59 protein-coding genes and 2 pseudogenes (1 of these 61 running past the window's edge) are annotated in these 56,306 nt (G+C 53.9%); 17 read left to right on the top strand and 44 right to left on the bottom strand.

Annotation, left to right across the window (positions count from 1 at the left end; all coding sequences use genetic code 11):
• A protein-coding gene (locus M0R70_01935) for a TVP38/TMEM64 family protein (protein ID MCK9418120.1) crosses the window boundary here: on the top strand, window positions 1-647 show its 3' portion. The gene continues 91 nt to the left of window position 1, outside the view; the window shows 647 of its 738 coding nt (coding positions 92-738); its start codon lies off the left edge, out of view; it ends in the stop codon at window positions 645-647.
• On the opposite strand, the gene M0R70_01930 is transcribed toward M0R70_01935, so the two are convergent.
• The 9 genes from M0R70_01930 to M0R70_01890 form a co-directional block, all read right to left on the bottom strand.
• On the bottom strand, window positions 644-1,327 hold the full coding sequence (locus M0R70_01930) for a TIGR00730 family Rossman fold protein (protein ID MCK9418119.1): 684 nt from the start codon (window positions 1,325-1,327) through the stop codon (window positions 644-646). The genes M0R70_01935 and M0R70_01930 overlap by 4 nt on opposite strands.
• Before the next feature lie 99 nt (window positions 1,328-1,426).
• Entirely contained in the window at window positions 1,427-2,497 is a 1,071-nt protein-coding gene (locus M0R70_01925) for an AI-2E family transporter (GenBank protein ID MCK9418118.1), read from the bottom strand.
• Window positions 2,494-3,513 (bottom strand): 4-hydroxythreonine-4-phosphate dehydrogenase PdxA, encoded by a 1,020-nt coding sequence (pdxA, locus tag M0R70_01920; GenBank protein MCK9418117.1) that lies wholly within the window; start codon window positions 3,511-3,513, stop codon window positions 2,494-2,496. The genes M0R70_01925 and pdxA overlap by 4 nt, the downstream gene beginning before the upstream one ends.
• A gap of 384 nt (window positions 3,514-3,897) precedes the next feature.
• Window positions 3,898-4,188 carry an RNA-binding S4 domain-containing protein gene (locus tag M0R70_01915; GenBank protein ID MCK9418116.1) on the bottom strand — a complete coding sequence of 97 codons (291 nt, stop codon included), beginning with the start codon at window positions 4,186-4,188 and terminating at the stop codon, window positions 3,898-3,900.
• A 41-nt stretch (window positions 4,189-4,229) separates the two neighbouring features.
• Window positions 4,230-5,648, bottom strand: a complete 1,419-nt coding sequence (gene gltX / locus M0R70_01910; protein MCK9418115.1) for a glutamate--tRNA ligase — start codon at window positions 5,646-5,648, stop codon at window positions 4,230-4,232.
• Between the two features lie 393 nt (window positions 5,649-6,041).
• Window positions 6,042-6,386 (bottom strand): ATP synthase F0 subunit C, encoded by a 345-nt coding sequence (gene atpE / locus M0R70_01905; GenBank protein ID MCK9418114.1) that lies wholly within the window; start codon window positions 6,384-6,386, stop codon window positions 6,042-6,044.
• Between the two features lie 111 nt (window positions 6,387-6,497).
• Window positions 6,498-7,181 (bottom strand): F0F1 ATP synthase subunit A, encoded by a 684-nt coding sequence (gene atpB, locus M0R70_01900; protein MCK9418113.1) that lies wholly within the window; start codon window positions 7,179-7,181, stop codon window positions 6,498-6,500.
• Between the two features lie 341 nt (window positions 7,182-7,522).
• A complete protein-coding gene (locus M0R70_01895) occupies window positions 7,523-7,759 on the bottom strand; it encodes a toxin-antitoxin system HicB family antitoxin (protein ID MCK9418112.1) in 237 nt (78 codons plus the stop codon).
• A 362-nt stretch (window positions 7,760-8,121) separates the two neighbouring features.
• Entirely contained in the window at window positions 8,122-9,015 is an 894-nt protein-coding gene (locus M0R70_01890; GenBank protein MCK9418111.1) for an alpha/beta hydrolase, read from the bottom strand.
• 374 nt (window positions 9,016-9,389) lie between these two features.
• Between M0R70_01890 and M0R70_01885 the strand changes: the two genes are divergently transcribed.
• Window positions 9,390-9,734, top strand: coding sequence for an ArsR family transcriptional regulator (locus tag M0R70_01885; protein ID MCK9418110.1), 345 nt, complete (start codon window positions 9,390-9,392; stop codon window positions 9,732-9,734).
• A gap of 56 nt (window positions 9,735-9,790) precedes the next feature.
• Here M0R70_01885 and M0R70_01880 read toward each other — a convergent pair whose 3' ends face one another.
• From M0R70_01880 to M0R70_01760, 25 genes are all read right to left on the bottom strand, one after another.
• Window positions 9,791-10,720: a hypothetical protein gene (locus tag M0R70_01880; protein MCK9418109.1), complete on the bottom strand. Its 930-nt coding sequence runs from the start codon at window positions 10,718-10,720 to the stop codon at window positions 9,791-9,793.
• 4 nt (window positions 10,721-10,724) lie between these two features.
• Window positions 10,725-11,306, bottom strand: a complete 582-nt coding sequence (locus tag M0R70_01875) for a D-sedoheptulose 7-phosphate isomerase (protein ID MCK9418108.1) — start codon at window positions 11,304-11,306, stop codon at window positions 10,725-10,727.
• Window positions 11,307-11,857: 551 nt separating this feature from the next.
• On the bottom strand, window positions 11,858-12,649 hold the full coding sequence (gene rsmA / locus M0R70_01870; protein ID MCK9418107.1) for a 16S rRNA (adenine(1518)-N(6)/adenine(1519)-N(6))-dimethyltransferase RsmA: 792 nt from the start codon (window positions 12,647-12,649) through the stop codon (window positions 11,858-11,860).
• A gap of 142 nt (window positions 12,650-12,791) precedes the next feature.
• Window positions 12,792-13,661, bottom strand: a complete 870-nt coding sequence (locus M0R70_01865; GenBank protein MCK9418106.1) for an SAM-dependent methyltransferase — start codon at window positions 13,659-13,661, stop codon at window positions 12,792-12,794.
• A 72-nt stretch (window positions 13,662-13,733) separates the two neighbouring features.
• Window positions 13,734-14,063, bottom strand: coding sequence for a hypothetical protein (locus M0R70_01860; GenBank protein ID MCK9418105.1), 330 nt, complete (start codon window positions 14,061-14,063; stop codon window positions 13,734-13,736).
• A gap of 362 nt (window positions 14,064-14,425) precedes the next feature.
• Entirely contained in the window at window positions 14,426-15,250 is an 825-nt protein-coding gene (locus M0R70_01855) for a hypothetical protein (protein MCK9418104.1), read from the bottom strand.
• Window positions 15,251-15,366: 116 nt separating this feature from the next.
• On the bottom strand, window positions 15,367-15,906 hold the full coding sequence (locus M0R70_01850) for a hypothetical protein (protein MCK9418103.1): 540 nt from the start codon (window positions 15,904-15,906) through the stop codon (window positions 15,367-15,369).
• 61 nt (window positions 15,907-15,967) lie between these two features.
• Window positions 15,968-16,255 carry a hypothetical protein gene (locus M0R70_01845; protein ID MCK9418102.1) on the bottom strand — a complete coding sequence of 96 codons (288 nt, stop codon included), beginning with the start codon at window positions 16,253-16,255 and terminating at the stop codon, window positions 15,968-15,970.
• Between the two features lie 286 nt (window positions 16,256-16,541).
• Window positions 16,542-16,931, bottom strand: coding sequence for a type II toxin-antitoxin system VapC family toxin (locus M0R70_01840; protein ID MCK9418101.1), 390 nt, complete (start codon window positions 16,929-16,931; stop codon window positions 16,542-16,544).
• The gene (locus tag M0R70_01835) at window positions 16,918-17,181 is read right to left on the bottom strand and encodes an AbrB/MazE/SpoVT family DNA-binding domain-containing protein (GenBank protein ID MCK9418100.1); all 264 of its coding nucleotides are present in this window, start codon (window positions 17,179-17,181) and stop codon (window positions 16,918-16,920) included. The genes M0R70_01840 and M0R70_01835 overlap by 14 nt, the downstream gene beginning before the upstream one ends.
• Window positions 17,182-17,308: 127 nt before the next feature.
• On the bottom strand, window positions 17,309-18,145 hold the full coding sequence (locus M0R70_01830) for an ABC transporter permease (GenBank protein ID MCK9418099.1): 837 nt from the start codon (window positions 18,143-18,145) through the stop codon (window positions 17,309-17,311).
• A 53-nt stretch (window positions 18,146-18,198) separates the two neighbouring features.
• Window positions 18,199-19,134, bottom strand: coding sequence for an ABC transporter permease (locus M0R70_01825; GenBank protein MCK9418098.1), 936 nt, complete (start codon window positions 19,132-19,134; stop codon window positions 18,199-18,201).
• Between the two features lie 248 nt (window positions 19,135-19,382).
• Window positions 19,383-20,045: a deoxynucleoside kinase gene (locus M0R70_01820; GenBank protein MCK9418097.1), complete on the bottom strand. Its 663-nt coding sequence runs from the start codon at window positions 20,043-20,045 to the stop codon at window positions 19,383-19,385.
• A complete protein-coding gene (folK, locus tag M0R70_01815; protein MCK9418096.1) occupies window positions 20,029-20,541 on the bottom strand; it encodes a 2-amino-4-hydroxy-6-hydroxymethyldihydropteridine diphosphokinase in 513 nt (170 codons plus the stop codon). Before folK ends, M0R70_01820 begins: the two co-directional genes overlap by 17 nt.
• A gap of 231 nt (window positions 20,542-20,772) precedes the next feature.
• Complete coding sequence (locus M0R70_01810) at window positions 20,773-21,957, bottom strand: LL-diaminopimelate aminotransferase (GenBank protein ID MCK9418095.1); 1,185 nt, start codon at window positions 21,955-21,957, stop codon at window positions 20,773-20,775.
• A 158-nt stretch (window positions 21,958-22,115) separates the two neighbouring features.
• Window positions 22,116-22,868: a fumarylacetoacetate hydrolase family protein gene (locus M0R70_01805; protein MCK9418094.1), complete on the bottom strand. Its 753-nt coding sequence runs from the start codon at window positions 22,866-22,868 to the stop codon at window positions 22,116-22,118.
• A 193-nt stretch (window positions 22,869-23,061) separates the two neighbouring features.
• Entirely contained in the window at window positions 23,062-23,829 is a 768-nt protein-coding gene (locus M0R70_01800; GenBank protein ID MCK9418093.1) for a DsbC family protein, read from the bottom strand.
• 90 nt (window positions 23,830-23,919) lie between these two features.
• Entirely contained in the window at window positions 23,920-24,729 is an 810-nt protein-coding gene (gene dapB, locus M0R70_01795) for a 4-hydroxy-tetrahydrodipicolinate reductase (GenBank protein ID MCK9418092.1), read from the bottom strand.
• Window positions 24,730-24,837: 108 nt separating this feature from the next.
• On the bottom strand, window positions 24,838-25,710 hold the full coding sequence (dapA, locus tag M0R70_01790; protein MCK9418091.1) for a 4-hydroxy-tetrahydrodipicolinate synthase: 873 nt from the start codon (window positions 25,708-25,710) through the stop codon (window positions 24,838-24,840).
• A 283-nt stretch (window positions 25,711-25,993) separates the two neighbouring features.
• Complete coding sequence (gene dapF, locus M0R70_01785) at window positions 25,994-26,806, bottom strand: diaminopimelate epimerase (GenBank protein ID MCK9418090.1); 813 nt, start codon at window positions 26,804-26,806, stop codon at window positions 25,994-25,996.
• Between the two features lie 42 nt (window positions 26,807-26,848).
• On the bottom strand, window positions 26,849-28,108 hold the full coding sequence (gene lysA / locus M0R70_01780; GenBank protein MCK9418089.1) for a diaminopimelate decarboxylase: 1,260 nt from the start codon (window positions 28,106-28,108) through the stop codon (window positions 26,849-26,851).
• A 52-nt stretch (window positions 28,109-28,160) separates the two neighbouring features.
• On the bottom strand, window positions 28,161-29,228 hold the full coding sequence (locus M0R70_01775) for a hypothetical protein (GenBank protein ID MCK9418088.1): 1,068 nt from the start codon (window positions 29,226-29,228) through the stop codon (window positions 28,161-28,163).
• The gene (gene argH / locus M0R70_01770) at window positions 29,225-30,649 is read right to left on the bottom strand and encodes an argininosuccinate lyase (GenBank protein ID MCK9418087.1); all 1,425 of its coding nucleotides are present in this window, start codon (window positions 30,647-30,649) and stop codon (window positions 29,225-29,227) included. The genes M0R70_01775 and argH overlap by 4 nt, the downstream gene beginning before the upstream one ends.
• A gap of 117 nt (window positions 30,650-30,766) precedes the next feature.
• A complete protein-coding gene (locus tag M0R70_01765; protein ID MCK9418086.1) occupies window positions 30,767-31,972 on the bottom strand; it encodes an argininosuccinate synthase in 1,206 nt (401 codons plus the stop codon).
• Window positions 31,973-32,067: 95 nt separating this feature from the next.
• The gene (locus M0R70_01760; protein ID MCK9418085.1) at window positions 32,068-32,556 is read right to left on the bottom strand and encodes a peptidylprolyl isomerase; all 489 of its coding nucleotides are present in this window, start codon (window positions 32,554-32,556) and stop codon (window positions 32,068-32,070) included.
• A gap of 372 nt (window positions 32,557-32,928) precedes the next feature.
• Here M0R70_01760 and M0R70_01755 point away from each other — a divergent pair, with 372 nt between their 5' ends.
• The 10 genes and pseudogenes from M0R70_01755 to M0R70_01710 all read left to right on the top strand — a co-directional run bounded on the left by M0R70_01755 (window position 32,929) and on the right by M0R70_01710 (window position 42,034).
• Window positions 32,929-33,354, top strand: a complete 426-nt coding sequence (locus tag M0R70_01755; GenBank protein ID MCK9418084.1) for a ferritin — start codon at window positions 32,929-32,931, stop codon at window positions 33,352-33,354.
• A 303-nt stretch (window positions 33,355-33,657) separates the two neighbouring features.
• Window positions 33,658-33,750, top strand: a pseudogene (locus tag M0R70_01750) (KilA-N domain-containing protein).
• Window positions 33,751-33,944: 194 nt separating this feature from the next.
• Window positions 33,945-34,276, top strand: a pseudogene (locus M0R70_01745) (DUF1016 N-terminal domain-containing protein).
• A gap of 63 nt (window positions 34,277-34,339) precedes the next feature.
• Window positions 34,340-35,311: a virulence protein RhuM/Fic/DOC family protein gene (locus M0R70_01740; GenBank protein ID MCK9418083.1), complete on the top strand. Its 972-nt coding sequence runs from the start codon at window positions 34,340-34,342 to the stop codon at window positions 35,309-35,311.
• Between the two features lie 29 nt (window positions 35,312-35,340).
• A complete protein-coding gene (gene panC, locus M0R70_01735) occupies window positions 35,341-36,186 on the top strand; it encodes a pantoate--beta-alanine ligase (protein MCK9418082.1) in 846 nt (281 codons plus the stop codon).
• Window positions 36,187-36,348: 162 nt separating this feature from the next.
• Window positions 36,349-38,877: an ATP-dependent helicase HrpB gene (hrpB, locus tag M0R70_01730; GenBank protein ID MCK9418081.1), complete on the top strand. Its 2,529-nt coding sequence runs from the start codon at window positions 36,349-36,351 to the stop codon at window positions 38,875-38,877.
• Between the two features lie 217 nt (window positions 38,878-39,094).
• On the top strand, window positions 39,095-39,724 hold the full coding sequence (locus tag M0R70_01725; GenBank protein ID MCK9418080.1) for a hypothetical protein: 630 nt from the start codon (window positions 39,095-39,097) through the stop codon (window positions 39,722-39,724).
• A 119-nt stretch (window positions 39,725-39,843) separates the two neighbouring features.
• Entirely contained in the window at window positions 39,844-40,398 is a 555-nt protein-coding gene (locus tag M0R70_01720) for a hypothetical protein (protein MCK9418079.1), read from the top strand.
• Window positions 40,399-40,749: 351 nt separating this feature from the next.
• Window positions 40,750-41,208 (top strand): YhcH/YjgK/YiaL family protein, encoded by a 459-nt coding sequence (locus M0R70_01715; GenBank protein ID MCK9418078.1) that lies wholly within the window; start codon window positions 40,750-40,752, stop codon window positions 41,206-41,208.
• Window positions 41,209-41,479: 271 nt separating this feature from the next.
• On the top strand, window positions 41,480-42,034 hold the full coding sequence (locus tag M0R70_01710) for a hypothetical protein (GenBank protein MCK9418077.1): 555 nt from the start codon (window positions 41,480-41,482) through the stop codon (window positions 42,032-42,034).
• Between the two features lie 403 nt (window positions 42,035-42,437).
• On the opposite strand, the gene M0R70_01705 is transcribed toward M0R70_01710, so the two are convergent.
• The 10 genes from M0R70_01705 to thrC all read right to left on the bottom strand — a co-directional run bounded on the left by M0R70_01705 (window position 42,438) and on the right by thrC (window position 52,301).
• Window positions 42,438-43,646: an NAD(P)/FAD-dependent oxidoreductase gene (locus tag M0R70_01705; GenBank protein MCK9418076.1), complete on the bottom strand. Its 1,209-nt coding sequence runs from the start codon at window positions 43,644-43,646 to the stop codon at window positions 42,438-42,440.
• Between the two features lie 5 nt (window positions 43,647-43,651).
• On the bottom strand, window positions 43,652-44,623 hold the full coding sequence (locus M0R70_01700; protein MCK9418075.1) for a 4Fe-4S dicluster domain-containing protein: 972 nt from the start codon (window positions 44,621-44,623) through the stop codon (window positions 43,652-43,654).
• 168 nt (window positions 44,624-44,791) lie between these two features.
• Window positions 44,792-46,372, bottom strand: a complete 1,581-nt coding sequence (locus M0R70_01695; GenBank protein ID MCK9418074.1) for an FAD-binding oxidoreductase — start codon at window positions 46,370-46,372, stop codon at window positions 44,792-44,794.
• Between the two features lie 192 nt (window positions 46,373-46,564).
• A complete protein-coding gene (locus M0R70_01690; GenBank protein MCK9418073.1) occupies window positions 46,565-46,933 on the bottom strand; it encodes a hypothetical protein in 369 nt (122 codons plus the stop codon).
• A 67-nt stretch (window positions 46,934-47,000) separates the two neighbouring features.
• Complete coding sequence (locus M0R70_01685) at window positions 47,001-47,393, bottom strand: DUF2846 domain-containing protein (protein ID MCK9418072.1); 393 nt, start codon at window positions 47,391-47,393, stop codon at window positions 47,001-47,003.
• Between the two features lie 593 nt (window positions 47,394-47,986).
• A complete protein-coding gene (locus tag M0R70_01680; protein MCK9418071.1) occupies window positions 47,987-48,361 on the bottom strand; it encodes a hypothetical protein in 375 nt (124 codons plus the stop codon).
• 356 nt (window positions 48,362-48,717) lie between these two features.
• The gene (locus M0R70_01675) at window positions 48,718-49,083 is read right to left on the bottom strand and encodes a DUF86 domain-containing protein (protein MCK9418070.1); all 366 of its coding nucleotides are present in this window, start codon (window positions 49,081-49,083) and stop codon (window positions 48,718-48,720) included.
• Entirely contained in the window at window positions 49,080-49,373 is a 294-nt protein-coding gene (locus M0R70_01670; protein MCK9418069.1) for a nucleotidyltransferase family protein, read from the bottom strand. Before M0R70_01670 ends, M0R70_01675 begins: the two co-directional genes overlap by 4 nt.
• Before the next feature lie 380 nt (window positions 49,374-49,753).
• Entirely contained in the window at window positions 49,754-50,962 is a 1,209-nt protein-coding gene (locus M0R70_01665; protein MCK9418068.1) for an aminotransferase class I/II-fold pyridoxal phosphate-dependent enzyme, read from the bottom strand.
• Window positions 50,955-52,301, bottom strand: a complete 1,347-nt coding sequence (gene thrC / locus M0R70_01660) for a threonine synthase (GenBank protein MCK9418067.1) — start codon at window positions 52,299-52,301, stop codon at window positions 50,955-50,957. The genes M0R70_01665 and thrC overlap by 8 nt, the downstream gene beginning before the upstream one ends.
• 532 nt (window positions 52,302-52,833) lie before the next feature.
• Here thrC and M0R70_01655 point away from each other — a divergent pair.
• The 5 genes from M0R70_01655 to lpxC all read left to right on the top strand — a co-directional run bounded on the left by M0R70_01655 (window position 52,834) and on the right by lpxC (window position 55,816).
• Window positions 52,834-53,328, top strand: a complete 495-nt coding sequence (locus tag M0R70_01655) for a YchJ family protein (protein ID MCK9418066.1) — start codon at window positions 52,834-52,836, stop codon at window positions 53,326-53,328.
• Between the two features lie 51 nt (window positions 53,329-53,379).
• Window positions 53,380-53,676, top strand: a complete 297-nt coding sequence (locus M0R70_01650; GenBank protein ID MCK9418065.1) for a hypothetical protein — start codon at window positions 53,380-53,382, stop codon at window positions 53,674-53,676.
• A gap of 187 nt (window positions 53,677-53,863) precedes the next feature.
• Window positions 53,864-54,154: a type II toxin-antitoxin system RelE/ParE family toxin gene (locus tag M0R70_01645; protein MCK9418064.1), complete on the top strand. Its 291-nt coding sequence runs from the start codon at window positions 53,864-53,866 to the stop codon at window positions 54,152-54,154.
• Between the two features lie 79 nt (window positions 54,155-54,233).
• Window positions 54,234-54,461, top strand: coding sequence for a putative addiction module antidote protein (locus M0R70_01640; protein MCK9418063.1), 228 nt, complete (start codon window positions 54,234-54,236; stop codon window positions 54,459-54,461).
• A 17-nt stretch (window positions 54,462-54,478) separates the two neighbouring features.
• Window positions 54,479-55,816, top strand: coding sequence for a UDP-3-O-acyl-N-acetylglucosamine deacetylase (gene lpxC, locus M0R70_01635; GenBank protein MCK9418062.1), 1,338 nt, complete (start codon window positions 54,479-54,481; stop codon window positions 55,814-55,816).
• Window positions 55,817-56,306: the final 490 nt, after the last annotated feature.

The following is a 56,306-nucleotide window of genomic DNA, read 5'->3' as shown; positions in this document are numbered from 1 at the left end:
TCATCGAATACTTTACCGACCACCAGCGTTTGCTGAATCTCATCAAAGAGCATCGGGCAAACGCGGCCTTAATTTTCATCGGACTTCAGGCGCTGCAGGTTGTTGCGGCACCCGTTCCCGGCGAGGCGACGGGTTTCGTCGGCGGGATGTTCTTCGGCACAGGGTGGGGGATCCTGTATTCAACGATCGGCCTCACTCTCGGATCATGGCTGGCGTTCATGCTTGCCCGTCTTGCCGGCCGGCCCCTGGTCGAGCTGGTCGTGAAGGCCGAGACGATCAAACGCTACGATTATGTGATGAAGCACAAGGGTCTGTTCCTCGCTTTTCTCATGTTTCTGGTCCCCGGTTTTCCCAAGGACATTCTCTGCTATCTCCTCGGATTGGGACACATGGGGCAGCGTGATTTTCTGCTCGTGTCCACAACGGGTCGCCTGCTTGGGACCACGCTGCTCACCCTCGGGGGGACGTTGTTCCGTGACAAACGGTATGGAGCGTTGTTCACGCTTCTCGGGGCCAGCCTTTTTCTCATTCTGATTACGATGGTCTACCGAGAGACAATCGAGCGCTGGTTCCGCAGGCAGCGGGCCGCGCAGTTCCTCAAACATCGCGCTGACCGCGCAAAACTGAAAAAGGACAACAAAGACTAGATTCCCTTGCGGGCCTTGTCCCGACGGTCCTTGCTGATACCGCTCAGGCGGTCCGCATATCTCTTGTTGATGATCGCGCAGACCTCTTCCGGCTCTTCCACGATGTGCATGAGCTCGAGGTCCTCCTTGTTGATGCTGTCCGCCGCAAGCACGGTCTTCTTCATCCAGTCGATCAACCCCGACCAGTATTCCCTGCCCACGAGCACCACGGGGAACCCCCGGATCTTTTTCGTCTGGATGAGCGTGAGCGCCTCGAACAGCTCGTCCAGGGTGCCGAAGCCGCCCGGGAAGATCACATACGCCACTGCGTACTTTACGAACATAAGCTTGCGCACGAAGAAGTAGCGGAACTCAACCCGCACGTCCTGGAACTCGTTCGGGATTTGCTCCGTGGGAAGCGCAATGTTCAGGCCCACCGACGTGCCGTTCGCGTTCTGCGCACCCTTGTTCGCGGCTTCCATGATGCCGGATCCGCCTCCCGAGATCACGGCAAAACCATTCTTTGCCAGGTTCTCGGCGACCTTGAGGCACTTGTTGTAGTAGGGAGAACCCGGCTTGAGTCGTGCGCTCCCGAAGATGGTCACTGCAGGGCCGATATTGCTCAAGGCCTCAAAGCCTTCCACCAGTTCAGCCATGATGCGGAATACTCGCCAGGTGTCTGATTTCGCCAGATCTTCCATGCGTTGTCTCTCCCCCCGTTAAAGATGATTGTATTGGTAATGGATATCCGTAAACATTCTGTGGCAGCAAAGCCTGGATCGTAATGCGAGAATTGCTTTTTATGGTTCGCCATACTCCGCGCGATAGATCTGGACAAAGGCATAGAGCAGCGTGACTACGAGCGGGCCGAAGAGAATGCCCAATAAGCCATATACTTTCAGCCCGCCGAGGATCCCGATGAACAGAAAAAACGCAGGAAGGTTTGCTTTTTTCCCGATGAGAAGAGGTCTCAGAAAATTGTCCGGCAGTGACACGAGGATGAGCCCCCAGACCAGGAACAGGATACTGCTGACCTTCGACCCGGTGAAGAACAGGAAAAGCACCCCCGGGACCCATACAAGCGCCGCTCCCCCGATCGGCAGGACGGCCAGGACTGCCGCGATCAGGCCCCAGAATACCGAAAAGGGGATGCCGAACAGGGCGAACCCGATGCCGGTCATGATCCCCTGGATGAGCGCGATCATGAATACCCCGTTGATGACCGCTGTAAAAGTAGCGTGAACCTTCCGAGAGATGGACTGCTTATGCTCGGGAGAGAAGGGAAGCATGTCCATGACCGACCGGTAGTAGGATTCACCGTCCCGGAAAAAGAAAAAGAGCGCGACGAGCATGACCGCAAGATCGATCGCCAGGACCAGGGTCTCATTGAGCAAAAACCCGATCTGTCCCACGAGGCCGGTCGAGAATTCCCCGAGGCCTTTCATGGCCAATCCTGTTACGTCGATCCCGGACAGGAGCGGAAGCGATCGCAGGTTCTCGGTAAGGGAAGTGGAGATCCTGTTCCATAGTTCGAGAAACTTTCCCGACTGAATGCCCTGCGATGCGGATTGATAAAGATCAACGGCCTGTCCTGCGAAGATGACCAGGATGGCAATGGCCGGACCGATTACCGCCAGCAGGGTGATGAGCGTCATGAGTGCAGAGGCAACCCCCGGTCTGCCCTTGAGCAGGCGGAGCACGCGCTGGTGAAGGGGATGCAGTGCCAGCGTGATAATGACCGCCCAGAGCAACGCCGCCGAGAACGGGGCCAGCAGGCGGGCCATCTGGGCGAGAAGAAATATAAAGGCGGCAAAGAAGGCAAGCGCAAAGAGGTGAGCACGGGTTATGAATGGCGGCTGATGGCTGGTCAAGCGTGTGTCCTCGATTCTGAATTTCGGAACTCCGACATGGCAACGGCAAGCCGTATCGCCTCGAGCAGGCTTGCGGGGTCCGCGCAGCCCTTGCCTGCTATATCGTAGGCGGTTCCGTGGTCAACGGAGGTGCGGATGATCGGGAGTCCAACGGTGACATTCACCGCATTTCCGAAGGCGACCATTTTGAGCGGCGCAAGTCCCTGATCGTGGTACATGGCGACAAGGATGTCAAAATAGTTGTTCCGCGCCTTGTAAAACAAGGTGTCGGCGGGGATCGGATCGCTTGCGTTGATGCCTTCGCCCCGCGCTTTGATGATCGCGGGGAGGATCGCGTCCCGCTCTTCAGACCCGAAAAGTCCTCCCTCTCCGGCGTGGGGGTTCAGGGCCGCCACACCGATCCGCGGTTTCTCGATCCCAAAGTATTTCATCGCCTGATGCGCAAGACGCAGGGTTTTAAGAATATTCGTTTGCGTGATGTGGCGGTGCACGTCCTTCAGCGCGACATGGACCGTAGCCAGGATAAGACGCAGCCCGCCTCCCACGAACATCATGCCATACTCTTTTGTTTTCGTAAGGTCGGCAAGAAGCTCGGTATGGCCGGCGTAATGATGTCCGGCCGCGTTCATCATTTCCTTGCTGATCGGCGCGGTCACCAGGGCGTCGGCCTCGTGCTTCATGGTCAGGTCAACGGCCTTCTTAATGTAAGCAACGACCGCCCTGCCCGATGAAACGTCCGGCGTGCCCCACTGGTGTGTATTGAGATTGACGTTTTTAAGGTCAATCACATCAAGTTTGCCTGTGACCGGATGCGCCTGGTCGAGCGATGCAATGCTGTTCACGATCACCGAAAGCCGCATCTCTTTTATCAGTTTATTCATTACGCCCGCGTCGCCGATCACCACCGGCCTGCAGAGCTGAAGGATCTCGGCGCTGTCGACGACCTTGGCGATGATCTCCGGGCCGATACCGGCCGGGTCACCCATGGTTATAACGATCAGGGGTTTTTGTTCCATAACGGGTTATCTCCCGACAACATTATTCTCTTCCTCTCCCGGGGAGAGGCTTGAAGTGAGGGGAAAATTATATAACTATTCAGCAAAATACATAACTGCTCAGGTCAAAATATTGTCCGCAGATTACGCAGATTTCATAGATTAAATCGAATCAGCATTGTCCGGCTATAAAATTGCACTGCCCGAAACCCCCCTCCCTTTTAAGGAGAGGAATAAAGACTGCGAAAGCCTTACTGGACAAGTCTGAAATCGAATTTGAATTATGTTTTTTGAAATCTGAGCCCATCTGCGAAATCTGCGGATAAAAGGGTTTTTCTCTGGTGTAACACCCTGCTGGGTAAAGATGTGCTGAATAGCTGCACATCTATTTCACTTTTTTGACCGTCAACTCAATACTATTTCTTTCGGCAACCGGGTCTCTGATGTTACCCGGTACAGTTCTTCCGGGGATATCTTCCGGGAGGGGGCATTGACCATGCCGACGATCTCAAGATCAACAACGCGCGACAAAAACTTCAGCGTGATGACATCACCCGGCTTCACTTCTTTTGCGGGTTTTGCTTCATGACCGTTCACCAGCACCCTGCCGGCGGAGCACATCTCCTGAGCAACGGTCCTGCGCTTTACGAGCCGGCTGGTTTTCAGGAACAGGTCGAGACGCATGATGCGGTTCACTCGTAAAAGGACGCTCGTGACAATGGAAACGACCCAAGAAACTACCGGATGGAGCCCGCTGCCGCTTCGATCCGTTTAATGGCCTTCTCTTTCCCCATCACCTCGAGCACCTCAAAGATGCCGGGGCTGACCGTGCCGCCGGTGAGCGCCACGCGAACGGGCTGGGCAAGCTTGCCGAGCTTAATGCCGTTCTCTGCGACAAGCGCATTGAAGACCTTTTCCAACTCATCGTGCGTAAAAGGTTCTACTGATTTCAGCCGTCTCGTAAGTTCGGAAAGGAGCGGTGCAACGTCCGGCGTCAGTTGTTTTACCCGCGCCTTCTCGTCCATCACAACTTCATCCATGATAAATGGCAAAGCACCTGTCTTCAATTCCACGAGTGTGTGGCTGCGCTCAGTGAGCAGGGTGACGAGCTTTTTGAACCAGTCAAGGTCCGGCTCGTTTCCCTGCTTCACGACCCCGTCTTTCTTCAGAAGGTCGAGCGCCAATCCGGCGATCCTGCCTGTGTCGGCTTGCTGGATGTAATGATGGTTCAGCCAGAGCAGCTTTTCGGGATTAAAGACAGAGGGGGCCTTTCCCACACTGTCAAGGGAAAATTTCTCGACCAGCTCCTGGCGTGAGAAGATCTCCTGGTCCCCTGACGACCAGCCGAGACGCGAGAGATAGTTCACGAGCGCCTCGGGCAGATAGCCGAGGTCGATATATTCGGTGACCGCCGTGGCGCCGTGGCGCTTTGACAGCTTGGACTTGTCCGGGCCGAGGATCATGGGCAGATGGGCAAATTCCGGCGGATCGTATCCCAGCGCCTGATAAAGCTGGATCTGGCGCGGGGTATTGTTCAAATGGTCGTCGCCCCGGATCACATGGGAGATCTTCATCGTGACGTCGTCAACAACGACGGCGAAGTTGTACGTGGGGAGCCCATCGGAGCGCTGGATGATGAGATCGTCAAGCTGCTGGTTCTCGAACGTTACCGCGCCGTGGAGCATGTCGCGCACGATGGTCTGGCCTTCGTCGGCCGAGAGGAATCGGACCGCCGGCGTCCTGCCTGAAACCGGAGAGGTGAGCGACCGGCACTTCCGGTCGTACTTGGGCGGCTTGCCCGCGGCCATGGCCGCTTTTCTTCGCGTTTCGAGCTCTTCGGGGGTGCAGTAGCAGTAATAAGCCTTGCCGGCCTTGAGCAGACGGTCGACATGCTCTTTGTAGATATCCATGCGCGCGGTCTGACGATAGGGGCCTTCGTCCCAGTCAAGACCGAGCCATTTCATGCCGTCAAGGATGATCCTGATGGACTCGTCCGTGGATCGGGTCTGGTCCGTGTCCTCGATCCTGAGGATGAATTTACCGTTGTGATGGCGGGCGAAGAGCCAGTTGAAGAGCGCGGTTCGTACGCCTCCGATATGCAAGGCACCCGTGGGGCTGGGTGCAAAACGGACCCGAACATTACTGGTCGTACTCATGAGGTAATGGACTCCTTCTGCGGAATGCATGAATTGTGTTGAGGCGTTATTATAACAAATTATCTCTTTAATCTAAAGGGAATTCAATAGAGGCTCTTGCAAAAGTCTTTATTCGTCATTCCCGAAGTCTTTATCGGGAATCCAGTATCCTTTAAAAGCAAACACTTCTGGATACCCGCCTTCGCGGGTATGACGGCAAAAACGGTTTCTTCGATACATTTGCAAGAGGCTCAATAGTTCACCTTTTCATAATTCCTGCGGTCCTGTTGGTATGCCTCTTTAATCATTTTACGGTCGGCCACAGAAGGCTTCTTCCGCAAAAGAATGAAAAAAGGGACGGTTCAAAGAACCGTCCCTTTTTTGTTGAAAATTTGTAGTGAAGTTCAGAGTCGCTTAGAAGCCGAAGGGTTTTGCATAGAGCAGGATGAGCACCACAACCAGTGTGTAGATCGCCAGCGACTCGATCAGGGCCAGACCAACGATCATGGTGGTCATGATCTTGCCGGAGGCCTCTGGGTTGCGCGCAATGCCTTCCACGGCCTTGCTGACGCTCATGCCCATGCCGATGCCGGTGCCGAATGCGGCGACAGCGATCGCAAGGGCTGAAAACGCGGCGACTGTGCCGAAAAAGCCGAGCTTGGCCGTATCGGGTGATGCCGCTGCCTCCGATGCGAACGCGGCGGACGCGACCAGCATCAGACTGAACACCAGGACGATGATTGCAACAGTTCTTTTCATTGTGTTGTCTCCTTTCTTTAAAAGTGGATTTCTGGCCGGAATAGTGCCGGATTACTACCTCCCGGAGGGGTCCCTCCTTTCGGAAGGAATTTCGACCCCGGGGTCAAATGCTTAGTGGTGATCGCCTCCCAGGTGCGCCGCTTCGACGGAACCTGAAAGATAGAGCATGGTCAGCAGGGCGAACACAAGCGCCTGGACAAAGGAGACCAGCAGGCCGAGTCCGAGAATCGGCACCGGCGCGATATACGGCGCCAGGAGCGCAAGCACGAGAAGCAGCTTATGCTTGGCCACCATGTTGCCGAAAAGACGAAAGGTGAGAGACATCACGCGGGCGAGATGGCTGATAAGCTCAATGGGGAGCATGAGCGGCGCAAGTGCCCATATCGGCCCCATAAAATGTTTGATGTATCCGATGCCATGTCGTTTGATGCCGATATAATGGGTCGCAGCGAAGGTCACCAGCGCAAGAGCGAGAGTGGTATTGATATTCGCGGTAGGTGAATCGAATCCCGGGACCAGGCCCTCGAGGTTACATACCAGAATAAAAAGAAACAAGGTGCCGATCAGCGAAAGATAGTGCCTGCCTTCGGGCCCCATGATATCCACAATGAAACTCTCGAGTCCTCCGACAATGGTTTCCAGAAGGTTCTGCACGCCCGTGGGCGCCGTCTTTTTGAGTGAGAAGCGCGCAGCCAGCGAAAGCCCGATAAGAATGGCCATGGCGAGCCAGGCATAGGAGACTTGCACCGGCACATTGGGCGCCAGTGCTTCTAATATCATCGGTCCTTCTTTCATACGTACGCTCCTTAACAATCGCTAAAATACACAAAAAATTTACAGGAACCCGTGTTTTTTGTCAAGCAAAAATCCGGAAAGGCATCATAAAATTTCCTAATGATCATATAGGAGTTTGCTAATGAAATGAACAACAGCGGCTCCGGAAACGAACAATGACTATGGGAGCGTTTACGGAAAACAGGAAGGCAGTCGATTCTATTGAGGTGAAAATCGGAAAACTATTGACGAGTGCGACGTTGTGCCTTCTTATAAGTATCCAGCTTCAGTTCCGCGGGAGATAACGCGCCGGTTGTAGGGCGCGAGTCACAGCGACCCACCCGAACCGAATGTTAAAAAAATTATAGTTCATCACCAGACAGAGGTTTCCGATTTGAAACCTTTGCCAATGTTTTTTTGAAGTCTTCGCGCTTTGCTTTCTTTGCGCGCCCCTCTAAATAATCTTCTGTCATCAATGCGGATATTTTTTCAGCAACTGCAGATGAAATTAGTTGGTTTATGGACACCCCTTCTTTCTTCGCAATTTCTCTGATATGCCGATGAATAGATCCCGGCAAACGTAGACTTAAGGTACTCATAATTTATCCTCCAATAGTTCTTTTGGCGTTATTGGCCTAATCCCGAATTTATCCGCACCCTTGAAATCCGCAGTATTGTAAGTCACCACATATCTTGCTCCCGAGGCAACTGCCAATTCCAATACAAGGTCGTCTTTGGGGTCTGGGAGACGTGGTCGCCATAGATAATATATCTTTTGGTGGTCGCTCAACACCGACCTCATTTAGTGTAATCGGCTTTTTCCCGTGTGGTTTATACGTATCTTCTGTGCAGGGAATGACGACTAAATCTAAGACCAGCATGATTTTATCCTATGGACTAACGCGCGGGTGAGCCGCGCGCTTTTCGCGGCGGTCTCGACCCGTTTGTCGGCAGCGTTATTTCATTTATGCTTTTTGGCTAAAAAGCGTGTAATGAGTTCATTGACTACTTCCGGTTGTTCCTGATGAACGAAATGGCCGGCAGAAGGAATAATATGTTTTTCAAAATCACGGAGAAAAGCTGTCTCCATTCCTTCGGTTGTCTCGACGCCTATGCATCCGTCATTGGCGCCATGCAGATACATTGTTGGAGTGGGAATGGGATCACTCAAGCGTTTCCGTATATCGGCCAAGCCCGGCTGCTGAAGGGCTGGGTTGAACTGGGAACGATAATACCCCAAAGCGGCTTTCAATACAGAAGGTTGTCGAAAAGCTTCCTTGATTTCGTTCATTACTGATTTTGGGCAGGACCAGCCAGGAGACCACTCTTGCCATAACGTTTCTATAAACGCGAAATCGTTATGGGCTATCGCCATCTCAGCGATGGGCAGCTGGAAGAAAAACATGTACCAGGATCGACGTTGTTGTTTTGGGTTGGATACCAGCGCTCGTCCAAAATTTCCTGCGGTCGGTACGGACATGCAGACGATTTTCGAGATTTTATCAGGTGCAAGAATCGCAGCGCTTCGAGCAACTATAGCACCCCAATCGTGACCAATGAGAATCGCGGGTTGTTCCGTAAGTTGATCGATCACCGCCAAGACGTCCTGAACAAGAACTGCAACTTCATAAGGACCATCGGGCGCGGCATCCGATGGAAAATACCCGCGCATGTACGGAGCTACCACTCGGTAGCCGTTTTCTGCAAGGGCAGGGATTTGATGACGATAGGAAATCGGAAGGTCGGGAAAACCGTGCAATGCTATGATGAGAGGCCCCTTTCCCGCTTCGAGTGCATGGATAGTACGACCATTCGCCTCAACAGTGATGCTGTTAAAAGTTGGATCTTTGGCCATTTTGTCTCCTTTTAACTGTTAAGCGGTCTTATCCGCTTGGACTACTGTTTGGAGCAGTACTGTATTTTTCCGGAGCCAACCAGTTATTGATGGGACGGAAACCGCCACAGTAATTCCGAAAATCTGGTAATGGCGGGGAGAAAATTTGAGCGCTTGCGCTCAAAAATGCTCGCTTCCTCGCACTACCAAAACCGCCCCGCCAAATACGGAATTCCGGAATTGGCGGTACGAAAATAATCTGGGTAATCTGCTCATCAATGCTCATCAACAGACAGCCGAGCTTATCATAATATATACCGGCTGGGCAAGAATATTGTGTTGATAAATTTGTTGATTATCCGGCGGACTTATATGGGCTATAATGTTTTCAGGTGATGGTAAGAACTGCAGATAAAAATAAGGAGCCGTTCGTCCCCTCGGAAGCGCACAGCACGACAAGAAAGGCGATCATTGTCGAACTTGTCGAGGGACCGCGCTCTGCACGAGATCTCTCGGCCGCTGTCAGGATATCGGAGCGCGAGGTGTCCGCTCATCTTGAACACATACGGAAGTCTCTCTTGTCGTCAACCCGGCATTTGATGATTGTGCCCGCGGAATGCAAGAAGTGCGGATTTGTATTTGCAAAGCGTGAAAAACTTCGAAGGCCGGGGAAATGTCCTGTGTGCAAAGGCGAGTCGATCCAGGAACAGCGGTTTGTGATAGAAGAGAAGAAGGGATGAAACAGCTTGTTTGCATATTCAAAAAACGGCGGCCCTGATGTCAAGACCGGGCCTTTTTACATAGACTCGATGATTGCCGCGGCAAGGAGCGGGAGCATGATCTCATGATGACCGGTGAGCGCGAAGCCTTGGCCGCCTCCCTGGGTGGGGCGGCGCACCACGTTGGTGTTCGGCCGGTAGTGCTGGACAAAATCCATGTTCACGCTCGTGAAGTGCTGGAGTGAATGCCCGAGGTTCCTGCAAAGGGTCACTGCCTTCAGGAAGATCTCAGGCAGCAGCACGGCGGAGCCGAGATTGATGTATACGCCGCCCTCAAGGTCGGACACGAGGGAACAGAATGTCAGAAAGTCACGGTGAGCGGCTTCGCCGGTCGCCCTGCCGTCGAAGGAGGGATGCATGTGGATGATGTCGGTCCCGATCGCGACATGGACGGTTAACGGGACCTCCAGGCGGCAGCCCGCAGCGAGCAGGCTTTTTTCCTTGAACGGAAAATCACCGTTCTGGATCATTCTGCCGACTGCAGCGCCGATGCCCTCCGTTGGTCCCGCTGATTTGATCGCCTGGTTCAGCATGCTGCCGGTCTCCTCGGCCATACCGAAGGCGCCGCTCAGGATCTCCTTATCAACGTCCTCCGATGTCTTGCCGATCAGGGCGATCTCGAAGTCGTGGATGATGCCGGCGCCGTTCAGTGAGAGGCTCGTGATGATCCCGCGCTCCATCAGGTCGCTGATCACGGGGTTCAACCCGACCTTGATCGCGTGGGCGCCCATGCCGAGCATGACCGGCCGTTTGTCCTTTCGTGCCTGTACGACCGCGGCCACAACGTCCTTGAAATGTCCGGAGGCGAGTATGTTCGGAAGGGAGGAAACGAAATCCTTGAAACTCGCTCCCTTCTTGTGCGGCTTGGAGAAATCGCCGGTCCGGACCTTGCTTTCGCGGCCCTTGATCGAATAGGTCTTTATGCGTGAGGTGTCGATCTTTTTCATACCATTATTTTTTGTGGTTGCCGAACAGCTCTTCATCCACCATCTGGCAGATGACATGGCCGAGCGTGATGTGCGTCTCCTGGATGCGCGCCGTAACCTTCGATTGGACAATGAAGGTATGGTCCGCCTTGTTTGCCAGCTTGCCTCCATTGCCGCCGGTCAGCATGATGGTCCTCATCCCGTTCTTTTTCGCCACGTCGATCGCTCTGACGACGTTCGGCGAGTTGCCGCTCGTGCTGAGGCCGATTGCTACGTCGCCTTCATCACCGAGGGCGGCGAGCTGCTTCGAAAACACTTGTGAATAGTCGTAATCGTTACTGATGCTGGTGAGCACAGCTACGTCGGTGTTCAGCGCGATCGCGGGCAGGGGCGGCCGTTCAATGAGATAACGGTTCACGAACTCGGCGGCGATATGCGAGGCGTCGGTAGCGCTCCCGCCATTGCCGAAGAGGAGGACTTTTTTGCCCTCGCGGAACGCCTGAGCGATAAGCTGGACCACTTCCAAGATTTTATCCACGTTCTCTCTGGCGAATTTAACCTTGATCTGGGCGCTTTCCTCGAATGTTTTTATGATTGCGTCTTTCATGAAGTACTCCCGAAGCGGCAAGAATGATTGAGGGTTTATTATATGGCAAGATGGGTAAATGTCAAGGCGAAAAGGAAGTCCATGCAATGAGATTCGCAACAAATAGCAGGGCCCCGGTACAATAGCGATATACCGGGGCTGACGGAGGAATAATCCACGGCCGCCCCCGGAAGCTGTTGCGAGACCAGCGGCAACTGTGGATCGATAGGTATTGTTGATCTATGTATACCATGTATTTTCTGTTTTGTCAAGTTTTTGCTGTTTGCGCGGAAGTGCCCTCAAAATAAGGGAATTAGATCGGGTCGGTTCGGCCACGGGGGTATGGCGATAACGTGAAGAGACGAGTTTCACGAATCAGGACGAATTCCAAAGTTTTCATTCGCGTACGTTGTGATACTGCCTTGGCATGTTTGGTCGTCGAGCAGACTGTTGAAAAAGTGTTGTAAGTGGTTCGACAAGCTCACCACGAACGGCAATAAAAATTCAATGATCACTCCGTTCGTCCTGAGCCTGTCGAAGGGGAACGGAGGGTTTTTCAACAGCTGACTATATCAGATAAGTAAAAAATCCGCCAGTTTGCCGAACTCCGCTACATTCAGCGTTTCAGCCCTGCGTCCGAGGTCGATGCCGGTGCTGTTGAAAACTGCGTCCATCTTTTCCTGAGGGGACTTCAGCTGTTTCAGGGCATTCCGGAGAGTCTTCCGGCGCTGGGAAAATGCCGCTTTGATAACGCGGATGAAGAAGGCCTCGTCTTTTACCATGACCGCGGGCTGGTCGCGCAGCGTAAGGGTGATAACAGATGAGTCAACCTCGGGATTGGGCGTAAAGGCGCCCGGCGGGACCTTAAATTCTATCCTCGGCAAAGTGTAGAACTGCACGAGCACCGAGAGATATCCGTATTCTTTTCCCCCGGGCGGAGAAGCGATACGTTCCGCGACTTCCTTTTGGAGCATGAGCGTAAGGCTGATGAACTTATCGCGGTGCACGATAAGCTTTTGAACAATCGGCGTGGAAATATAATAGGGAAGGTTCGCCACGACCTTCCATCGATCTTTGAGCGATCCGTAGTCATACTCGAGCGCATCCGCATGAACGAGCTCAAAATTCCGACATGAGCTGAATTCGTTCTGCAGGCGCGGTATAAGCCGGTCATCCACCTCGATGGCCAAAACCCTTCGCGCCCGTTGCGTAAGGACCGTGGTGAGATGACCGAGACCCGGCCCTATCTCCAGCACCTGGTCTTCCGGTCCGACCTGTGCTGCGTCGGCGATCCTGTTGAGATAGTGTGGGTCTTTCAGAAAATTCTGGCCAAGTGATTTAATTGCGCGGATGTTATCGATCATGAGGGTTATACTAACACGAACACACTAGTTTACAAGCTGATTTTATCAGGGGTGCCTGGATGGAAATGGATGAAGGATGAAAACAGCGGATTTATCGGAGTAAGGAAGCATAATCAGCATTACGTTTCCGGATTAAGGGCGATTATGATTCCCGGCCGCTACAACTATTGGTGGCAGAAAATCGCCAGCCGATTTCTTCAAGCCCCAATGAGTGGATCACTTCATTCAGGCGCTCGGTCGGGCGGCGGCGCGGCAGGTCCTTGTAAACCGCGATGATCAGTTCATTCTTCATCGAGTGTTCCCACCCCACAAGTTCGGTCACGTTGACCTGATAACCGTGCGCCTCCAGTTGCAGGCAGCGCAGCACATTGGTAATCAGGCTGCCGAATTCTCGAGTGTGCAGCGGATGCCGCCAGATCTCGGTCAGACCGCTTTGGGCCAGCGCCTGGCCCTTGTTTTTCCTGAGCACCGCAGCCACCTCGGCCTGACAGCAGGGCACCAGCACGATGAATTTGGCCCGCTTCTTCAAGGCAAAACGAATGGCGTCGTCTGTGGCGGTATTGCAGGCATGAAGTGCGGTCACCACATCAACCGTTGCAGGCAGTGAATCGGACAGGGTGGCTTCGGCCACGGACTGTTTCAGAAAGAACATGCCGGGAAACGCAAGCCGCTCCGCCAAGGCACGGGATTTCTCCACCAGTTCATCCCGTGCTTCAATGCCGAAGATCCGGGAGCCGCTGTCCTGCCGCTTAAAAAACAGGTCGTAGAGGATGAAACCCAGATAGGACTTGCCCGCTCCGTGATCGACCAGGGAAATAGCGAGGTGATCCTGCTGAGCTTCCTTCAGAAGCGGCTCGATGAATTGATAGAGATGATAAACCTGTTTGAGTTTTCGCCTGCTATCCTGGTTCATCTGCCCGTCGCGGGTAAGGATGTGCAGCTCTTTCAGCAACTCAACGGACTGGCCCGGTTTTATGTCATGCTTTTCTGTTATTGGAGAACTTTTCTTCATACATAGGGGTGTCTTCATATTCGCGTGACCGATGTCATTTCGGAATAATCCACATAAGCAACTCTTCTTTCCTTACTCTTTGGTTGATTCTGATGGTCCCAGTGCGGATTTTCCTCTTTGATATTGCGGCGTGTTTAATGTTTTCTCAACATGACTTATCAGACTCTTAATTCCTTTTATAAAGTGTTGTGGGCTTACCATATCCAGATAATTCCATGAATCTAAGTAGCCCTCAGGATCAGCCAAAATATCTTTTAGGCTCGCTAGTGTACCGTTCAAAAACGCATCTTCTGTCAGATACTCTTTTGCAGAGGCGCCAAGTTCCAAACAGAGCGCATCAAGCACTTCGTGGGCAAGCGAGATAGTCTCATAAGCCATCGCTGTCAACTCATCGGTATCCATTCAATCCTCAGTGTGTATTAATAAATCAACAATTACTCGATCACTATGGCCGTCTGCTGGTTAACATCCTATTTAATATTCATTTTCATAATATGTAACCGTTGCGAGTTATAGGAAGGACCTCGCAGCTATGTTACTCCTGGCAATCTTCACTTCAATCAAATCAAAAGCACTGCAAGTAGCACCTATCTACTGTGGAACGGACGATTTGTTAACGGCGTAGCAGAATTCCAGTTGTAATCTGCATATGAACGACTCGTTGAGCCGCCTTTGGGCGGCTCGAACGACTCGTTATGATGATTTCCTAGTGCGAGTTTGGTCTTGGATGAATATTATGGACGTTATGTCCAGTTGTCTTTTTATCAAACCTTAAATCTTATTCCTCTTGTAAAATATTTCAATAAGGCAGTTCCTATCGCTGCTAAAATAACGAAGGGGATAACCACATAGACAGACATATCCATCCCCTTGATAACTTCTTTCATTAATACGACCGAGCTCAAAGCCGCTGCAATTAAGACAAATAGAATTTCTAACGGCCGTATCAAGATTATCTTTGGTTCGTTTTTTATTCTTAATAATTCAATCAGTAATAATGCTGAATATAAATAAATAAAGAGGCATATTAGACCGGCTAACAGCCGAAGCTTCTTCGTTGCTGTCAACAGGTGTCCGTGCTTAGTTATTTCTGTGCGGGTTATGCCCTCAATGCGGGCATCGATGCCGATTTTATCTGTCTCACCTGTTACGAGAGACTCGATAGTAAATTCATCTTTTGGATTTAAGAGTAATGGGCTGACCAGCACCCTGTCATCTTTAACGATAGGCTTTACTGATAAATTATTTGGATAGGCATAGTCGACACGTGAAGCTAAGACGCGGACATTTTTACCAAATAAAAGTTGGAGATCTTTTTCAAAGTCAGTTTTCTTAATCGAAACATTGCCAGAATTGATAATTCGAATAAATATTGTCTTCAGGTTTTTGAGCTTCTTTCCATCGTAGAGAACCTGAATTTTAGCCCCTAAAGGAGAAGTCACATCAGCAACAGTAGACTCAGACAGAATTTCAAAGGATATAGTTTTGTTCTTATGATCTCCAATAAATATAGCAATAGGAACAATCAAGGCTAATAGCGGAATTACAATCATGGTTGTAATTTTAAATAAAGTGCTATCTGTATTCACTCCACAAATCCTCCTCAGGCGTTCTCGAAGCTTGTCTCTCTTAGCCTCGTACTGAAATAAATAACATCAGGATGAGCCGCGTTTCGTCGGCTCGATCCGTTGGTTGGAATCTCTGTTTACCATGCGGCAGGGGGCAGTCTACGACGCGGAGCATGATAATCATCGGGGCCTGGCTCAGAAGATGCGCCGGCCGCTTCTATGGGTTTGGATAGTTCGGCAATCTTTTTTTCCGCGACTTCAAGAAGGAATTTGCGCTCATTGGAGATACGTTCAAGTTCAGCATGTGATTTTTTTAATACATCAAGTTCCTGTGCATTGGTAGCAAGTTGCGATTGTAACGCCTTGTTAAATGTTGCTCTACCTTGAGAGTCATCAGCCAAGGCATTGAAATCAGATTTTAATGCAGCATATTGTAGTCGTATTTTTTTGTCGTGCCGAGCTAAGAGGATAACCAATGACACAGAACCAAGTAATAGGACTGATCCTGATAGTAGTAATCTGGTCAGGAAGTATACTTCTTCTGTTTGGGGTAGCCACGATTTTGGTAAATCGGGGTAAAACTTATACAGGACTGATGCTATCAGTATGGATAATCCCAATATCCACCTGGGTAATGAATCGGGCATCAGATTTTCTGCTTCTCGTTTTACGTCCATGATTCACCTCTTTTGATTCTTGGAACGTTGAGCCGTTTGTCGGGCTGTTGATTTAGTGGTTTCACAGAACGAGGCGGCAAAGCCCATAGGTGGCAATGCCGACTATGACTCCAAAAAGCATAACTTGAACCAAATAACCACGCCAAGGAGCAACCGTCAGAGGTTCTGCCTTCTGTAGGTTCTCTACATAAAGTACATAAGGTGATGGAGTGCCAGTGATAGGATTCTTTTTGATAACTAACTCGATAATACCTTTGAACGCAACAAGCCCAACAATCACAGGAATTGCGATTCCCCAAGGCGCATGGTCTAGTCCAAGAAGAACACCGACTATGGCAGCATATATCATTGTGTGTACCTCTGATGTTATGCTTTTGACATTGTAAGCTGCTCAGCGGCGAAGACCGGCTGGAGCGTGTGGTTGGTAAATTCCAACAAGTAATTGACTATCCCCCTTGTTTTTAGGTCTTTACTATGGGGGACAGTAAAGCACGGATTTTCGTTGTTTACCAGTTTAGCAATGATTATGCCAAATTGGTTCCAATATTGTAGACGAATATATGCTTGATCCCGGGAAGTGTCAACAGCGGGTTCGATCGACATCGATTCGGTGTTTTAGATATTACGGCCGGCAATTACGGTTCCTTCACCTTGCACTGGCCGCGGCCCTCAGCGCTGCGAACAAGCTTGCGATCGAAAGAGAAAAAAGCCCTGCATCCCTGACTTGAAGCCAGATGAAGAGCATCGGCGAAGTCCAGACCTTCGGTATACCATTGCAAGGCGGTTTGCATGCGATGAGGATTCGGGAGGATGACATTGGGGAGGCCGCATAATTTTGTAAAGGCGTCATGGATTGCCGTTGTCTCGAAGCCGTAAGCATGGCGCAGGACCCACTCTGTTTCCAGCATGACCGTTTCCGGAACAAATACGTCGGCTTTCTTAAGAACGGCGCGGGCCTTCTCCGACTGGCTGGGGTCGTCACCAGTCAGCAGGCGGACGATGATGTTGGTGTCAACGCCGGTCATGTTTCATGGTCCCCGCGCCTTTTTTGATGGCCGCTTCCATCTCCTCGATGGTCTTGGGCTTGCCGGAGTACGAAAGACAAGAGGACACCTCCCGCAGGGTGGTCTCCGGGAACGGGGACGCAGGCCTGAGCAGGATACCATCATCGGTATCTATGGCTTGAAGCTCCTGCCCCGGCTCCCAGTGGTGCCGATTGCGGATTTCCTTGGGGATGATGACCTGGCCTTTACTCGAGAGTTTTGTGGACAACATGGGGCTCCTCCAGGTAAGATTATTGTAAGACAATGCTACCACACAAGCCATGAACCGTCAAGGAAATTGAATACTCGCCGAAGGTTGAACTTCACGCCGTTCTCCCAGTCTTACTTTATACTGCCTGTTACACCTGCATTCGCGGGTCGAGCTTGTCCCGAAGAAAGTCGCCGAGAATATTGAAGCTTATCACCGTGATGCTGATGGCGAGGCCGGGGAAGATCACCATCCAGGGCGCGGAGTTTATATAGGCGCGGTTCAAGCTGATCATCGAGCCCCAGGTGGGGGTGGGCGGCTGCACGCCGAGGCCGAGGAACGAAAGTGCCGCCTCAAGTAAAATAAATCCTCCGACGCGCAGACTGCCGGCAACAAGGATCAACGGAAGCGCGTTCGGCAGGATGTGCCGATACAAGATTCTTGCCGACGAAGCGCCGAGGGATTGCGATGCCTCAACATAGGTCTGTTCTTTGAGTGAAAGGGCGATCCCCCGTACCAGCCGGGCGAATCCGGCCCATCCTACGAGCGTGATCGCCAGCATAGCGGAAGTCAGCCCCGGGGGCATTACCGCGCTGATGCCGATGGCGAGCAACAAACTCGGGAACGCGAGAAAAATATCGAATACCTGAGAAAGAAATGCGTCCACGGTGCCGCCAAAGTACCCCGCAACCAATCCGAAAAAAATGCCGATACCGAGAGAGAGCGCGGACGCGATGATCCCGACGCTGAGAGAGATGCGGGAGCCGTAAACAACGCGCGAAAGGATGTCCCGTCCCTTGCTGTCCGTGCCGAGAAGATGCGCTTTGCCCGGTGGCTGAATCAGGGTGTCGAGGTCCATGGCAAGAGGATCATAGGAAACAAGAAAAGGCCCGACAATAGCCGTGAGCGCGAGAACGACGAGCAGGATCACCGCGATCAGTGCAGGGGTGTTTGACGTCAAATCTTTTATGGAGAGGTCATTGAGCATAGCAACCTGGTAGTTGAATCACTCCGCACTCCGAGCTCCAAACTCCGAACTTCTTACGGTTCATGCTTCACCCTCACCCGTGGATCCAGAAAATGGTACGAGATGTCGACCAGAAGGTTCATGGTCACAAAGATCACGGCGCCGACGAGCACAACGCCCATGATGACGGGGTAATCTCTTTTCAGAATTCCGTCGAGCGCGTAGCGGCCAAGGCCGTCCCATCCGAAGATCGTTTCGGTCAATACCGCGCCGTTTAGATAGGAACCGAGGTCCAGACCGATGAGCGTTACCACGGGGATGAGGGCGTTCTTGAGCGCATGTTTGAACACCACGTCGGTTTCCGATAATCCCTTGGCGCGGGCGGCCGCGACATAGGGCTGGGAAAGCGTCTCGAGCATGGACGACCGCGTTATGCGTACGATGTAGGAGAGCGAGAAGGTCCCGAGCGTGGCCGCCGGGAGGATGAGGTAGAGGAGACTGCCATCGCCCATACCCGATGGCGGGAGCCATCGAAGATAGAAGGCGAACAGGAGCATGAGCGCGAGGCCGAGCCAGAAGACGGGTATGGAGATGCCGCCCACGGATAGGAGCGTCACGAACCGGTCCCAGTTCGTGCCGCGCTTGGAGGCCGCGAACACGCCCATACCGATGCCGATGACCGATGCAAAGAGCATTGCCGCGAGCGCGAGCCTCGCCGTATTCGGGAATTTCTGAAGCAGGTCGTCCGCAACCATACGATTGGTGTATAATGACTGCCCGAGTTGTCCGCTCCCGAGTCGTTTAAGATACATTAAATATTGGTAGGTGCGTGACTTGTCCAGGCCCAGTTCGGTACGGATTCGAGCGATCGTCTCGGGAGATGCCCGCTCGCCAACCATGGCTGTCACGGGGTCGCCGGGCAGGGATTGCATCAGGATGAAGGTTATAAGGGTGATGCCGAGAAGGGTAGGGATGAAGAGAAAAAGCCTTTTCAGAATGTAGATCGCCATGGATGAGGTCAATCCTATACAAAAAGGTGATAAACCGCAATCGAAAAAAATGAAAAAGCGTAACTACTCGGATTAACAGGTTCACGGTTCAAGGTTCACGGTTTGAAACTAATATTAAATATTGGAATTTTTTATCGGTCATTATTAAACCTTGAACCGTGAACCTGGAACGGCTCGACTGAGCGGTTCGGCCCTGAGCGGCTCACTGCCGAAAAGCTCGCCGAAGTCTTTGAACCTGGTTATTTGTATTATTTTACCCTCGACCGCGGCACGTAGTACTGCGTGCCCTGCTTCATGCCCAGGACCTGCTTCAGCAGGTCGTCGAGGTCTTCCCGGCGATGGACAAAGTCGATGTCCGAGGTGTTGATGACGAGGAGCGGGGTATCGGTATAGCGAAAGAAGAACTGATTGTAGGCCTCGTTCACCGCGGCGATGTAATCGAGTCCGATTTCTTTTTCAAATGACCTGCCGCGTTGTTTAATGCGTCGGATCAGCGTGTCGGTGTCCGCCTGGAGAAAGATCACCAGGTCGGGCTGGACGATCTTCGGTTCAAGGATCCGGTAAACCTGCTCATAGAGCGCCAGTTCGTTCTCGTCGAGGTTCAAGTATGCGAAGATCCGGTCCTTGTCAAAGAGATAGTCGCTGATCGTGATGCGCGTGAACAGGTCCGGCTGCGCCATCTCCTGCTGCTGGCTGAACCTGCTCAGGAGGAAGAACATCTGCGTTTGGAACCGGTACCGGACAGGGTCCTTGTAAAAATGATCGAGAAAGGGGTTTTCCTCCGCTTGCTCGAGGATCAAGCGTGCGCCGAGCTCTTCGGCGAGCAGCGAGGTGAGGCTGGTCTTGCCGACACCGACCGGGCCTTCGGTCACAATGTAGCGGGTAGGGCGTATATCAGGTTTTGGGGTCATGGTGTTTTTTTACGAGCTTGCATTTCATCACCGTGTGCGAGTTCTGCAGTTCACCGAGAAGCTGGAGCATTGTTTTGTTCAAGACCGGATGCATGACCGCAGAAGCGATCTCAACAAGCGGCATCAGCACGAACTTTCTTGCCGCCATTAAAGGATGGGGAATGACAAGGTCCGGCCGGCTCATCACCAGGTCTCCATACAGCAGGATGTCGAGGTCAACGGTACGCGGACCCCAGCGTACGGTCCGACTGCGCCCCAGCCGGTCTTCGATGGCATGACAGATCGCCAAAAGCTCGACGGGCGAGCAATTGGTCTCCAGGGTAGCGACGGCATTGATGAAATCCTCTTGCTCTTTGTAGCCTACCGGCTCCGTGTAGTAGAACGAGGAAACGCCGATGATCCGGCCCGCTTCTACAAGACACTCGACGGCCGTCTGACAGTTGGCTGTCTTGTCCCCTATGTTCGAGCCTATCCCGATGTATGCTATGGTTGACATGATAATTACCGACAATAGAGGATGGTAACCAGATCGTTGGATAATTTCAGTATCTACTCAGTTCAAATCAGGTCAAAATCTGTTAGCCGCGAAAGAACGCAAGGATCGCAGAGAGAATTAAAACTGAAATACATGGTTTCAGGTTTCTTCTCTGAGTTCTTTGCGTTCTTTTGCGGCCAATCTGAGTAGTTACTAATTTCATTCCTCATTTCCCTGTTCCCCGTCGTTATCTTAAAACTCGAACTGCAGACCGCCCATCCGTTTTTTAAACTCGTCAAGCACCCGCTGCTCGTCAGCCCTGTCTTTTGCTTCAAAGGTGGCCGAGAAGCGGATGTAGGAGCCTGCGTCGTCCCAGGGCACGGTGCTGATGAACTTCTCGGCAATAAGGAACTCCGAGAAATCCTCAGCGCTCGCGAATCTTCTGCCGCCCTTGACACCCGCCGGCATTTTAACGTACAGGTAGAACGTACCCGCCGGCATTTTCGCGTTGAATCCCATCTCCGCCAGCACGCCTGACATGGCCCGGAGCCTGCGCTCGTACTTGGCCGTGATCTCATCCGTGATCTCGGGATGGTCCAGGGCGTAGACGCCTGCCTTCTGGATCGCCTTGAACTGGCCCGAGTCGTAATTGTCCTTCACATTCCCGTAACCGGCGATCACGCGCTCGTTCCCGGCCATAAAAGAAAGGCGCCAGCCCGTCATGTTAAACGCCTTGGAAAGAGAATGGATTTCCACTCCCACGTCCCTGGCGCCGGGAATTGAAAGAAATGAGAGCGGCTTTGTTCCATACATGAGCGCGGCATAGGCGGCGTCATGCACGACGATGATGTTGTTGTTTTTCGCAAACGCGACGACCTTTTCGAAGAACGGCCTGGTCGCTCCCGCGCCCGTGGGATTGTTCGGATAGTTGAGGTACAGGAGCTTGGCGCGACTCCTTACGTCAGCCGGAATTGCCTCGAGAGAGGGGAGAAAACCGTTCTCCTCGTAGAGCGGCAAATTCACAACCATGCCGCCGTACCAGCGGGTATGGGTGCCCATGATGGGATAGTTAGGCACGGTCATGAGCGTCACGTCGCCGGGATTAATGAAGATCGCCGGCAGCATGGCGAGCACGGGTTTGCTTCCGATGCCGTGCAGGACTTCAGTCTCGGGATCGATGCCGGTGACACCGTAGACCTTCTGCAGGTACCTCGCGGCGGCTTCCTTGAACTCCTGAATACCGTTGTCAGCGTAGCCGCGGTTTTCAGGCTTCTCGGCCTCCTTCTGGAGCGTCCGGACCACGCCGGGGAAGGCCATCTCATCCGGTTCGCCGACGCCGAAATCGATAAGCTCGGCGTCCGGATGCGCAGCAAGGGCCGAACGCTTTGCACGCTTGATCTTCTCGAACTTATATATCTTCTGCTCCTTGCCGAACATCCTGCCGCCGATGCGCTCGGCAAACAGGGATTGGATGTAAGGTTCGCTAGTCTGCGACAATGAAAACCTCCTCAAAGAAATGCAAAAGTCAAAGTGCAAAATGCAAAATAATGCGCCGCGTAATTTTGAAATTTGCATTTTGCAATCTGCATTTTAACTTACTTTACCACGTTCTTCAAACTGCCGATACCCTCGATCCTCACCTCGATCTCATCACCCGGTTCCATCGGGCCGATACCTGCCGGAGTGCCGGTGATGATGAGGTCGCCAGGGTAAAGCGTCATGATCTGAGAAATGAAGCTGACGAGATGATCCGCCCTGAAAATAAACTGCGAGGTCCGCGACGATTGCCGCCGCCCGCCGTTGAGATAGGACTCGACAAGAAGATCATCAGGCTCGAGATCGGTCTCGATCCAGGGGCCGACGGGGCAGAACGTGTCGAATGACTTGGCACGCGTCCACTGGCCGTCCTTTTTCTGGAGGTCCCTCGCCGTTACGTCGTTGGCGCAGGTGTAGCCCAGAATGTGCCTGCGAGCCTCTTCAGGCCGGATATCTTTTACCCGGCCCTTTATGACGATCCCGAGCTCGGCCTCGTAGTCGACCTGGGAACTCGTTCCGGGATATCGTATGATGTCGCCGGGACCGATGATGGTTGTCGGCGGCTTGAGAAAGATGATCGGTGTTTCGGGGACCGGCAGCTCCAGCTCCCGGGCATGGTCCCGATAGTTCAATCCCACGGCGATGACCTTTGACGGACTGCACGGGGCCAGGAGCTTCACGCTTGCGCGTGCATGACCCGGGGATAGCGTTTTCAGGGGACCAAAGAAGTCACCCTCGATTTCGGTCACTTCTTCGCCATTCAGGATCCCGCACGCCGTCCGACCCTGGACCTGAAATCGCACAAGTTTCATCGAGTGCCCCGCTTTTGTAACTACTCAGGTTCAAAGTTCCAGGTTCACGGTTCAAGGTCGGAACGTCGTGTAAATCGAACACTTTTACAGGTAGACATCGCTCAATGAATTTATCATGATAGATAAGCTGCTGTGGTTTATTCAGCTTAAACCATGAACCTTGAACCGTGAACCTGACAACCTGAGTAGGTGCCTATTTTTTATCGATCCATTCCATCAGCTTGTCTTCCGGGAGAAAACCGAAAAGCACGATGCCGTCATCGCGGACAAGCGTGGGTGTTCCTTCGATCTCCAGGGCTTGGACGACCACCTTGTTTCTTTCCATTGCAGCAGTGGAACAGGCTGCTGACGGGTCAGGCACTGTTTTGCCGGCGTATGCATCGTCAAGCATATCGACGGACTTGGAGCAGAGGATCGCCTGGACCTTCTTCGGCGCATCTTTATGCATGGGCAGCGGATAAAGGATCACGGCGAACGCGACGTCATTGCGCTTTGCCAGGACCTGTTTCATGATTCTATGAAGTTCCCGGCAGGCGGGGCAGTCAGGATCGGTCAAAACGATGACCTTTTTCTTGGCGGTCGCCACGCCGAGCGTGATCGCGTCATCGAGCGGGATCTTGGAGACATCCACTTTGCGCGGCGGAGGCTGTTTGCCGAGTGACTCGACCGGAGCCATCTGTCCGACGACAACATATTTCTTCGAAAAATCGAGATAGAAAGCCCCTCGTTTTCCGCCGCCCGCGTCCACGTCGATCTGCCACATACTCTTGAGCGGTGCTACCGTAATGTTCGTGACCGTTCCCTCGGGAGCGAACTTTTTCAAGATCGTTTCCGCTTCTGTCTTGTCCAGCTTGTGGCATTCCGTACAGGCCTTGTCGCCCTTTTTAGTCGGAAAGGCGTGCGCGCCAAAGGGTGCGGAGATCAACATGCCAGCAACCATCAATACAAAACATTTTTTCATGTAATTCTCCTTTGAAAGAGGGTTCAGGGTCCGGGGGCCCGGGTCCAGAAAAACCTGATCCCTGACCCCGGAGCCTGACCCCTGTAATTATTATTTCAATCCCAGCACGTCCTGCATATCGTAGAGCCCAGGTTTTTTTCCGACGACCCATTTCGCCGCGCGTACGGCCCCTGCCGCAAAGGTGTCGCGGCTGTGGGCCCGGTGGGTGAGCTCGATGCGCTCTCCCTTGCCCGCGAACAGGACGGTGTGCTCGCCGACGATGTCCCCCCCGCGGAGTGTCTGGATGCCGATCTCTTTCCTGGTCCGCTCCCCGATCATACCCTTTCGCGCATATACGCCGACCTCATTCAGGTCCCTGCTCACTGCCGCGGCAAGTACCTGGGCCATCTTCACAGCCGTGCCGGAGGGGGCGTCCTTTTTCATCCGGTGGTGGGTCTCGACGATCTCCATGTCATAATCCTCGCCGATGGTCTTGGCGATCTCGGCAAGGACCTTGAAACAGAGATTCACCCCGATGCTCATGTTCGGTGAAAGAACACAGGGAATTTTCTGAACATACTGATTGACCGCGTCGAGCTGCTCCTTTGAGAAACCCGTGGAGCCGATGACGACGGGTTTGCCCAGTTCCGCACAAACCTTGATATTCTCCAGGCTTGCTTCCGGGAGGGTAAAGTCAATGAGCACGTCACCGGTCTTGAGCACGGCAGGAAGGTCATTGCTTATGACGGTAAGGACACCTCCCGCAGGAATTCCGGCCGGGCCGCAGGAATCATGGCCCACGAGGGGGTGTCCTTTTCGTTCGACAGCTCCTGAAAGACGGATGCCCTCCGATGTCGAGAGCACATTGATGATCCGCGAACCCATCCTGCCGGCTGCGCCGGTTACGACTGCTTTAATCATAATTTCACCTCTTGAGATTTAACCACAGAGATGCGGAGACACGGAGAACAGCGAAATGCCGATTTTTTTCTCGGCGATCTCTGCGTCCTCTGCGGTGATTGGTTTGACTTAAATCAATCCGTAGTCTTTCAGCGCCTTCTTGAGCTTCTCTTTGTTCGCGTCCGCCAGAGAACAGAGCGGCAACCGGAACTCCTCGCCGATCCTGCCCATGAGCGCGAGCGCGGTCTTCACCGGGATCGGATTCGTTTCGATGAACATGAGGCTGTGGAGCGGCTCCATCTTGTAGTGGAGCTTGAGCGCGTCCGCCATCTTCCCTGCGAAGAAGGCGTCGAACATCCCCGCGGCATCGGCCGGGATGATATTGGCGGTCACGGAGATGGCGCCCACCCCGCCGATGGCGAGGAGCGGGAGGGTGGTGAAGTCGTCGCCTGAAATGACATCAAAGTCCCTGCCGCAGAGGCGGATGAGCTCGCTGATCTGCTTCAGGTCGCCGGTCGCTTCCTTGATGCCGACGATGTTCTTGATCTCTCTGAGGCGCGCAACGGTAGATGGAAGCATGTTCACGCTGGTCCTGCCCGGTACGTTGTACAGGATGACGGGAATATCCACCGTATCGGTCACCTTCTTGAAATGCTGATACAGCCCTTCCTGCGTGGGTTTGTTGTAATAGGGCGTGATGAGCAGCACGCCGTTTGCGCCGGCTTTTTGCGCGTACTTCGTGAGCTCCAGCGTTTCGGAGGTCGAGTTCGAACCCGCGCCCGCGACCACCGGCACGCGTTTGTTCACCGTCTGCACGGTGAACTCGACCACGCGGTGGTGCTCCTCATGGGAGAGGGTGGCGGACTCGCCCGTGGTGCCGCAGGGGACGATCACGTCCGTGCCGCTTTTGATGTGAAACTCGATCAGATCGCCGAGCGCCTTCTCGTCAACCTTCCCGTTCTTGAACGGTGTGACGATCGCAACCATTGAGCCTTTGAACATGACGGCCTCCTTTTGAAGCACAAATTCTCAATCTCAAATCTCAAACACCAAATAAATTCCAATGACCAAACGGTTGGAACTTGATGACTGATCATTGGCGCTTATTTGTCATGTGGTGCCTGGTTGTTAGAATTTTAACAGGTTGTTGAAAAACACTTAGTTTACCCTTCGACCCTTCGGCAAGCTCAGGACTCAGGGCGAACGGAGCGTGTATTGAATTTATTCGTATTTATCCGTTCGTGGTGAGCCTGTCGAACCACAAAAAGACTTTTTCAACAGTTTGTTAAACAAACAATGTCCCCTCGCAGATCACCTCTGCCTTGCCTTCGAGGTGGATGGTGTTGAACTCATCCCCAGAACGCTCGAACGAAACGATCAGTTTTTCCCCGCCCCGGGTCAGGACCTCGACCGGTGACGAGGACGCCCCGAGCGAACCGGCGATGAGCGCCGCTGCCACGGAACCGGTGCCGCAGGCCAGGGTCTCGCCTTCGACCCCGCGCTCGTAGGTTCTGATCCTGAGCTTGTGTTTGCCCTGGATCTGAATGAAGTTCACATTGGCGCCAAGGGGTTTGAACAACTCGTGATAGCGCGTGGTCCTCCCGATCCGGTCAATGTCCTCATTGTCCAGGTCCTTGGAAAGATAGACGACGTGCGGTACGCCGGTGTTGATGAAATGACCCATGCGCAATCCGCTGTCGAGCGGAATGGCGATATTCATGCGCAGGCCGGTGGCGCCGGCAAGCTGCACCTTTACCGTGTCCTTTTTCACCTGTGCATGGATGGTCCCGGCAAGTGTTTCGAAGGTCACGTTCTTTTTCGCGATCTTTTTGAGGAGCGCAAACCGCGCCGCGCACCGCGAGCCGTTCCCGCACATCTCGGCCTCGCTCCCGTCGGCGTTGAAGAAGCGCCATTTGAAGTCCGCGTTCTTCGACGGCACGATCACGATCAGGCCGTCGGCGCCGACAGAGTAGTGCCGATCGCAGACGTTCACCGCCAGACCCTTCAGGTTCATCCCCTTCAGGATATTTTCGCGGTTGTCGATCAGGATGAAATCGTTCCCCGTTCCCTGCATTTTATAGAAAGGTACTTTTTTCATTAGTTCTTATTCCGCATTCCGAATTCCGCACTCCGCATTGCCTTATCCTTCCAGCCACCGCGGCATCTTCTCGCCCTTGATAAGGTCGGGATAGGTCTCGCGCTCCCGCACAATGAAATAGTCATTGCCCCTCACGATCACCTCGGCCGCGCGAGGCCGTGAGTTGTAGTTCGAGGACATGGAGAATCCGTAAGCGCCCGCACTCATGACCGCGAGGAGATCTCCCTGCTTTACCTCAGGCAGCTTCCGATCCTTGCCCAGGAAATCACCCGATTCGCAGATCGGGCCTACGACATCGAATACCGTCTCCCCCCCGGCGGATTCGACCACCGGGCGGATATCGTGATAAGCCTCATACAGGCTCGGGCGGATCAGATCGTTCATGCCCGCGTCCACGATGAGGAACTGCTTTTCGCCGCTGTTCTTGCGATAGAGGACGCTTGTTACGAGGATGCCCGCGTTGCCGACGATCGCTCTTCCGGGCTCCATCACGATGGTGCACCCGCAGTCCTTGAGCAGCGGCCGGATCGCCTGCGCTACGTCTTTCGGCAGAGGAGGTGATTCGTCCTTGTAAGTGATGCCCAGGCCGCCGCCGACATTGATATAGTGAATGGTGGTGCCGGCGGCCCTGAGCTCACGAACGAATCCGACGAGCTTCTCAAGGGCGTCCACAAAAGGCCGGACCTCGGTGATCTGCGAGCCGATGTGCTGGTGTACGCCGACGACCTCCACGTTCGCGAGGCCCTTTGCGATCTGGTAAAACTCGAGCGCCTGTTCTATGGGTATCCCGAACTTGTTCTCCTTGAGCCCCGTTGAGATATAGGCGTGGGTCTTGGCGTCGATATCCGGGTTCACCCGGAGGGCTATCTTTGCGACCGTGTGCATTTCCTTCGCGGCCCGGTCGAGGGCGAGCAGCTCTTCGCCGGACTCGACATTGAACATGAGGATGCCGACTTTCAGCGCATACTCGATCTCATCCCTGCGCTTGCCGACCCCGGCATAGACGATCTTTTTAGGGTCGATCCCGGCATGGAGCGCGCGGAACAGTTCGCCGCCGGAGACGATATCCGCTCCGGCCCCTTCCCGGGCGAGCAGCCGGATCACGGCGCTGTTCGAATTGGATTTAAGCGCGAAACAGACAAGGTGCGGCACGCCGGCAAAGGCGCTGTCAAATGCCCGGAAATGGTTCGCGAGCGTATTGCTGCTGTAAAGATAGAAGGGTGTGCCGACCCGCTGGGCCACCGCCCTGACCGGGACTCCTTCACAGTACAACTCGTTGTTCTTAACGTTAAAATCATGCATGGATTTTTGGACCAGGGCAGTCCCGCCCGGGGCGGGACCAGCTTGCTCTATATTACCTCAGTTTTTCGATCGAGGCCATTTTTTCTTTCGACCCGGTGCTTTCATTTCCAGCCCGGTCCACGGCGGTGATCATGTAATAATACACTGCGCCTTGTTTCGCGGATTCGTCAGAGAACGTGGTCCGCGTGAGGACGGTGTCCGTAAGCCGCTCGTAATCCCCGCCGCTTCTCGTTGAGCGGTATACATGGTATCCGGCAAGGTCGCTCTCCTTGTTCTCGGTCCAGGTGATAAATGCCCTGCCTACGCCCGGTACGACAGTCAGCCCCGCGGGCCTGTCCGGCGGTATCATGTCCCGGGGTGTTGCCGACACCGCATCTGAATCGAGGCTTTCTTTCCAGGGGAGTGCCGGGCTGTCCACGGAACGGACCATATAGTAATACGTCCTGTCGTTCATAGCCGTAGTGTCCTTGAACGAATTTTTCCTGAGCGGCTCCTTGTTCAGCGGCAAATCTTCAAACCGGCCTTTTTCAGTCCCGCGGTAGAGATTGTATCCCACAAAGCCGTCGTAACGGCTGCCATCCATTCGTGTCATTATCGGCGCCCAGGAAAGATTGACGGAGCTGTCGTTGCCCTGCGCCGCGAGGTCCCTGGGAATCGCCAGCGACAGCAGCGGCGCGATCCGCACTTCATCGGACATCGGGCTTACCCCTCCCCGGACGCTCACTGCCCGGACCCGGTAGCTATACGCCTGTCCGTATTTCAAATTCTGATCGTTCCAGAAAACCGTTCCGTTCCGCACCTCTGCGGGTGCCGGGTCCGCCATGTCGAGCTCGGCGTATAACTTGTACCGAACCTTCTTTTTATCCTGTGCCATCTCAGCGCGATAGATGTGGAACCGTTGTATATCAGAAGGGAGTATGCCTCTGCCTTCCACGTTCTGGATCGGTAGCGGCCAGGAAAGGAACGCGACGGTGTCCCTGGTCATAGCCTTGATGTCTTTTATCACCGCAGGCCGCGGACTGTCAGGGATCTGGGGCGGCGTCTTTCTGCCGCAGGCAACAGCGGTTGTCAGAACCAGGAGAAGACAAGCCGTAAAAAAAAATCGCGTACGGATATTCATCGCATCTTTTTTTTAAGCACCTGAAGCCGCTTTTTCAGGTTCGAGGGGGCCGTTCCTCCGTAGGACGTGCGCCTGCCGACCGACGCCTCAAGGGAGAGCGCGTCGTACACGTCCTCGCGGATCAGCGGCGAAAGCTTTCGGTATTCCCTGAGCGGCACGGTCCCCAGACCGCATCCCTGCTTCGTCGCCAGCAGGATGGCTTTGCCGACGATCTCGTGCGCCTTGCGGAAGGGCACGCCTTTCCGGACCAGGTAGTCCGCCAGATCGGTGGCCGTGATGAATCCGTCATCAGCCGCCTTGCGCATCGCGTCCTTGTTCACCGTGATGTTCTTGAGCATCTCGATAAATACCGACAGGGTGAGCATGACCGTGTCCGCGGCGTCGAAGACCGGCTCTTTGTCCTCCTGCATGTCCCGGTTGTAGGCGAGCGGCAGGCCTTTCATGATCGTGAGGAGCGCGATAAGGCTGCCGTAGACCCTGCCGGTCTTGCCGCGCGCGAGTTCGGCCACATCGGGGTTCTTCTTTTGCGGCATGATCGACGAGCCGGTGGTGAACGCGTCGCTGATCGTGATGAATCCGAACTCTGAAGACGACCAGATGACGATCTCCTCGGCGAAGCGCGAAAGGTGCATCATGATCTGGGCGCAGACCGCCGTGAACTCGATGGAAAAGTCCCGGTCCGAGACCGCATCGATGCTGTTCTCGCACACCTCGGCGAACGCAAGCAGTTTTGCGACGTACTTTCTATCGATGGGTAGTACGGTCCCCGCCAGCGCCCCGGCGCCGAGCGGCATGATGTTCACGCGCCGGAAGCAGTCAACAAGCCTGCCGCGATCGCGATCGAACATCTCGTAGTAGGCAAGCAGGTGGTGGCCGAAGAGCACGGGCTGGGCCCGCTGGAGATGGGTATAGCCCGGCATGACCACTTCGCGGTGCAGCTCCGCGAGACCGACGACCGTGTTCTGGAGCAGGCCGAGAAGCTCGTGGATCTCGGCGATCTCATCGCGCAGATACATGCGGATGTCGAGCGCCACCTGATCGTTCCTGCTTCGCGCCGTGTGGAGCTTGCCGCCCACGGGGCCGATCTTCCTGATCAGCCGGTCCTCGATGTTCATGTGAACATCTTCGAGCTCAACGCTGAACGTGAATGCCCCCGAGGCGATCTCCCTCAGGATATCCTCAAGTCCCTTGATGATCCTGCGCGACTCGTGCTTCGTGATGATGCCGGTCCTGGCGAGCATGGTCGCATGGGCAATGCTGCCGGCGATGTCGTAGGGATAGAGTCGCCAATCGTAGGGGACCGAGGCGGTAAACTCCTCCACGAGCTCGTTCGTGGCCTCGGTGAACCGGCCACCCCATGCTTTTGCCTTCTTTGCGGGCGTCTTCGATTTTGCTTTTTTTCTTGTCGTTGTCTTTTTCATAGTCATAATAAAAAGAAATACCAAATCCCAAGCACCAAATCTCAAATAAGCACCAAAACACCAATTTTCAAACGTTTCGAAATTGGTTACTGGAATTTATTTGTGATTTGTAATTTGTTATTTGGAACTTACTGTTTTTCCTACGCGCAGTCTCAGTGCATTCAACCGGATGAAACCTTCGGCGTCCTTCTGGTCATAGACCTGTTCGGCCTCGAAGGTGGCGAGCTCGGGGTTATAGAGTGAGACCGGGGACTTTCTGCCGACAATATCACAGTTGCCCTTGTAAAGCTTGATCCGCGCAGTGCCGGTCACGTTCTTTTGCGATTCATCGATCGCGGCCTGGAGCATGGTCCGTTCCGGAGCGAACCAGTACCCGTAGTATACCATCTCAGCGTACCGGGAGACCAGGCTGTCCCGCAGATGCATGACCTCGCGGTCCATGGTAATGGACTCCACTGCCCGGTGCGCGGCGTGGAGCAGGGTTCCGCCCGGGGTCTCGTACACGCCCCGGGACTTCATGCCCACATAGCGGTTTTCAACGAGATCGACCCTGCCGATCCCGTGGCTGCCTGCGATCCGGTTCGCCTCCGCCAGGAGCGCGGCGGGCGACAGCTTTCTGTTGTTGATGGAGACGGGGTTTCCCGACTCATACGCCACTTCGACATACTCGGACTTATCCGGCGCCTTTTCCACCGGCACCGCCATGGTGAACATGTCGCCGGTCGATTCTTTCCAGGGGTCCTCGAGGATGCCGCCCTCATAGCTGATGTGCAGCAGGTTCCGGTCCGTGGAATAGGGCTTGGACCTGGTCGCCGTTACCGGGATCTTATGCTTTTCCGCATAGGTGATCAGCTCTTCACGACCCTTCATGGACCACTCGCGCCAGGGAGCGACGATCTTCACCCCAGGCTTGAGCGCCAGATAGGCGAGCTCGAACCTGACCTGATCATTTCCTTTGCCGGTTGCCCCGTGGCAGACCGCGTCCGCCCCTTCCTTCTCCGCTATCTCGATCTGGCGCTTGGCAATGAGCGGCCGCGCGATGGATGTGCCGAGGAGATAGCGGCCTTCGTAGACGGCATTCGCACGCAGCACGGGGAACACGAAATCCCTGACGAACTCCTCGCGCAGGTCGTCGATGTAGATCCTGCTCGCGCCGGTCTTGATCGCCTTTTCGCGCAGCGGCTCGAGTTCCTCACCCTGGCCGATGTCGGCGGTGAAAGCGATCACCTCGCAACCGTAGGTCTCCCTGAGCCAGGCAATGATGACCGACGTGTCGAGCCCGCCGGAATAGGCGACGACGACTTTTTTAATATCCTGTTTCAAAAAAGAACTCCTGGATGAGGGTCCAGGGGCCAGTAGTCAGGGGCCGGGTATTCAAAACCCTGAACCCTGAACTTTGAACCCTGAACTCTGTCGCTTTATTTCCCTTCCACGATCTTTACCTTCATCTCAATGCGGTCATTCGGATTGTCGCTCTTGTCCCGGGGCTGGGACACGATCTTGTCCACCACCTCGATGCCGCTCTCAACCTCGCCGAACACGGTGTACTGCTTGTCGAGGAAGGATGAGTCCTTTACGCAGATGAAGAACTGCGAGCCCGCGCTGTCGGGATGGCCTGCCCTGGCCATGGAAAGCGTTCCGAGCTTGTGCGGCTTGTCGCTGAACTCCGCCTTGATGGTGTAGCCGGGACCGCCCTGGCCGTGTTTGCTCTTATTGGGGTCTTTCGAATTCGGGTCTCCGCCCTGGATCATGAACCCCGGTATCACGCGGTGAAACGTGGTCCCGTCGTAGAAGCCTTTTTTGGCCAGATCGATGAAGTTTTTCACGTGGCCGGGAGCGACATCGGGAAAGAATTTCAGGGTGATATTTCCTAACTTCGTCTCAATGATTGCCTTTGTACCAGACATTGTCTTGACCTCCTTTTTCGTGGCTGTGATGGTTTTCGGCGCCGGCGTCTGGAGTTGCGCTGAGGCGGCAACACTCATGAAAATTGCTAAGATAACGGTAAAAAAAATTCTGGTTTTCCTCATCGTGTTCTTTCCTCCTTATACAGTATGGTACGCAGCCTTGCGGAAAAAAATCAAATCTATATTCTTTTACCAGAAACCCGGGGGGATGTCAAACAAAACCAGAGGGTTGCGGGTTGGATGCCGGAGCGATAGGCCGGCAGTTCTCAGGCGCTTTTATTGTTAAACCTTTCCTTTTCCGGATTTTTCTGGTAGTATTTTTAACATGTTCATAAAAGCAGGCAGATTCACATTTCGAAAGGAGAATAGTCCATGGTACAGAAAGCAAGCAGCAAGTTGACCGATATGATGCAGCAGGCGATCGCACGCGAGATACAGGTGAGCGTACAATACATGTGGCAGCATATCATGGCAAAAGGACTGGAGTCGGCGGAGATCGCCGATATGTTCGAGGAGGTCGCGATCTCGGAGATGAAGCACGCCGAGAAGATCGCGGAGAGGATCTTCTATTTTGACATCACCCCCACGACCAAACCGGACCCCATCAAGGTGGGCGGTACGATCAAAGAGATGCTCAAGCATGACGCGAAGGCCGAGGAAGAGGCCATCGATCTCTATAAGAAGATCATCAAACAGGCCGCTTCAGAGGGCGACACCACGACCCGCCTGCTCTTCGAGCAGATCCTCGCGGACGAAGAAGGCCATCACGATACGTTCACAACGTTACTGGGGAAGTAGATTTCTCCGAGTTCTCTTATCAGCGCCCGCGCTTTGCTCATGGCTCGTCTAATCAACGGGCCTTGACGGCGCGGGTTTTTTTGTATTCTGCACATCCCTATTGAATAGAAATATCCGTCTTCCCGACAGGACTCGCATGTAAGGTTTCCCGCAGCCTATCGTCAGCCCGCTTTCTCCTTTACTTTTCCTTGGAATTATAGTACCGTTTTGAAAAATCAACAGAATATTGGTCGTTTCCACTGCGCTGGATTTCCGAGGCGCTGTCTCGGAAATCGTAAGGAAACGAGATTTCCGACGCAGCGCGTCGGAATTTGGGCGCAGCTCAATAATCCGGGTTTTAATTCCCCCGAATTCGAGGGAATTAAAAACAAGGCCGGTCTGAATCGGTTTACCCTATTCTCGTCGGATTCTTTCGCAACAGCGCGGAGACCCTGTTATTGGTGCAGCGTTTGGATCGCGCGAAGAATGGTTTAATTAGAAACATGAAGTGGTTCTACATAAGAGATGGTCGAGCCCCCCTGCCTCTCAGGGAAAGTACGTCTAGGGTCATGAGCGCAAACAGGGCAAGGGATACGCAACCGGAATTAACGCTGAAAGTCATAACGAGCACAGAGTACAAAACCTTCTTCGCTGAGATCAAGGATCGGATACACAAAGCCCAGTATGACGCCTTTAAAGCTGTAAACAAAGAGCTTATAAGCCTTTATTGGGACATAGGCAAATCAATAGTGGCAAAGCAGGCCAAGCTTGGCTGGGGCAAGGCGATCGTAAAGACCCTGGCAAAAGATCTGCAAAATGAGTTTCCGGGGTTACAGGGGTTTTCCGTTCAAAACTATGGGATATGCGACAGTTATACTTATCATACAGGGACAATCAAAAACTCCAACCATTGGTTGGAGAAATTAGCTGGACTAAAAATGTAACTTCAGGGTTGTTCGTTCCCAGCGTATTGCGATCGTCGCAATGACATGCCGGAGTATAGAACATGAGTGAAATAATTATTTATGAAGATGCTGACGGACAAAGCGCGGTTCAGGTCCGGCTGGACGGTGAGACGGTCTGGCTGACGCAAAAGCAGATGGCTGACCTGTTTGAGAGCAGTACCGATAATATCGGCTTGCACCTGAAAAATATATATACGGAAGGCGAATTGTCCGAACCGGCAACTGCCGAGGATTACTCGGTAGTTCAAACTGAGGGTAAGCGACAGGTTTCCAGGACCATCAAGCACTACAACCTTGACGCCATTATTTCCGTGGGTTACCGGGTGAATTCAAAGCGCGGCGTACGTTTTCGTCAATGGGCTACCAATGTGCTGCGCAGGCATATTCTTCAAGGGTACACGTTCAATCAGGCCCGCCTGGCCGAACTCGGGATCACCGAGGCTCAGCAGGCGCTGGAACTCCTCTCTCGGACACTCCATGCCAATGCACTGGTGAATGATACCGGCAAGGAAGTGCTGGCCCTGATCGCGGATTATGCGAAAACATGGCGGCTGCTGCTGCAATACGATGAGCAGATGATCCCGCTTCCGCCAGGTTGCAGGCCCGCGCAGGGTGTGCTCTCTTACGAGAAGGCGAGGATCGCAATTGACCGTCTCAAGACGGATTTGATCTTCCGAAGCGAGGCGACACCACTCTTTGGCAACGCGAGGGGCGGGGCCTTGGATGGGATTCTCGGCAGTATCGAGCAGACGATGTTCGGCGACCCGCTGTATAAGAGCCGGGAAGAGAAAGCCGCGCATCTGCTGTATTTCGTCATCAAGGACCATCCCTTCAGCGACGGCAACAAACGCATCGGGTCGTTTCTGTTCCTGCTGTACATGGAACAGGAAGGCATGACATCACGCATGAACGAAACCGCGCTCACGGCGTTGGCCTTGTTGATAGCGGAGAGCGCACCGGCGAACAAAGACCTGCTTATACGTCTGATTATTAACCTGTTGACCACGGATTGAAACCAGCTGTTTCCATTAAGGTGCATGACATGAAAATTATCACCACAATATCCGATATGCAGTCACGTGCCGACTCTTTCCGCAGTGAGGGCAGGACGATCGGCTTCGTGCCGACCATGGGTTTTCTGCATGAAGGCCATCTCTCGCTCATGCGGCGCGCGCGGCAGGAGTGCGACGTCGTGGTCGTGAGTATCTTTGTGAACCCAACCCAGTTCGGGCCGAATGAGGACCTTGACCGCTATCCGCGCGACGAGGCAGGGGACCGTGCAAAGTGCGAAGCCGCGGGCGTCGATGTCCTGTTCATGCCCACGACCGCCGGGATGTATCCTGAAAAGCCGTCCGTCTTCATTGCGGTGGAGGGTATCTCCGATATTCTTGAAGGCGCACTCAGACCCGGACACTTCCGAGGCGTGGCCACGGTGGTGGCAAAGCTTTTCAACATCGTGAAGCCCCACAAGGCGTTCTTCGGCCAGAAGGACTATCAACAGTGCGCGGTCATCAAGCGGATGGTCAAAGGCCTGGACCTGGATGTGGACGTCGTGGTGCTTCCCACCCTGCGCGAACCGGACGGCCTCGCCATGAGTTCGCGGAACAGTTATCTGAACGCTGATGAGCGGCGCAAGGCCGTGGTCATCCATCGCGCCCTGTCCGCGGCAGAACAGCTGGTACGGACCGGGACGAGGGAGTCTGAGATGCTGAAGAGCAGAATCCAGGCTGTCTTGCGGGAGGAAAAGGGCATCGAGATCGACTACATCGAGATCGCCGACCACGAGACCCTCGCGCCCCTCTCATCAGCCAAAGACAGCATGGTGCTGCTGGTTGCCGTCCGGCTCGGACGCACGAGACTGATCGATAACCTCGTGATTCAATGTTAGGATGCAAACCCTCAGGTTAACAGGTTCACGGTTTAGGGACTTCGGCGAGCTCAGTCGAGCCGTTCACGGTTTAAAGCTGAATATTCAACGTTGAACGGTGAACCTGGAACCTTGGACCTAAGTAGTTTCCAATTACGCTCCTCCGAGGACAGAAGGCTTGTCGTGACTTCCTATCCCATAGATAGCATTCTCCCGAAGCTGAAGGAGGCGGTTCTTGCCAATCCCTCGCTCGTTCTGCACGCGCCGCCGGGGGCAGGTAAGACCACGCGTGTTCCGCTCGCACTTCTTGACATACTGCCGCCGGCACAGGGCCGGATCATCATGCTTGAACCGCGCAGGATTGCCGCGGTCTCGGCCGCGCGCTGGATGGCGAAGACACTTGGTGAGCAGGCAGGCGATACCGTGGGGTATGCCATACGCTTCGACGCGAAGCGGTCGGACAGGACCCGGATCGAGGTCGTGACCGAAGGCATCCTCACGCGACGCATCCAGTCAGACCCGGGCCTCGAAGGCGTCGCCATGGTCATCTTCGACGAATTCCATGAGCGGAGCATCCATGCGGACCTTGCCCTCGCGCTCTGCCTTGATATCCGCAGGCAACTTCGTCCGGACCTGAAGCTCCTGGTCATGTCAGCCACCATGGAGTGCGGCCCCATCGCGGCACTGCTCGGCAACGCGCCGGTGATCACGTCCACGGGGAAGGCCTTTCCCGTGGAAGAGCAGTACCTCGCGGATACTTCCGGTTCTCTTGCCCAGCGCATCACCTCGGCGGTCAAGATTGCACTGAAGGACACGCATGGCGATATCCTCGTGTTCCTTCCCGGTTCGGGCGAGATCCGCGCGTGCGAGAGGCAGCTTCGCGAAGCACTGAATATGAGCGAAGACCGCGTTGCGCTGCATCCGCTTTATGGCGACCTGCCGTTCGAGGAACAGGAGCGCGCCATTCTTCCGTCAAAAGACCAGCGGAAGATCGTGCTTGCCACGAATATCGCCGAGACAAGCCTTACCATCGAGGGCGTGCACGTGGTGATCGACGGCGGTCTGACCCGCATGCTCCGGTACGATCCCGCGACGGGAATGAACCGGCTGGTGACCGTCCCGGCTTCGAAGGCATCAGCAGAACAGCGAAAGGGCAGGGCGGGACGGCTCGGACCGGGTGTGTGCTATCGTCTCTACAGCAAGCATGACCTTCATGGCATGCCGGCTTTTACGCAACCCGAGATCCTCCTGTCCGATCTTTCGCCACTCGCGCTCGAACTCGCGGCATGGGGCGTGAAAGACCCGCACGCGCTCTCATGGCTCGACGCGCCGCCTGCCGCGGCATGGGCAACAGGAGTGCAGCTGCTCAAGGACCTCGGCGCCCTTGATGCCGCCGGCTCGATCACTTCGCCCGGCAGGGCAATGGCCCGCCTCCCTCTCCATCCCCGGCTCTCGCGACTCATGATAAGGTCGCAGGAACTGGGGTGCGTGGATCTCGGCGCGGACCTTGCGGCCATCCTGTCGGAGCGGGAAATATTCCGGCACAGCGCAACGGACCGCATGATCAATGAGCCTGATATTTCGGAGCGGGTTGACGCGCTGCGAAGGGGACGAACAGGGACAGGAGCAGGCAGGACAACTGATTCCTCCGCGCTCCGGGCCGCGGAGCGGACCTCGCAACAACTCCGGCGTTTGATGTCCGGGACAACGTCCGGCGCCGCGGAAAAGAACATTGATCACGATGCGATCGCGCGACTCCTGCTCTCCGCCTATCCGGACAGGATCTGCAAGCGCCGCGCGACAGGCAATTGCAGTTACGTTATCACCCAGGGAAGGGGTGTGCGTCTTTCGCCGGACAGTCATCTCGTGAGCAGCCAGTATCTCATCGCGGTCAACGTCGATGCCGGTGAGAAGACAGAGGGCATTATCCATCTGGCGGCGCCGGTCACCGAGGACCTCATTCGCAGCGAATGCGGGGGCCGAATCGAAACCTTCAGAAAAGTTGAATGGAATCGGCAGGAAAACAGGATCGCAGCCGCTGAAGAAGAGCGGCTGGGGGAACTGATCATTTCAGCGCGGCCCTTCACGCCTGCTGATGAAGAGGCCGCGCCGATCCTGTGCGACGTGGTCCGCGCGACCCCGGGACTGCTGACCTTCAGCAAAGAGGCGACGCGGCTCCAGGCCAGGACAGGGCTCATGAAGAAGGCCTTTCCTGAAGAGACCTGGCCTGACCTTTCCGAGGAACACCTTTTCATTGACCCGAAAGAATGGCTTCTTCCCTGGCTCGGGAACATTCGCAGTGCCCAGGGCCTGCGAGGTTTGAATGTCCTGTCGGCGCTGAAAGCAAGGCTATCCCGGGAACAGGGGAGGCTCCTCGACGAACGCGCGCCCCTGTCGATCACGGCGCCGAGCGGAAGCCGCGTGGCGCTCGATTATTCTTCCGGTGCTCAGCCCATACTCGCGGTCAAGCTTCAGGAGATGTTCGGACTCGCGGACACGCCGACGATCGCGAGCGGACGCGTCACGGTCCTGCTCCATCTCCTTTCTCCCGCGCGGCGTCCGGTCCAGATCACGCAGGACCTGAGGGGCTTTTGGAACACCACCTATCCGCTCGTGAAAAAAGATTTGAAGGGCCGCTATCCCCGGCATCCCTGGCCGGATGACCCCTGGAACGCCGCGCCGACAAAGCGCACGAAACCGCGGGGGACATGAAAGAAAAATATTCATTGATGGTCTCGAAAAAGCTCCCCGTGCCGTTACGATGAGGAGCACATTCGTTTTATCTTCATCCCCCGTGCTCAACCGAAATGTCCTTGCCAATAACCGCGCAACAAGCTATAATCTGCCGCATTGCAACACTATTTCATTCGCGGAAGATGAACGCTGATCATTGCTTTAATTTTCTGCCACGGGGCAGGAGGACATGGTTATGGGAAAAAAACTTGGTGAGATACTGATTGATGCCGGCCTCATAGACGACATTCAGCTGCAATCAGCCCTGGGTCGCCAGAAGACCTGGGGTGGAAAGCTTGGACATAGTCTCATTGAGCTGGGATTCGTAAACGAAGTGGACTTAGCTGAAACCATCTCAAAATATATCAAGATCCCCTATGTTAACTTATTCGATCCTCCCCTTGTGGAAAAGCAAATAAAACTTCTTGCGCCTAATTTGGTCAAGAAGTATGAGGTCGTCCCGACCAGTCTGCGAAATAGTACTTTGTTTATAGCCATGTCCGATCCCTTTGACCTTGATACGATAACCGAGCTTCAATTCATCACCAACCTGAAAATCTCCCCGGTTCTTGCGCTGGAATCAGAGATCAAAGATGCCATTCGTAAATATTATGATGGTGAGATCGTTGATCGGAAACCGACCAAGAAATCAAATTCGGGAAATCTGGAAATTATTCGTCCACGAGAAATGTCAGACACCCTCCAGAACGAGCAGCACGAGAAGGATTTACGACTTGACGCGTTAATTGATCTGCTGATCGACGAAGGCATCATCAGTCGGGAAAAATTCGCCAAGATGCTCGTGTTTAAAAGAGCCGGAGCATAAGTTAACTGAGGAATCAGCGTTCTCAAACCTCTGCGTTTATTGTCGCAAAGCTTCGAAACTCCGGCGACACTTCTGTTTTCTCTTCTTGCCTTCGTCCGCAAATATGCTAAAATACCTGCATGGATGAACATAACGATAATAGAAAAGCAGGAAATGAAGACGGGTCCGCGCCGCACACTCCTCGTGAGGTCGCCAGGCCGGGTGATTATCTTCGTGCGGTGAAAACCCATCTCCGGAAGGGGGACCAGAAGGAGGCCTTCATTCTCCTGCAGCAAGCCGCTCTGGAGTATCCCGACGACCCGTTTATCCTCTCCTATTACGGTTGTCTTCAGGCCCTGGTGGACAGAAAGTACCGCGCCGGCGTTGAAAATTGCAAGAAGGCCATTTCCCTGATAAAACAGGAGTCATCGTTCGGCGAGGAAATGCTTTACCCGGTCTTTTATCTTAATCTCGGCCGGGCCTACGTTGCGGCGGATAAGAAAGATGACGCGCTTGACACTTTTAGAAAAGGGCTGAAGTATGACAACAGCAACCGCGATATTCTGAATGAACTACGGATACTGGGCAGGAGGAAAAAAGCCCTCGTGCCGTTCCTCGACCGTTCAAACCCGATCAACAAATACGTCGGCTTGATTTTGCACAAGGCAAAAAAGACGTCTGATAAGAAGAGATGAACAACCGCAGGGAGAGGGAGTCGAGCTCGCCGGCAATCCTTTCACCTTCCTGAGTTCCATCGCATCCCGCCCTATGCAAAGCGTTTCCGTGAAAGCTCTCAAGAATCAATATTGACATATTCGCAATAAGTCATTACTACCGCAGAGACGCGGAGATACGGAGAAATGCATAGTGAAAATAGCAAAGGTTTTCGCTGCGCGTTTCCCTAAGTGGCCGCTTTTCTTTTGAAGGCTACGGCGTCTCTGCGGTTAAATTCGACTTATTGCGAGTCCATCTATTTTTACTCAAAATTTATCCGTGTCAAAGTATTTGACCCGGTTTTGTTGGTTCCATCATGTTAGGAGAACAGCATGGTAGTCTCGGACCTCGATCACATTGATCATCAGATCGTCAGAACACCTGGATTGCAGAAGGCCTTTGCTTTTTTGCGCGCAGATACTATTCACGGCCTGCCTGACGGCAGGTTCGAGATCGATGGGGACCGGGTATTTGCCCTGGTCCAGCGGTATGAGACAATGATAACCGATGCGCCGAAGTTTGAATGCCACCGGAAGTACATCGACGTGCAGTTCATCGTGTCCGGCGAAGAGGTCATTGGCTGGGCGCCGTTATCGCGGATGATGATCACCGAGGCCTATGACGCGGACAAAGACATCTGCTTCGGCACCGCGGCAGCGGGAAAATGGACGCGGGCGTATTTGCAGACAGGACAACTTGCCGTGCTCTGGCCGGAAGACGGGCATGCCCCCAAACTGGCAGGCAGTGCATCATCACCAGTCATGAAGATCGTGGTCAAGGTTGCTGTGTGAATGCCGGCCATCAATCAATTCTGCGTGTACCTGAAACCCATATTGAAAACAATTGTGCAAACCAGAGAGCCTCTTGCAAAAGTCTCGTTCATGGTTCGACAGGCTCACCACGAACGGAAATATCACTAAGAATTCAGTGCACCGCCGTTCGCCCTGAGCTTGTCGAAGGGTCATACAGGGGCTTTTGCAAGAGGCTCCAGACCCCTTCGTTTTTATGCAGAATTTCTCATTGCCCCCTTGTCTTTTAATGCGTTTATGCTAAAATGTGACCATGCATGAACAGGACAATAAGAAAAAAACAGAGCATGAAAGCGGGTCTGCGTCGCACGCACGTCATGGTGTCGCCAAGCCGGGTGAGTATCTCCGGGCAGTGAAAGACCATCTCCGGAAGGGAAATCAGCAAGAGGCTTTCGATCTCCTTCAGCACGCCGCCCTGCAGTATCCCTACGATTCTTTTATCCTCTCCTATTACGGTTGTCTTCAGGCCCTGGTGGACAAAAAGTACCTCGATGGCGTCGAGAAATGCAAGAAGGCCCTTGCCATGATAAAAAAGGAGTCATGGTTCGGCGAGGATATGCTGTTTCCGGTTTTCTATCTTAATCTTGGCAGGGCCTACGTTGCGGCGGGTAAGAAAAAAGAAGCGCTTGACGCTTTTGGAAAAGGGCTGAAGCACGACAACAGCAACCCCGATATCCTGATGGAATTACGGGGACTGGGGTCAAGGAAAAAAGCCCCCGTGCCTTTCCTCGACCGTTCAAACCCGATCAACAGATACATCGGCTTGATATTACGCAAGGCAGATAAGGCGCCTGATAACCAGAGATGAACCCGGCAGAGGGATAGAGTCAAGCTCGCTGGCAACCGGGTTCCGCGTCTGTTCGCATCCAGCAATTCTTTCACCATCCTGAGATCCATCGCGTCCCGCCATATGCAAAGCTTTTCCCTAGACTTTATCCGTGTCAACGTATTTGACGCAGCTTTGTTCGTTTTATCACTTAGGCGCTTACGCCTACAATGAGTTGTAGGGCAACCCTTCAGGGTTGCAGCTTTTCGGTTTCAGCAAGGCTGAAGCCTTGCCCTACAAAGACATTCAATTCAAACTACCCCGAAGGGGCCATGTTTGCCGGGCGAAGTTCGCAGGGCGGGTAGAACGAAGTGAAACCCGACAATGATTCTAACCATTCGCTTCGAGAGGGTCGCGAAAACCGCGCCCCCTCAACTTTTCGTTTTCATAGCCATCTGCGGGGATTGTATCCGCCCGTTATTTGCCGTGTGATCGCCTGCCAGAGCATCTGACGTCCCCAATTATATTTTCCCCAGGGCGCAAGGAACTTCGCCGTGTCCTTCAGCACGATGAGCTTGTCGCGCATACCGCGTTTGGCCAGGGTGCCCATGAAGTCGGCCTCGTGCGGCCGGCCAAAGAGGATCTTCAGGATGTTCCACTGGTCCGAGCAGCGCCGCACTTCGCTCTGGATCATCGTCCGGTAGATGTCCTGGATGGGTTTGTTCAGCCTGAAGGCATCCACTGTTGCTTCCCCCGCGATCGCCCCGGAATGGAGCGCGGCTGACATGCCCTCGGCGATCATGTTCAGGAACCCGGCTGCCTGTCCGGTCACGATGATGTTTCCCTTGCCGAAGACGTAGCGGTTGATGAGCGAGAGACCGAAGTTATTCACGCTCGCTTCACGCGAGACGCACGGTCCGAGCTTTACTTTATGGCGCTCTTCCAGGTAGCGCAGCGCCTTTACGTGGCGCGCTTCCAAATCGTCATCCGCTTCATACCCCACGCCCACGATCTGTTTGCCGTTCCGCAGATGGCTCCAGGTATAGTACCCGAGCTCTGGATGGAACCAGTAGTGGAAGTATTCCGGGTCCAGCGGACATTCGATGATCTCGTGAAGATGCTGCTTGACCGTGAACCACTTGATCTTTTCGCGATATTCCGGATACAGGGTGCTGACCACCTTGGAGTTCGGTCCGTCAGCGCCGATCAGATAGCGCGTCCGATAATGCGTGTCCTCCTGCCCGTTGCTTGCGACGACAGCTATGTGCGAGCCATGGTCAACGGCGGACAGAAATCGCATATTGTCATGGACCGTAGCGCCGCTCCGCTGGATCGCCCAATAGTCGGAATAGGTGCGGTTCAGGTGCGGGGTCGAGCCGCCGTCGAACTCCATGGGCAGTTCAACGCCGCCGGGAAAGTAAAAGGTCACGCCTTTACAGGCCGTGGGCTCGTGCAGCACTTCTCGGGGCAGGGGACCGAAATTTTCTATCAGAAAACGGTGGCCGCGCGGCGAGATGATGCCGCTGCAGGGCTTCGAGCGAGGGAGGCTGAACCGCTCGAGGGCGATGGTCTCGTATCCGGCGTCAACGAGCCGCTTTGCGGCAGCCGCGGCAGAGAGGCTTGCGCCGACGATGATAACGTCTGTTGTCCGCACGTTTGTCATCCCTCCATCACCTCGGCCAGATGGACCACCGGGATCGTTGTGTGCCGGGCAAAGGCCTCCCGGTCGTCAAGATGCTCCACCACGATGCGCTGTGCGCTACGGCCTTCCAGCAGCCATCTCACCTGTGTCTCGACGGAGACGATGTTTTCCAGGCCCATGTGATGCTGATAGCTTGCCGCGCCCGTTGGTGTTGCCACGCGCTGAAGGTCCAGGTTCATGAAGCAGCCGATCTCCCGGCGCAACGCGTCATACAATGCCACGAATGCTGTCCGATTGGCATTATAGGCGCGCGTTTCGATCATGTAGAAGTCGCTCGCTTTCAAGCCGGAGCGTACTTTCGGATTCGCGAGCAAAGCCTGTCCCAGGGAAAGGACCGTGATCGATGAAGGAAGCAGGGAACGCAGGAGGTTGAACAGAAGTCCGTCAGCAACAATGATCTCTTTCACTTTTATCAATGGTGTGATGAATTCCTCGATGCGGGTAGCGCTGATGTCCTGGCCTGATTCAAGGGAAAGCGAAATATCATAGCCGTCTTCGGAGTGGATGCCGGCGCGTTGTCCGAGAAGCCTGAGCACGGACGAGGCAAGTTTCGCATCCTCATTGAGCGCCTTTCCCGGAAGCAGGGTCCGGGAAGTTCCGGGTGTTTCAGACCTTTGCTTTCCGGATCGAGCGCCTGGTTTCGGAAGGAGCCCGCGTGCCGCAAGATTTTGACGTAATGTGATCGTGGCCTGCTGCGTGCGAATGCCCATGGGACAGAGGGGCTCGCAGGACCCGCAGAGGATGCATGCGCGGGCCGATGCAAGGAGGTCTTCCTCTGTTGCCCCGCCGAGTGAGGCCCGATTCCTGCCGCAATAGGTCAGCATCTTCGTATGGTGCTGGTTCCAGACCGGGCAGGAGAGCATGCAGACGCCGCAGCCGTTGCATTGCGATGGATCGGTGCTTATTTTAGATGCTTTATATCGAACCATTGTATTCCGGGGATTTCCCCTCACCCCAGCCCTCTCCCTCAAGGGGCGAGGGGGTTAAGTAATTTTCCTCTCCCCGATGGGGAGAGGATCGAGGTGAGGGGGTCTTTTCATTGTCAGACATAACCGCTTTTCTCTGCGTCCTCTGTGGTTAAAGGCTTTGCTGATCCATCAGAAGATCACATCCCGGTTCAGCACCATGGCAGGGTCAACTTCCCGCTTCATGGCAAGATGCTTATCCACCACGGCATCACCGAAGGCGCGGCGGATGTAGCCTTTCATCATGCCGCCGAAGCGGTAATAGCTCGTACCCATGTCCACGCCGATGTCGTAGATCTCGTTCTTGAACGATTGCAGATGATCGCGGCTGTAGGTATGGCCTTCCAGCATTGGCTCGAACTCGCACCCGTAGGCAATGCCTTCCGCGTCAGGCGGGATGCACGAGAGCTCGTAGCGCTCGCGCGGTCCGATGAGCTTGATGCCGACGCAGTAGAGCGTGTAGTGGGGAAAGTATTTTTTACACACCTCGTTGCCCCGCAGGATGGCCTCGAAGAACTTCTCGCGGCTCGTTGCCAGGTCCGGGATAACCATCTGTCTTCCGCCCCAGAATTTCCAGACTGCCTGAGAAAACACCACCGTACGGTCAACCATCTTACCATTGTGCATATGATGGGATGGCTGGAGCTCCGGCAGCAGTGTGCGCTTTCGATCCAGAAGATACAGCGCCTCGCGGAATTTCCATGGCCTGAGCGCGTAGTAAAGTCCCGTGTGGAACGCGAAACCCAGTTCTCCGAATCCCCTGAGGCGCGGCCGCCATTTTTTGAAGAATGCTTTTTCCCGCTCTTCGGAATCAAATGCCACGAGCAGGTTCACTGCCCGGTCGAGCATGGTCAGGATGCCCGTGTAGTCCGCGGCGTCCTCATCACAGATCATCACGAGATCTTCCATGGCAGTGAGCAGGTCGCCGTAATAGAAGTAATGCATCGTGAGCGGGGTAAAGGGCCTGATGCGGAGCGTCGCCTCGGTGATGATGCCGAACTGGCCGTAGCCGAGCAGCACGCGATTGAACCACCAGGTGTTTTCCTTCTCGGAACATTCCAGTATCTCTCCGGTGGGCGTGACGATCCTGATCGCCAAGGCCTGGTCCGCGCTGCAACCAAGGCGCGGGGAGTTGATGTCAATGCCGCCGACGCCGAGCGTGCCGCCGACCGAGGCGGTCATGTTCAGCGGGGCCGAGAGGTAATCGAGTCCATGCCTGCGGAGTGACTCCGCGAGCGAGTGCCAGTAGATCCCTGCTTCGCAACGAACTGTCATAGCGTCTTTGTCGATCGCAATTACACGGCTCATGCCGCGCATGTCCAGCTGCAGTCCGCCGAACGAGACCGTCTCTCCCTCGGTTGTGAGCCCGCCCCCGCGCACGGTCACCGGTACGCAATGTTTCTGTGCAGCAGCCATGACGTCGGCCACCATCCCGGTCGTTCGTGCTATCAGCACGCCGCGCGGCAGGCCATAAGCCATTCCTCCTGAGTCCGTAATATATAGTGTTCGCGCGGACTTCTGCTCATCAACCTCGATCCCTTTCGCGGCAAGTTCGGCCACAAAGGCCAGCCAGCCGTCTCCGTCCCAGCGAGCAGGGTTGGTCTGCTGTCGTGGTATACCGACGAGCGAATCCGGGGCAACGGGGCACGGGGGGATGACACCGGGTTTTGCGGTTTCGATGTCGAAGGGTTTGTGTTTGAGGTTATTATTCATAGAAAGCAGCGTGTATGGCGGACAATATACCCCCGCAGGGAAATTTAATCAAGCAACGATGCCAGGAATGCTATATAGACATTATTTGCGTATGGCGGCTTGATATTAAAGAAGTCTTGGCCAGAAGTTGCTGCATAAAAAGAAGAACCGGCGGTAGCTCCGCCGGTTCGTTTGAGAAGTGTTTTGTGAACGCTATGCGGTTTCTGTCTTTGCCAAGTCATTCAACATTTCATTTACCTTATCTTGAGTCCAGTAGCCTATGCCGGTAAAACTTTCCTCGACTAATGGCTCCATTAGCCACTTATTAAAGAACGCCATGTTGCTTCCTCTTTTTAAGAACTTCGGGTTACGGACGAAAAAATGCTTTAAGTCATGAAGAACAGGAAAAAGATTGTTAAAAATCGTTGTAGCGTCTATCGCATTCTTTGTTGCCGCAAATTCATCTTTTATTTTTTTCTGGTTAGACAAATGATTGGAGAACAACTGAAGAAAAAATCCGATTACAACACCGGCGAGACTTGCAATGGCACCTATGACAGCATCCATGTGATTTTGAAGCATACATATCCTCATAAAAAAAAGAGCCTCGAAGGCTCAACCCGCCGGGGCTCTTTTATTAATTATATGATTACTTCCGTTCCTTAATAATTGTTCCTAAATCCGTATTCTTAACCTGATATTTACCTTCGTAATCAGGAATTCGTAGCAGCTCATTCCTTGCCATAACAAATCCCATTGATGCGTCTTGTCTGAAGAAATATATTTCTCCTGCCTTTGCATCAATGAATAGTTCACTCCAATTTTCTGCTTTTGACAGTATTGTGTGATTGCCTGGTTTAACAAAAAAGTAAATAAATTGTGAGCCACGAGTGTAGCCCATCTCTGAGCTATCTTCTTTATCGTCAACAAAAACATTGAAGCGAATTAATTTACCTGCTGAGGATGGGCGTACTACATATATTAAGGCATTATCTTTATCAGCCGTTTTGGGTAACTTAAAATCACTTACTTCTGATTCCATTACTGCACGGCTTGGCAATGAGGCACAGCCTGACAACAACGAAAAGGAAACCATTAAAAGAAGACTTACTAATACAAACAATTTTCTAATCATTTTTATCCCTCCCTTCAATACATTTTTACTGAACACGCACAGGCTTAGTTCCGTCGCTTGATTGTATGTTAAGAAATTCTTGTACCCGGAAGAATAAGAAAAAATCCTGACATTTCGCATCACCTTTAACTGTTACTGTTACCGGTTCTTTATGCGGTGGTATGGTTAACGTCTGTACATCCATCGAATGAATTGTACAACCTGAAAGACTCGTGATAGCAACCATGAGAACCGCAAGTCCAATAACTATTTTTCGCCTCATTGAAAAATCCTCCTTTGAATAGAATGAATACAAGTGCTCTGAGTCTATAACAACCACGGTTAAATGTAAATAGGTTTAAGCAAGTATGTTTAAGCAAGTATTTTGGTTCCGACTATGAAGCGATAAAGAGCAAGAAGAACATTGGGGTCTGGTCTTGAAATATAAGAAACTGCCTTTTCAAGACGCGACCTCAATTCCACGCAGGATGCACTATGCCCCACTGATCTGCCGGCATACCCTACACCGGAATTTCCAGCAGTATCTTCGCGTAATCAACGTGCGGAACAACCCGTTTCTTGTCCGCTTCCGTCTTTTCGAGCGTGACCAGCCCTACTTCGGAAAGCATTTTCAGGTCCTGGTTGACATTCTTCAAATCCCGCTTCAACATCTTCGCCAGTTCATACACAGAGCCCGGCTTGCGTTCACGAATCGTCTTCAGGACCAAAAGCCTGTTATTGGTAAGGACCGCCTGCATGGTGTCGATAGTGTCGAAGTAAATGCCCTCCTCTTTCCTCACTTTCTTCCCGGATGAGATCTTTTCCCAGGCTTCGGAAAAATCCTTTAGACTTTCCGCCAGCCCTTTGATGCCTATGTCGCTCTTCTTCACGTTCATAATTCACCTCGCCGCGCCATGTCCACATCCCTTACAAAATCTTCGATCAGGGCATCCACGTCACTGAACTGATACAACTTTGGCGACATTGTTTCTAACTGTGCTTCCCACCCGCGATTCCGTTGATGCAAACGAATGTTTTCGATATTCAGAATCTGTGCGTCCACATTCATTGCAGTACATTGCAACTGCAACTCCGCGGAAAGAAAAAGCCGGTCAAAAATGAATTAACTCATTTTCAGCCGGCCTTGCGGTATTCTCTCGATGACAGTCTCTACTGTTACGCATACATGCGCTTTTCCTTGAAGCGGGACAAGGGCGATGCCTCCTTCATGCAAATCCTCCGGCTCCGCTCGTCATCCCGCCTGTTCTTCACCCTCAATATCCGCCAGCATTTTTATAAACCTGGGTTTCAACGGCGGAAGCTCGCTGGTTGCCACCTGCCATACGATCTCCAAATCGATGCCGAAATACTCATGGATCAGTTTGTCTCTCATCCCGGCCATCTTTTTCCAGGGAATGTCGGGAAAACGGTCTCTCAGCGTTTGAGGAATGTTCTTCGCAGCTTCGCCGATGACCTCGATGCTCCGGATAACGGCGTTTATCGTTTTCTTATCGCCCAAGAAAGTATCATAGGACATGCCGTGCACGAATTCGCTTGATTCGGTTATGGATTCGACGATGTCCTGAATATAATCGCCGTATTCCTTCTTGGATGTCATAGGCTAACGAGTTCCTGAAGGATGTGTTTGCCGATTCGGGGTTTGAGTGCCTTTTTCGAAACCAAGTCGACTTTGACGCCGAGCAAACCAGCCAGGTATTCTTCGAGATCGAGAAAAGCGAAGAAACCGACAGGTTCGGAAAACTCCACGAGAATATCGATGTCGCTTCCATCCTTCTGCTCGCCTCTTACGTATGATCCGAAGACACCGATTGTTTTGACCTTGAATCGGTCCGAGAGAAACAATTTATGCTGATGAAGGGCGCTCTTGATTTCCGGCAGGGTTATCATTTATCACTCCATGTGGGAGGTCCGCTTGAGCTGGTCCTGCGGTGGGCGTTTTTCTATTTCTCTTTCGAGCTTGTCTATGGTAACAATTTTAGGCATTACACACTCCAAATAAGAAAGATTACTATAAACCCCTTGAAAAGGCAAGGCAAAAGAAGGTCCTGTCAAAAGAAGGTCCGGTCAATGCTGAAATCATCGGTTCCCATGAATTGGTATGTTCGAATATTTATTCTTCCGCAAAGTAATCCGAGTTCACCCTCCTTATTTCACCCTCCTCGTGATGTCTGTTTCCCTTGCTGTTCGTCCCAGTGTGCAAACGGTACGCCGTTTCTGCTCGGAAAGCCCCCCGCCCTGATCGCCCGAGGCGCGACTCGCCTCGTCTTTTAAATTTTCTCCAACGCCTGCTTCAGGTCCGCGATCAGGTCGTCCACATCCTCCAGGCCGAGCGCCAGTCGCACCAGGTTGTCCTCCATCCCGATCTTCTTGCGGAAGTCTTCGGGGTAGTCGAAGAACGACATCATCCACATCTGGGTCACCAGGCTTTCGCTGCCGCCGAGGCTGGGGGTGATCAGGAACAGTTCGAGCGAGTCGATGAACTTCCGGGTCTTCGCGTCGTTGCCCCGGAGCAGGAACGTGACCACGCTGCCGAAGCCTTTCATCTGCGCCTTAGCGATCTTCCGGTCCGGGTGGGAATTCAGGCCGGGGTACCAGACCTTTTCGATTTTCGGATGCGCTTCGAGCATCCGCGCGACGGCCAATCCCGCCTCGTTGTGGTGTTTCATCCGGAGGCCGAAGGTCTTGAGTCCCCGTTCCAGCAGGAAGCAGGTGAGCGGACCTGGCACGGCGCCGATCATGCGCTGCATGCGGTAGACGTCGTTCATGAGCTTGTCCGAGCCGAGAGCGACGCCGGCCAGGAGGTCGTTATGGCCTCCCTGATACTTGGTGGACGAGTGGACCACGACATCGACGCCCATATCAAGCGGCTTGATGTTGTACGGCGTGGCCAGCGTTGCGTCGATGATGGTCAAGACCTTGTGTTTCTTCGCGACCTTCACCACCGCGGGGAGGTCCAGGCAGCGCAGGTACGGGTTCGTGGGCGATTCCGTGAAGATGATGTTCGTGTTGGGCCTGATCGCCTTCTCAATGGCTTTCGCGGTCGGATCTACCAGAGATACCTGGATGCCGAACTCGGCCAGCAGGTTCGAGGCGAAGTCGCGCGTCTGACGATAACAGTCGCTCGTGAAGATGATGTGGCCGTCGCGGCGCATGAAGGTCATGAGGGTGAGGATCACGGCGGACATGCCGCTGGAGAACAGCACCGCGCGCTCGGCGCCCTCGATGGCGGCAAGCTTCCGTTCGCACTCGGTTTGGGTCGGGTTGCCGTAGCGGCCGTACTCGTGCTCGCGCAGGAGTTTGCCTTCGCTCTTTGCCTTCATGAAGTCGTAGACTTCCTGGGTGTTATTAAAATAGTAGTTCGAGGTATGCACGATCGGCGTGGAGACCGCGAAGTGGGCATGATGAACACGGTCCAGGCCGTGGATGCCGAGGGTGGCCGGCTTCCATTTTTTGGGATCGGACGGTTTCTTAGACATTCTGTTCTCTCCTCTTTTTCAATGCGTTCGTGAGCGCTTCCTTGACCGCGCCCACATTCGCAGACACTTCAATGGGTTTGTTCGCGTACTGGCTGGGGAAGCCAAGCTTCCCTTCGTGATAATTGATCTTGAAGTCGGTGAACTTGAGCCCGTGGGCCGTGGAGATGACCACCACATGCTCGGACTTGTCGATCTTGCCGGCCTTGATCAGCTTTATCATCGCGGCCAGGGCAACGCCGGTGTGCGGGCAGTTGAACATGCCGGTCCGGTCGCCCAGCGCGGCGGCATCGGACAGCTCCTGCTCCGTGGCGTCCATGACGATGCCGTCGAACTGCTTGAGCGTCCGGATCGCCTTCTCGATGCTCACCGGGTCGCCGATCTGGATCGCGCTTGCCAGCGTCTTCCCGGCCTCCATGGGTTCGAAGGAAGCGAAGTTCTTCATATAGGAACGATAGAGCGGATTGGCGCGTTCCGCCTGGGCGACCACGATCCTCGGCAGCTTGGTGATCAGCCCGAGGTCGCGCATCATGAGCAGTCCGCTGCCGAGGGCCGAGACATTCCCCAGGTTCCCGCCGGGAATGACGATCACGTCGGGGACCTCCCAGTCGAACTGCTGGACGATCTCGATGCCCACGGTCTTCTGACCCTCGATCCTGAGCGAGTTCATGGAATTGGCCAGGTAGATCGTCTCGTCCTTCGTTATCTCCCGCACCACGCGCATGCAGCCGTCGAAGTCCGTGTCCAGCGACAGGACCAGGGCGCCGTTGGCGATCGGTTGGACGAGCTGGGCCATGGATATCTTGCCCTTGGGAAGAAGCACGATGGACTGGATTCCGGCGGCGGCGCAGTAGACCGCAAGCGCGGCGGATGTGTCTCCGGTCGAGGCGCAGGCCACGGCCTGGATAGGAGCGCCCTCGCTGATCATCTGCTTGACCTGCGACACGAGCACGGTCATGCCGAGGTCCTTGAACGATCCGCTGTGGGAGTTGCCGCAGAGCTTGAGCCAGAGGTTGTCCACGCCGATGATCTTGCCGAACCGCTCTGCCCAGAACAGGTTGGAGCCGCCTTCGTAGAGCGAGACGATGTTCTCATCGGCGATCTGCGGCAGGACCCATTCCTTCTTGCCCCAGATGCCCGAGCCGTAGGGCCACTGGGTGGACTTGTAGCGGTCCTCGAAGATCTTCATCCACGCCTTGGCGCTCCGGTGGGCAAGGGCCTGCATGTCGTGCTTTACTTCCAGCAGTGAATCGCAGGTCTTGCAGCGGTAGACGATCTTGTTGAGCGGATACTGCTCATTGCATTTTTCATTGATGCATTGGAACCAGGCTCGATATGACATGGGCTTCACCCCCGGTTATTCTGATGCATTTGCAAAAGCCTGCTGCGAACGGCTGCCCGTAAGGCGGTCTCATCAGAAAAACACGCGCTTCTCAGGCACCGTGAACTATAGCACACTGCCCGGCCTGGAATCAATGCAAAATTGGCGAGCATGGATCGTTTACGTGTGCATCTGTTTTTTTGGGCAGCTCATCGCTCGGCCGCGCAGCATGCAGGGCTATATACAGTATCTCCACCCTGGTATGCAGGTCTCGCAGCACTCCACCCTCGCCCTTTTAAAAGGGCGAGGCCGTGTCTGCCTGGTCTTGTTCTCGCAACTACGATTTGTGCAGCATTGCTATGCGCGTCTTTCGCTCAGAGCTACCCGGCGCAGGGGAAAGGCAGAATCAAAAAAGCTTTACCCAACACGAGTCCTTTTTTCTCGTTGCGCTTCATTGCGGTTTTTTGTATGATATTTATTCATCTCACCGGAAAGCGGGCTGTCATGAGGACGGCGCCGGGTAGACCTCGAATTCGCGCGTAAGGAGTACGGAATGGATCTTTGTCCCTGTGGTTCACAAGTTGCCTATGACGCGTGCTGTCGCCCGTTGATCAAGGGTGAGCTGCCGGCGCTGACCGCGGAGCAGCTTATGCGCTCCCGCTACAGCGCCTATGTCAAGCAAGAGATCGATTATCTTCTCACCTCTCTTCATCCTGAACACCGGTCGGGCTATGACGAGCAAAGCAGCCGCGCCTGGGCTGCCAGCACGGTATGGCATGGGATCACAATCGTTCAGACGACTGCCGGCGGACCGGAAGACAGCGAGGGCCAGGTGGAATTTGTGGTGTCCTATTCCGAGAAGGGGAATAGGCAGGAACATCACGAGCTCTCCCGGTTCAAAAAGGAACAGGGGGCCTGGTACTTTACAACGGGAAAGACCATGCCGAAACCGTCCATCCGCGTTGCCCCCAAGATCGGCCGCAACGATCCCTGCTCATGCGGGAGCGGCAAAAAATTCAAGAAGTGCTGCGGCGCGCAGGCCGGCTGAAAAACAGGCTTGGCGGCCCGTTTTGCTCCCGTTCGACCAGAAGGAAATACGATGACACAAAAAAAAGATCCCAAACAGATCATGCAGGAGTTCCATACATGCCAGAACCGCCAGTTCATGGCGATAGCGGCAGCGCTCTTTTCCGTTCTTCTGTGCGCAGTGGTCTATAAGCGCCCCGATCTCTTCGGAGCATTTTCAAAAGTCACCCTCTTCGGGGCCCAGGCTGTTATTATCGGCTCGTACATCGGCTTTACCTCCCAGAACTGGAAATGCCCCTCCTGCGGGAAATACCTGGGCACCGATATCAATCGACATGTCTGTAAAAAGTGCGGAGCGAGACTGCAATAACAGGATCTCACAGGAGTTAATGGATGCCGGTTGCAGTTTGCGGTGATGTGTACTTCCTGTATTTGTGGTAGTTGCCAGTCTTAGCAATATTATATTTTGCTGATTTATCGTTCAATCATTCATACCCCACTCCATCTACGGAAACATTCTCCTTGACTTCATGCATCCTATGGGATACAATTAATTTGTGATCGAAATTCGTAAGACAGAGGTCTTCGAACGATGGCTTATGGGGTTTCGTGATCAACGGGCTGTTGCCAGAATTAACACGCGGCTTCGGCGTATGATGCTGGGGAACCCTGGAGACGTGTCGCCTCTGAGAGAGGGCATTTCAGAGCTGCGAATCGATTACGGTCCTGGCTACAGGGTTTATTTCGTACATCGCGGCCGGGAAGTAGTAATCCTGCTTGCGGGTGGCGATAAGCGCACGCAGACGCGGGATATTGAAAAAGCGATTGAAATGGCGCGGATGCTGTAATTAGGAGGGCACCATGAAAAAAGGAAAGCTCAAAACAACGAAATGGGACGTAGTGGATTACCTCAAGACGGACGAAGACATGGCGAATTATCTTGAAGCCGCCATTGAGGACAGTGACCCCGCCCTGATTTCTGCGGCACTTGGTGACATCGCGAGAGCAAAGGGCATGTCTCAGGTTGCCCGTAAAGCCGGACTCGGCCGCGAAAGTCTTTACAAGGCTCTCTCTCCGAACGGCAATCCTGAGTTTGCCACAATACTCAAGGTTGTGAAGGCGCTCGGTTTGCGTCTGCATGCTACAACTTCGTAAGGTATAAAATCATTTACATGAATCCTATCTGCATAATAGACGACGAATCTTCCATCTGTTCCACCGTTGCGAACATTCTGAAGGACGAGGGGCATCAGGTCATCTCATTTCCGGATGCTGAGAGCTTCTGGCAGAAGCTCGATACGCTCGAGCCCTCTCTTGTCCTGCTGGATATCTGGCTTCCCGGCATCGACGGTATGCAGCTCCTGAAACGCCTGCATGACCGGTTCCCCGCGCTCCCCGTCATCATGATGAGCGGACATGCCGGGATCGAGACGGCGGTTGCCGCCATAAAGGCCGGCGCCTATGATTTTTTGGAAAAACCGCTGCAGCTGGAGGTCTTGCTCGACAAGGTGGCGTCCGCCCTGAAGCATCGGCCTTCCGGAAGCAACGAGAGCCTGCCCTCGGATACGAGACTCGAGATCGTCAGCGCCGACCTTTCGATACCTCCCGGCGCGGTGGACGTGGTGGATTCCCCCGAACCTCAGCGCACCATCAGGGGGAATGTGGTCCTGAACGGCATCGGGCTCCTGAGCGGCCGGAACACCGGCGTCATTCTGAGCTCCCTCGGGACCAACGAAGGGATCATCTTTCAAACGCTTGACGGTCAGACCATCCGCGGACATATTACCTCACTTGAGGATTACTCCCAGTCCGTCTCATCGCAGACCTTCTCCGCCAACTCCACAACCCTGGACAACGGCAGGCGGCGGGTGCGCACCATTGAACATCTGATGGCGGCCCTTTCCATGTACGGCATAACCAACGTGCTCATAAAGGTTGACGAGGAGATACCGAACATAGACGGGTCCGCCAGGGATTTCTGCAACCTCATAGAAGAGGCAGGGATCGAGGAACAGTCTGCTCTCACCCGGGTTGCCGTCATCCGCAAGAAGATCGGCGTGGGAAACGAGGCGAAGCATGAAAAGCATCTCACGGCGGAGCCCTTTGAAGGGTTCGAGATATCGATGAGGGTTGACTACCCGCTGCCCATAGGTGAACAGATCCTCACGTTCAATCCTGAACGCGGGTCTTTCGCCAGGGAGATAGCCCCGGCCCGCTCCTTCAACACCTTTGAGAATATCGACATGGCCCAGAAGCTGGGAAAGGTCGGCGGCGGATATCTCAATTCCCACATCATCATGTACGACGGCAAGGTCATCAACACGGAACTCCGTTATCCCGACGAATTCGTGCGCCACAAGATATTGGACCTGATCGGAGACCTCAACCTTCTCGGCCTTCGCATCAGAGGACGCATTACCGCCAACATGACCTCCCACAGCTACAATCAGGCCCTGGTGCAGCGCTTGTACCAGGCTGTTCAGAGCAGCTCCGGTTCGCAGGCAGGGTAGAGCCCCTGCCTTAGGCATGCTGGGGCAGGTTGTGCGAAATCCGACAAGGTAAACGCTGCCGGGTTGCCCCGCGCCGATCGCTTCGCCCCGCGATTCGTGCGTATATTACATTCATAACGCTGCCAACAAAAATCTTGACAGGGGAAAACAGTTCCACTATATTCACCTTATGTATACCCCTCCCGTGGTCATCCTTAAAGCTGGTCACATTGCAGCATGGCAGCGCATCGCCGTGGCCGAGGGGGGATTCTATTAGTTTTTTATTGCATAAATAGAATGCCAGGAAACCCAAGGGCCACGGAAAATCGATTCCGTGGCTTTTTTATTCGCTTAGGCGCTTACGCCTATAACATCGACAAAAGATTGTCGATGTTTGGGTTTTTTATGTTTTCATTGAGTTGTAGGGCAACCCTTCAGGGTTGCGGCTTTTCGGTATCAGCAAGGCTGAAGCCTTGCCCTACAAAAACGTTAAATTCGAACTGCCCCGAAG

It is taken from the genome of Nitrospirota bacterium, assembly GCA_023229435.1.
Taxonomy (GTDB): Bacteria; Nitrospirota; UBA9217; order UBA9217; family UBA9217; genus JALNZF01.
The sequence above is the reverse complement of the archived record's forward strand: the minus strand, read 5'-3'. Positions and strand labels throughout refer to the sequence as shown.

What these genes read in the sequence shown, in the direction of transcription:
- M0R70_01930 (MCK9418119.1), bottom strand. Translation starts at nt 1,327, where the DNA reads ATGGAAGATCTGGCGAAATCAGACACCTGGCGAGTATTCCGCATCATG.
- pdxA (MCK9418117.1), bottom strand. Translation starts at nt 3,513, where the DNA reads ATGGAACAAAAACCCCTGATCGTTATAACCATGGGTGACCCGGCCGGT.
- gltX (MCK9418115.1), bottom strand. Translation starts at nt 5,648, where the DNA reads ATGAGTACGACCAGTAATGTTCGGGTCCGTTTTGCACCCAGCCCCACG.
- atpE (MCK9418114.1), bottom strand. Translation starts at nt 6,386, where the DNA reads ATGAAAAGAACTGTTGCAATCATCGTCCTGGTGTTCAGTCTGATGCTG.
- atpB (MCK9418113.1), bottom strand. Translation starts at nt 7,181, where the DNA reads ATGAAAGAAGGACCGATGATATTAGAAGCACTGGCGCCCAATGTGCCG.
- M0R70_01895 (MCK9418112.1), bottom strand. Translation starts at nt 7,759, where the DNA reads ATGAGTACCTTAAGTCTACGTTTGCCGGGATCTATTCATCGGCATATC.
- M0R70_01890 (MCK9418111.1), bottom strand. Translation starts at nt 9,015, where the DNA reads ATGGCCAAAGATCCAACTTTTAACAGCATCACTGTTGAGGCGAATGGT.
- M0R70_01885 (MCK9418110.1), top strand. Translation starts at nt 9,390, where the DNA reads ATGGTAAGAACTGCAGATAAAAATAAGGAGCCGTTCGTCCCCTCGGAA.
- M0R70_01880 (MCK9418109.1), bottom strand. Translation starts at nt 10,720, where the DNA reads ATGAAAAAGATCGACACCTCACGCATAAAGACCTATTCGATCAAGGGC.
- M0R70_01875 (MCK9418108.1), bottom strand. Translation starts at nt 11,306, where the DNA reads ATGAAAGACGCAATCATAAAAACATTCGAGGAAAGCGCCCAGATCAAG.
- rsmA (MCK9418107.1), bottom strand. Translation starts at nt 12,649, where the DNA reads ATGATCGATAACATCCGCGCAATTAAATCACTTGGCCAGAATTTTCTG.
- M0R70_01865 (MCK9418106.1), bottom strand. Translation starts at nt 13,661, where the DNA reads ATGAAGAAAAGTTCTCCAATAACAGAAAAGCATGACATAAAACCGGGC.
- M0R70_01860 (MCK9418105.1), bottom strand. Translation starts at nt 14,063, where the DNA reads ATGGATACCGATGAGTTGACAGCGATGGCTTATGAGACTATCTCGCTT.
- M0R70_01850 (MCK9418103.1), bottom strand. Translation starts at nt 15,906, where the DNA reads ATGGACGTAAAACGAGAAGCAGAAAATCTGATGCCCGATTCATTACCC.
- M0R70_01845 (MCK9418102.1), bottom strand. Translation starts at nt 16,255, where the DNA reads ATGATATATGCTGCCATAGTCGGTGTTCTTCTTGGACTAGACCATGCG.
- M0R70_01840 (MCK9418101.1), bottom strand. Translation starts at nt 16,931, where the DNA reads ATGACCGGCGTTGACACCAACATCATCGTCCGCCTGCTGACTGGTGAC.
- M0R70_01835 (MCK9418100.1), bottom strand. Translation starts at nt 17,181, where the DNA reads ATGTTGTCCACAAAACTCTCGAGTAAAGGCCAGGTCATCATCCCCAAG.
- M0R70_01830 (MCK9418099.1), bottom strand. Translation starts at nt 18,145, where the DNA reads ATGCTCAATGACCTCTCCATAAAAGATTTGACGTCAAACACCCCTGCA.
- M0R70_01825 (MCK9418098.1), bottom strand. Translation starts at nt 19,134, where the DNA reads ATGGCGATCTACATTCTGAAAAGGCTTTTTCTCTTCATCCCTACCCTT.
- M0R70_01820 (MCK9418097.1), bottom strand. Translation starts at nt 20,045, where the DNA reads ATGACCCCAAAACCTGATATACGCCCTACCCGCTACATTGTGACCGAA.
- folK (MCK9418096.1), bottom strand. Translation starts at nt 20,541, where the DNA reads ATGTCAACCATAGCATACATCGGGATAGGCTCGAACATAGGGGACAAG.
- M0R70_01810 (MCK9418095.1), bottom strand. Translation starts at nt 21,957, where the DNA reads ATGTTCGGCAAGGAGCAGAAGATATATAAGTTCGAGAAGATCAAGCGT.
- M0R70_01805 (MCK9418094.1), bottom strand. Translation starts at nt 22,868, where the DNA reads ATGAAACTTGTGCGATTTCAGGTCCAGGGTCGGACGGCGTGCGGGATC.
- M0R70_01800 (MCK9418093.1), bottom strand. Translation starts at nt 23,829, where the DNA reads ATGAAAAAATGTTTTGTATTGATGGTTGCTGGCATGTTGATCTCCGCA.
- dapB (MCK9418092.1), bottom strand. Translation starts at nt 24,729, where the DNA reads ATGATTAAAGCAGTCGTAACCGGCGCAGCCGGCAGGATGGGTTCGCGG.
- dapA (MCK9418091.1), bottom strand. Translation starts at nt 25,710, where the DNA reads ATGTTCAAAGGCTCAATGGTTGCGATCGTCACACCGTTCAAGAACGGG.
- dapF (MCK9418090.1), bottom strand. Translation starts at nt 26,806, where the DNA reads ATGAAAAAAGTACCTTTCTATAAAATGCAGGGAACGGGGAACGATTTC.
- lysA (MCK9418089.1), bottom strand. Translation starts at nt 28,108, where the DNA reads ATGCATGATTTTAACGTTAAGAACAACGAGTTGTACTGTGAAGGAGTC.
- M0R70_01775 (MCK9418088.1), bottom strand. Translation starts at nt 29,228, where the DNA reads ATGAATATCCGTACGCGATTTTTTTTTACGGCTTGTCTTCTCCTGGTT.
- argH (MCK9418087.1), bottom strand. Translation starts at nt 30,649, where the DNA reads ATGAAAAAGACAACGACAAGAAAAAAAGCAAAATCGAAGACGCCCGCA.
- M0R70_01760 (MCK9418085.1), bottom strand. Translation starts at nt 32,556, where the DNA reads ATGTCTGGTACAAAGGCAATCATTGAGACGAAGTTAGGAAATATCACC.
- M0R70_01755 (MCK9418084.1), top strand. Translation starts at nt 32,929, where the DNA reads ATGGTACAGAAAGCAAGCAGCAAGTTGACCGATATGATGCAGCAGGCG.
- M0R70_01740 (MCK9418083.1), top strand. Translation starts at nt 34,340, where the DNA reads ATGAGTGAAATAATTATTTATGAAGATGCTGACGGACAAAGCGCGGTT.
- panC (MCK9418082.1), top strand. Translation starts at nt 35,341, where the DNA reads ATGAAAATTATCACCACAATATCCGATATGCAGTCACGTGCCGACTCT.
- M0R70_01725 (MCK9418080.1), top strand. Translation starts at nt 39,095, where the DNA reads ATGGGAAAAAAACTTGGTGAGATACTGATTGATGCCGGCCTCATAGAC.
- M0R70_01720 (MCK9418079.1), top strand. Translation starts at nt 39,844, where the DNA reads ATGGATGAACATAACGATAATAGAAAAGCAGGAAATGAAGACGGGTCC.
- M0R70_01715 (MCK9418078.1), top strand. Translation starts at nt 40,750, where the DNA reads ATGGTAGTCTCGGACCTCGATCACATTGATCATCAGATCGTCAGAACA.
- M0R70_01710 (MCK9418077.1), top strand. Translation starts at nt 41,480, where the DNA reads ATGCATGAACAGGACAATAAGAAAAAAACAGAGCATGAAAGCGGGTCT.
- M0R70_01700 (MCK9418075.1), bottom strand. Translation starts at nt 44,623, where the DNA reads ATGGTTCGATATAAAGCATCTAAAATAAGCACCGATCCATCGCAATGC.
- M0R70_01695 (MCK9418074.1), bottom strand. Translation starts at nt 46,372, where the DNA reads ATGAATAATAACCTCAAACACAAACCCTTCGACATCGAAACCGCAAAA.
- M0R70_01690 (MCK9418073.1), bottom strand. Translation starts at nt 46,933, where the DNA reads ATGCTTCAAAATCACATGGATGCTGTCATAGGTGCCATTGCAAGTCTC.
- M0R70_01685 (MCK9418072.1), bottom strand. Translation starts at nt 47,393, where the DNA reads ATGGAATCAGAAGTAAGTGATTTTAAGTTACCCAAAACGGCTGATAAA.
- M0R70_01680 (MCK9418071.1), bottom strand. Translation starts at nt 48,361, where the DNA reads ATGAACGTGAAGAAGAGCGACATAGGCATCAAAGGGCTGGCGGAAAGT.
- M0R70_01675 (MCK9418070.1), bottom strand. Translation starts at nt 49,083, where the DNA reads ATGACATCCAAGAAGGAATACGGCGATTATATTCAGGACATCGTCGAA.
- M0R70_01670 (MCK9418069.1), bottom strand. Translation starts at nt 49,373, where the DNA reads ATGATAACCCTGCCGGAAATCAAGAGCGCCCTTCATCAGCATAAATTG.
- M0R70_01665 (MCK9418068.1), bottom strand. Translation starts at nt 50,962, where the DNA reads ATGTCTAAGAAACCGTCCGATCCCAAAAAATGGAAGCCGGCCACCCTC.
- thrC (MCK9418067.1), bottom strand. Translation starts at nt 52,301, where the DNA reads ATGTCATATCGAGCCTGGTTCCAATGCATCAATGAAAAATGCAATGAG.
- M0R70_01655 (MCK9418066.1), top strand. Translation starts at nt 52,834, where the DNA reads ATGGATCTTTGTCCCTGTGGTTCACAAGTTGCCTATGACGCGTGCTGT.
- M0R70_01650 (MCK9418065.1), top strand. Translation starts at nt 53,380, where the DNA reads ATGACACAAAAAAAAGATCCCAAACAGATCATGCAGGAGTTCCATACA.
- M0R70_01640 (MCK9418063.1), top strand. Translation starts at nt 54,234, where the DNA reads ATGGCGAATTATCTTGAAGCCGCCATTGAGGACAGTGACCCCGCCCTG.
- lpxC (MCK9418062.1), top strand. Translation starts at nt 54,479, where the DNA reads ATGAATCCTATCTGCATAATAGACGACGAATCTTCCATCTGTTCCACC.